The sequence below is a fragment of the Castellaniella sp. S9 genome, from assembly GCF_027257175.1.
Taxonomy (GTDB): Bacteria; Pseudomonadota; Gammaproteobacteria; order Burkholderiales; family Burkholderiaceae_B; genus Castellaniella.
Window position 1 is genome coordinate 1 of sequence record NZ_JAPFGD010000011.1, and the last position, 56,022, is coordinate 56,022.

Annotated in this window: 51 protein-coding genes and 3 pseudogenes (1 of these 54 only partly in view); 18 read left to right on the plus strand and 36 right to left on the minus strand. The window is 63.8% G+C overall.

Features of this window, described 5'->3' with window-relative positions; translation table 11 throughout:
• Window positions 1-145: 145 nt before the first annotated feature.
• The 8 genes from OOZ48_RS16260 to OOZ48_RS16295 are packed head-to-tail and all read right to left on the minus strand — an operon-like array spanning window position 146 to window position 7,771.
• Window positions 146-1,276, minus strand: coding sequence for an N-acetyl sugar amidotransferase (locus OOZ48_RS16260; protein ID WP_269499873.1), 1,131 nt, complete (start codon window positions 1,274-1,276; stop codon window positions 146-148).
• Between the two features lie 3 nt (window positions 1,277-1,279).
• Entirely contained in the window at window positions 1,280-2,044 is a 765-nt protein-coding gene (locus OOZ48_RS16265) for an AglZ/HisF2 family acetamidino modification protein (protein ID WP_269499874.1), read from the minus strand.
• Window positions 2,041-2,658 carry an imidazole glycerol phosphate synthase subunit HisH gene (hisH, locus tag OOZ48_RS16270; protein WP_269499875.1) on the minus strand — a complete coding sequence of 206 codons (618 nt, stop codon included), beginning with the start codon at window positions 2,656-2,658 and terminating at the stop codon, window positions 2,041-2,043. Before hisH ends, OOZ48_RS16265 begins: the two co-directional genes overlap by 4 nt.
• Window positions 2,642-3,934, minus strand: a complete 1,293-nt coding sequence (locus OOZ48_RS16275) for a lipopolysaccharide biosynthesis protein (protein ID WP_269499992.1) — start codon at window positions 3,932-3,934, stop codon at window positions 2,642-2,644. Before OOZ48_RS16275 ends, hisH begins: the two co-directional genes overlap by 17 nt.
• Window positions 3,935-3,983: 49 nt before the next feature.
• The gene (locus OOZ48_RS16280) at window positions 3,984-5,843 is read right to left on the minus strand and encodes an acyltransferase family protein (RefSeq protein ID WP_269499876.1); all 1,860 of its coding nucleotides are present in this window, start codon (window positions 5,841-5,843) and stop codon (window positions 3,984-3,986) included.
• Between the two features lie 8 nt (window positions 5,844-5,851).
• Window positions 5,852-6,436 carry a UDP-2-acetamido-3-amino-2,3-dideoxy-D-glucuronate N-acetyltransferase gene (gene wbpD, locus OOZ48_RS16285; RefSeq protein WP_269499877.1) on the minus strand — a complete coding sequence of 195 codons (585 nt, stop codon included), beginning with the start codon at window positions 6,434-6,436 and terminating at the stop codon, window positions 5,852-5,854.
• The gene (locus OOZ48_RS16290) at window positions 6,433-7,377 is read right to left on the minus strand and encodes a Gfo/Idh/MocA family oxidoreductase (protein ID WP_269499878.1); all 945 of its coding nucleotides are present in this window, start codon (window positions 7,375-7,377) and stop codon (window positions 6,433-6,435) included. Before OOZ48_RS16290 ends, wbpD begins: the two co-directional genes overlap by 4 nt.
• Before the next feature lie 43 nt (window positions 7,378-7,420).
• Window positions 7,421-7,771 carry a MarR family EPS-associated transcriptional regulator gene (locus OOZ48_RS16295; RefSeq protein WP_269499879.1) on the minus strand — a complete coding sequence of 117 codons (351 nt, stop codon included), beginning with the start codon at window positions 7,769-7,771 and terminating at the stop codon, window positions 7,421-7,423.
• A 312-nt stretch (window positions 7,772-8,083) separates the two neighbouring features.
• Between OOZ48_RS16295 and OOZ48_RS16300 the strand changes: the two genes are divergently transcribed.
• Window positions 8,084-9,121, plus strand: coding sequence for an Rpn family recombination-promoting nuclease/putative transposase (locus OOZ48_RS16300; RefSeq protein WP_269499880.1), 1,038 nt, complete (start codon window positions 8,084-8,086; stop codon window positions 9,119-9,121).
• A gap of 17 nt (window positions 9,122-9,138) precedes the next feature.
• On the opposite strand, the gene OOZ48_RS18595 is transcribed toward OOZ48_RS16300, so the two are convergent.
• Genes OOZ48_RS18595 through OOZ48_RS16310 form a run of 3 tightly spaced genes read right to left on the minus strand, consistent with a single transcriptional unit; the run spans window position 9,139 to window position 9,929 of the window.
• Window positions 9,139-9,297 (minus strand): toxin-antitoxin system HicB family antitoxin, encoded by a 159-nt coding sequence (locus OOZ48_RS18595; RefSeq protein WP_442867604.1) that lies wholly within the window; start codon window positions 9,295-9,297, stop codon window positions 9,139-9,141.
• Window positions 9,254-9,631, minus strand: coding sequence for a helix-turn-helix domain-containing protein (locus OOZ48_RS16305; RefSeq protein ID WP_269499881.1), 378 nt, complete (start codon window positions 9,629-9,631; stop codon window positions 9,254-9,256). The genes OOZ48_RS18595 and OOZ48_RS16305 overlap by 44 nt, the downstream gene beginning before the upstream one ends.
• Window positions 9,606-9,929 carry a BrnT family toxin gene (locus tag OOZ48_RS16310; RefSeq protein WP_269499882.1) on the minus strand — a complete coding sequence of 108 codons (324 nt, stop codon included), beginning with the start codon at window positions 9,927-9,929 and terminating at the stop codon, window positions 9,606-9,608. Before OOZ48_RS16310 ends, OOZ48_RS16305 begins: the two co-directional genes overlap by 26 nt.
• 30 nt (window positions 9,930-9,959) lie before the next feature.
• Between OOZ48_RS16310 and OOZ48_RS16315 the strand changes: the two are divergent.
• Window positions 9,960-10,214: pseudogene (locus OOZ48_RS16315) on the plus strand (ribbon-helix-helix protein, CopG family); the annotation flags it as partial.
• Window positions 10,215-10,238: 24 nt separating this feature from the next.
• Complete coding sequence (locus OOZ48_RS16320; protein WP_269499998.1) at window positions 10,239-10,373, plus strand: hypothetical protein; 135 nt, start codon at window positions 10,239-10,241, stop codon at window positions 10,371-10,373.
• A gap of 43 nt (window positions 10,374-10,416) precedes the next feature.
• On the opposite strand, the gene OOZ48_RS16325 is transcribed toward OOZ48_RS16320, so the two are convergent.
• Window positions 10,417-12,657: an autotransporter domain-containing protein gene (locus OOZ48_RS16325; RefSeq protein WP_269499883.1), complete on the minus strand. Its 2,241-nt coding sequence runs from the start codon at window positions 12,655-12,657 to the stop codon at window positions 10,417-10,419.
• A 107-nt stretch (window positions 12,658-12,764) separates the two neighbouring features.
• Window positions 12,765-13,367 (minus strand): transcription termination/antitermination protein NusG, encoded by a 603-nt coding sequence (nusG, locus tag OOZ48_RS16330; RefSeq protein WP_269499884.1) that lies wholly within the window; start codon window positions 13,365-13,367, stop codon window positions 12,765-12,767.
• A 147-nt stretch (window positions 13,368-13,514) separates the two neighbouring features.
• Here nusG and OOZ48_RS16335 point away from each other — a divergent pair, with 147 nt between their 5' ends.
• A complete protein-coding gene (locus OOZ48_RS16335; protein WP_269499885.1) occupies window positions 13,515-14,822 on the plus strand; it encodes an O-antigen ligase family protein in 1,308 nt (435 codons plus the stop codon).
• A gap of 17 nt (window positions 14,823-14,839) precedes the next feature.
• Here OOZ48_RS16335 and OOZ48_RS16340 read toward each other — a convergent pair whose 3' ends face one another.
• From OOZ48_RS16340 to OOZ48_RS16385, 10 genes are all read right to left on the minus strand, one after another.
• Window positions 14,840-15,724: an NAD(P)-dependent oxidoreductase gene (locus OOZ48_RS16340; RefSeq protein ID WP_269499886.1), complete on the minus strand. Its 885-nt coding sequence runs from the start codon at window positions 15,722-15,724 to the stop codon at window positions 14,840-14,842.
• A gap of 20 nt (window positions 15,725-15,744) precedes the next feature.
• Window positions 15,745-16,848: an isocitrate/isopropylmalate dehydrogenase family protein gene (locus OOZ48_RS16345; RefSeq protein WP_269499887.1), complete on the minus strand. Its 1,104-nt coding sequence runs from the start codon at window positions 16,846-16,848 to the stop codon at window positions 15,745-15,747.
• Window positions 16,849-16,877: 29 nt separating this feature from the next.
• Window positions 16,878-18,344 carry an NAD-dependent succinate-semialdehyde dehydrogenase gene (locus OOZ48_RS16350; protein WP_269499888.1) on the minus strand — a complete coding sequence of 489 codons (1,467 nt, stop codon included), beginning with the start codon at window positions 18,342-18,344 and terminating at the stop codon, window positions 16,878-16,880.
• A gap of 3 nt (window positions 18,345-18,347) precedes the next feature.
• Window positions 18,348-19,556 (minus strand): iron-containing alcohol dehydrogenase, encoded by a 1,209-nt coding sequence (locus OOZ48_RS16355; RefSeq protein ID WP_269499889.1) that lies wholly within the window; start codon window positions 19,554-19,556, stop codon window positions 18,348-18,350.
• 86 nt (window positions 19,557-19,642) lie between these two features.
• Window positions 19,643-20,635, minus strand: a complete 993-nt coding sequence (locus tag OOZ48_RS16360; protein WP_269499890.1) for an Ldh family oxidoreductase — start codon at window positions 20,633-20,635, stop codon at window positions 19,643-19,645.
• Between the two features lie 54 nt (window positions 20,636-20,689).
• Entirely contained in the window at window positions 20,690-21,967 is a 1,278-nt protein-coding gene (locus tag OOZ48_RS16365; RefSeq protein WP_269499891.1) for a TRAP transporter large permease, read from the minus strand.
• Window positions 21,964-22,455: a TRAP transporter small permease gene (locus OOZ48_RS16370; protein ID WP_269499892.1), complete on the minus strand. Its 492-nt coding sequence runs from the start codon at window positions 22,453-22,455 to the stop codon at window positions 21,964-21,966. Before OOZ48_RS16370 ends, OOZ48_RS16365 begins: the two co-directional genes overlap by 4 nt.
• A 117-nt stretch (window positions 22,456-22,572) precedes the next feature.
• Window positions 22,573-23,511: a TRAP transporter substrate-binding protein gene (locus OOZ48_RS16375; protein ID WP_269499893.1), complete on the minus strand. Its 939-nt coding sequence runs from the start codon at window positions 23,509-23,511 to the stop codon at window positions 22,573-22,575.
• A 226-nt stretch (window positions 23,512-23,737) separates the two neighbouring features.
• Window positions 23,738-25,120 (minus strand): four-carbon acid sugar kinase family protein, encoded by a 1,383-nt coding sequence (locus OOZ48_RS16380; protein WP_269499894.1) that lies wholly within the window; start codon window positions 25,118-25,120, stop codon window positions 23,738-23,740.
• Window positions 25,121-25,131: 11 nt separating this feature from the next.
• Window positions 25,132-26,394, minus strand: coding sequence for a ribulose-bisphosphate carboxylase large subunit family protein (locus OOZ48_RS16385; RefSeq protein ID WP_269499895.1), 1,263 nt, complete (start codon window positions 26,392-26,394; stop codon window positions 25,132-25,134).
• A 67-nt stretch (window positions 26,395-26,461) separates the two neighbouring features.
• Between OOZ48_RS16385 and OOZ48_RS16390 the strand changes: the two genes are divergently transcribed.
• The 4 genes from OOZ48_RS16390 to OOZ48_RS16405 all read left to right on the plus strand — a co-directional run bounded on the left by OOZ48_RS16390 (window position 26,462) and on the right by OOZ48_RS16405 (window position 31,065).
• Window positions 26,462-27,286 (plus strand): phosphogluconate dehydrogenase C-terminal domain-containing protein, encoded by an 825-nt coding sequence (locus OOZ48_RS16390; protein WP_269499896.1) that lies wholly within the window; start codon window positions 26,462-26,464, stop codon window positions 27,284-27,286.
• A gap of 49 nt (window positions 27,287-27,335) precedes the next feature.
• Window positions 27,336-28,589 (plus strand): mandelate racemase/muconate lactonizing enzyme family protein, encoded by a 1,254-nt coding sequence (locus OOZ48_RS16395; RefSeq protein WP_269499897.1) that lies wholly within the window; start codon window positions 27,336-27,338, stop codon window positions 28,587-28,589.
• A 201-nt stretch (window positions 28,590-28,790) separates the two neighbouring features.
• On the plus strand, window positions 28,791-29,498 hold the full coding sequence (locus OOZ48_RS16400) for a GntR family transcriptional regulator (RefSeq protein ID WP_269499898.1): 708 nt from the start codon (window positions 28,791-28,793) through the stop codon (window positions 29,496-29,498).
• Between the two features lie 148 nt (window positions 29,499-29,646).
• Entirely contained in the window at window positions 29,647-31,065 is a 1,419-nt protein-coding gene (locus OOZ48_RS16405; protein ID WP_269499993.1) for an aldehyde dehydrogenase family protein, read from the plus strand.
• Between the two features lie 129 nt (window positions 31,066-31,194).
• Here the strand turns inward: OOZ48_RS16405 and OOZ48_RS16410 are convergent, their stop codons facing one another.
• The 8 genes from OOZ48_RS16410 to OOZ48_RS16445 all read right to left on the minus strand — a co-directional run bounded on the left by OOZ48_RS16410 (window position 31,195) and on the right by OOZ48_RS16445 (window position 40,242).
• Window positions 31,195-31,524 (minus strand): helix-turn-helix domain-containing protein, encoded by a 330-nt coding sequence (locus tag OOZ48_RS16410; RefSeq protein ID WP_269499899.1) that lies wholly within the window; start codon window positions 31,522-31,524, stop codon window positions 31,195-31,197.
• Window positions 31,508-31,762 carry a type II toxin-antitoxin system RelE family toxin gene (locus OOZ48_RS16415; protein WP_269499900.1) on the minus strand — a complete coding sequence of 85 codons (255 nt, stop codon included), beginning with the start codon at window positions 31,760-31,762 and terminating at the stop codon, window positions 31,508-31,510. The genes OOZ48_RS16410 and OOZ48_RS16415 overlap by 17 nt, the downstream gene beginning before the upstream one ends.
• Window positions 31,763-31,910: 148 nt before the next feature.
• Window positions 31,911-32,552: a DUF2238 domain-containing protein gene (locus OOZ48_RS16420; RefSeq protein ID WP_269499901.1), complete on the minus strand. Its 642-nt coding sequence runs from the start codon at window positions 32,550-32,552 to the stop codon at window positions 31,911-31,913.
• 13 nt (window positions 32,553-32,565) lie between these two features.
• Entirely contained in the window at window positions 32,566-33,192 is a 627-nt protein-coding gene (locus OOZ48_RS16425; RefSeq protein WP_269499902.1) for a LysE family translocator, read from the minus strand.
• Between the two features lie 80 nt (window positions 33,193-33,272).
• Entirely contained in the window at window positions 33,273-34,757 is a 1,485-nt protein-coding gene (locus tag OOZ48_RS16430) for a nucleobase:cation symporter-2 family protein (protein ID WP_269499903.1), read from the minus strand.
• Between the two features lie 242 nt (window positions 34,758-34,999).
• Complete coding sequence (pgi, locus tag OOZ48_RS16435) at window positions 35,000-36,610, minus strand: glucose-6-phosphate isomerase (RefSeq protein ID WP_442867605.1); 1,611 nt, start codon at window positions 36,608-36,610, stop codon at window positions 35,000-35,002.
• 8 nt (window positions 36,611-36,618) lie between these two features.
• Entirely contained in the window at window positions 36,619-37,815 is a 1,197-nt protein-coding gene (locus OOZ48_RS16440) for an acetyl-CoA C-acyltransferase (RefSeq protein WP_269499904.1), read from the minus strand.
• A gap of 9 nt (window positions 37,816-37,824) precedes the next feature.
• Window positions 37,825-40,242 (minus strand): 3-hydroxyacyl-CoA dehydrogenase/enoyl-CoA hydratase family protein, encoded by a 2,418-nt coding sequence (locus OOZ48_RS16445; protein ID WP_269499905.1) that lies wholly within the window; start codon window positions 40,240-40,242, stop codon window positions 37,825-37,827.
• A gap of 113 nt (window positions 40,243-40,355) precedes the next feature.
• Here OOZ48_RS16445 and OOZ48_RS16450 point away from each other — a divergent pair, with 113 nt between their 5' ends.
• Window positions 40,356-41,048, plus strand: a complete 693-nt coding sequence (locus tag OOZ48_RS16450; RefSeq protein ID WP_269499906.1) for a hypothetical protein — start codon at window positions 40,356-40,358, stop codon at window positions 41,046-41,048.
• A gap of 35 nt (window positions 41,049-41,083) precedes the next feature.
• Here OOZ48_RS16450 and OOZ48_RS16455 read toward each other — a convergent pair whose 3' ends face one another.
• From OOZ48_RS16455 to OOZ48_RS16470, 4 genes and pseudogenes are all read right to left on the minus strand, one after another.
• Complete coding sequence (locus OOZ48_RS16455) at window positions 41,084-43,372, minus strand: TonB-dependent siderophore receptor (protein ID WP_269499907.1); 2,289 nt, start codon at window positions 43,370-43,372, stop codon at window positions 41,084-41,086.
• Window positions 43,373-43,541: 169 nt separating this feature from the next.
• Window positions 43,542-43,919 (minus strand): annotated as a pseudogene (locus OOZ48_RS16460) (FtsX-like permease family protein); the annotation flags it as partial.
• A gap of 169 nt (window positions 43,920-44,088) precedes the next feature.
• Window positions 44,089-44,808: pseudogene (locus OOZ48_RS16465) on the minus strand (efflux RND transporter periplasmic adaptor subunit); the annotation flags it as partial.
• A 43-nt stretch (window positions 44,809-44,851) separates the two neighbouring features.
• Window positions 44,852-45,697, minus strand: coding sequence for a FadR/GntR family transcriptional regulator (locus tag OOZ48_RS16470; RefSeq protein WP_269499908.1), 846 nt, complete (start codon window positions 45,695-45,697; stop codon window positions 44,852-44,854).
• A 246-nt stretch (window positions 45,698-45,943) separates the two neighbouring features.
• Here OOZ48_RS16470 and OOZ48_RS16475 point away from each other — a divergent pair, with 246 nt between their 5' ends.
• The 7 genes from OOZ48_RS16475 to OOZ48_RS16505 all read left to right on the plus strand — a co-directional run bounded on the left by OOZ48_RS16475 (window position 45,944) and on the right by OOZ48_RS16505 (window position 53,359).
• On the plus strand, window positions 45,944-47,143 hold the full coding sequence (locus OOZ48_RS16475; RefSeq protein WP_269499909.1) for an ABC transporter substrate-binding protein: 1,200 nt from the start codon (window positions 45,944-45,946) through the stop codon (window positions 47,141-47,143).
• 110 nt (window positions 47,144-47,253) lie between these two features.
• Window positions 47,254-48,111, plus strand: coding sequence for a branched-chain amino acid ABC transporter permease (locus OOZ48_RS16480; RefSeq protein WP_269499910.1), 858 nt, complete (start codon window positions 47,254-47,256; stop codon window positions 48,109-48,111).
• Window positions 48,111-49,103 (plus strand): branched-chain amino acid ABC transporter permease, encoded by a 993-nt coding sequence (locus OOZ48_RS16485; RefSeq protein ID WP_269499911.1) that lies wholly within the window; start codon window positions 48,111-48,113, stop codon window positions 49,101-49,103. The genes OOZ48_RS16480 and OOZ48_RS16485 overlap by 1 nt, the downstream gene beginning before the upstream one ends.
• Window positions 49,100-49,879: an ABC transporter ATP-binding protein gene (locus OOZ48_RS16490; protein WP_269499912.1), complete on the plus strand. Its 780-nt coding sequence runs from the start codon at window positions 49,100-49,102 to the stop codon at window positions 49,877-49,879. The genes OOZ48_RS16485 and OOZ48_RS16490 overlap by 4 nt, the downstream gene beginning before the upstream one ends.
• On the plus strand, window positions 49,876-50,574 hold the full coding sequence (locus OOZ48_RS16495; RefSeq protein ID WP_269499913.1) for an ABC transporter ATP-binding protein: 699 nt from the start codon (window positions 49,876-49,878) through the stop codon (window positions 50,572-50,574). The genes OOZ48_RS16490 and OOZ48_RS16495 overlap by 4 nt, the downstream gene beginning before the upstream one ends.
• A complete protein-coding gene (locus OOZ48_RS16500) occupies window positions 50,571-51,863 on the plus strand; it encodes a Zn-dependent hydrolase (protein ID WP_269499914.1) in 1,293 nt (430 codons plus the stop codon). The genes OOZ48_RS16495 and OOZ48_RS16500 overlap by 4 nt, the downstream gene beginning before the upstream one ends.
• Window positions 51,860-53,359, plus strand: a complete 1,500-nt coding sequence (locus OOZ48_RS16505; protein WP_269499915.1) for a M81 family metallopeptidase — start codon at window positions 51,860-51,862, stop codon at window positions 53,357-53,359. Before OOZ48_RS16500 ends, OOZ48_RS16505 begins: the two co-directional genes overlap by 4 nt.
• Before the next feature lie 14 nt (window positions 53,360-53,373).
• On the opposite strand, the gene OOZ48_RS16510 is transcribed toward OOZ48_RS16505, so the two are convergent.
• Window positions 53,374-54,165, minus strand: a complete 792-nt coding sequence (locus OOZ48_RS16510; protein ID WP_269499916.1) for an alpha/beta hydrolase — start codon at window positions 54,163-54,165, stop codon at window positions 53,374-53,376.
• 117 nt (window positions 54,166-54,282) lie between these two features.
• Between OOZ48_RS16510 and OOZ48_RS16515 the strand changes: the two genes are divergently transcribed.
• Together OOZ48_RS16515 and OOZ48_RS16520 are read left to right on the plus strand one after the other, a co-directional pair.
• Window positions 54,283-55,338: a FecCD family ABC transporter permease gene (locus OOZ48_RS16515; protein ID WP_269499917.1), complete on the plus strand. Its 1,056-nt coding sequence runs from the start codon at window positions 54,283-54,285 to the stop codon at window positions 55,336-55,338.
• Between the two features lie 4 nt (window positions 55,339-55,342).
• A protein-coding gene (locus OOZ48_RS16520) for an ABC transporter ATP-binding protein (protein WP_269499918.1) crosses the window boundary here: on the plus strand, window positions 55,343-56,022 show its 5' portion. Its footprint extends 106 nt past the window's final position; only the first 680 of its 786 coding nucleotides appear in the window; its start codon is at window positions 55,343-55,345; its stop codon lies beyond the right edge, outside the window.

A 56,022-nucleotide genomic window follows, 5' to 3' on the forward strand; every position in this document is an offset into this window, starting at 1 on the left:
ATAAAAACACCGTAGAAATTTGCAGGAAAACGTGCCCACATTATCTCAAATCCTGCAAATCCAAACCACCAAAATTACCCTGAAACCCGCGCCACCATTGGCTTCGCGCATTATTCAGGGTCGACTATGTAGATTCCCACTTCATTTACTTTAATATCCCAATCCTACCCATAGCACGCTTTCCAAGCCTTAAAAATTGTTCAAAATTCTTGCTATTCGGATAGTCGATGAACTCTTTGTTCGGAAGTTTTATCATGTCTTGCAACTCGGTTAAAGATAAGCCAAGTTTTTTCGCAATATATTTTTCATCTTCTTTTATATCATCTTCATTAAACGGTGGACGGTGAAGCTCCTCTAACGCATCATCTCGACTCATCTGATCAGATACAATAAGGCTGGAAAGATGCGCTCGACGCTTATCATAGCCAAATTTCATCGGTAAAAAATAGGCTTGGAAGTATTTTGTCCATCTAGACTCAAAATGTTTCCCGCCATAATATTCCCACCCCAGATTCTCGGTCAAGTACGCCATAGCCTCATCTTTATTGTAGTTTATATAATTAAGAGGTGTTATAACTCGCATACCCTTAATATACGGGTAATAAATATAAGATTTAAAAAGTCCGGAAATAGGAAAGGATCTTAACTTTGTGCGCCCAAACCGTCTATGTATCGCCTTTATCTGCCTCGAGTCCTTCGCGTTATAACCCCATGCTCGAGGAAGAATCGATTCAGTTGAAAAATTTGATCCCGTCAGAACATATTTGATCTTCTTTTCTATCGCCACCTCATAAAGCTTTGCAAAAAACGCATGATCTTGTGGCACGTCTTGATTCGCTAGTGACGAGCGAAGATAAGCCACCTGCAAATCTCTCATTTCATTCCAGTTAACCACGTAAGTCATCAAATCGATGTTTAACGATTCAGTAACATTTTGAATATTTCGTACAGCTATCTCGGAATTCCATCCAGCATCCACATGCATTGCCAGGGGGTTCAGGCCAAGTTTTTCTTTTGCGAAGTGAAGCAAATATGAGCTATCGATCCCTCCACTAACACCTATGATGCAATCATAATCTCTCGTGGAGCCGTAATGTTTGATCTCATTAGATATATTGTCTAGATACCTCTGTCCCTCAGCTCCTGTTTTCCATAGCGGTCTAATAACACTATCGAAATTTCTACAATGACTACATACCCCTTCCGTGTCGAAATTAATCCAGGGGTCAGTTGTATCCATAACACATCGGGTACATATCTGATATTTTGAACTCACGCTTCACTCACTTAATAAATTTTCTATATCGATAGATTTGGGATAGGTAATCAGCACAGCTCTATGTTTCCCATGATGAACAAAAAAACTTCCTCCCGCCGCTGCGGAGCACTCTGTATTTTTTAGGACATCCCTAAAATGTCGTAATTCACCGCCTCCACCACAAGCTATTACGGGTATTCGTAACGCACGACTGATCTCCTGACACAAGCGAGTATCAAAACCGTCGCGCTCACCATCCCTGTCAACGCTCGTTAGAATCAACTCACCGGCACCTGCTTGCTCCAAAAGTTTAGCCATCTTTATAGGTGTCCCCTCCGATATCTTTCTGCCTGAGTGACTAAAAATCTGATATCCCCCCGTCAATTTTCTTTTACAATCCATGGACGCCACGATGCTTTGAGAGCCAAATATCTCCGCTGCTTCCTTTATCAGTTCCTGTTCGTACATTACGGCACTATTTATTATTATCTTCTCTACCCCGATGGAAAAAAGTCTATAGATTTCACTTATTTTAGTTATTCCGCCACCGTAAGCTAAAGGCATGAAACACTCAACCGCTATTGACTGGATGAGATCAAAATCGGGAGGCGTACCATATTTACTGGCGCTGATGTCCAGAAGCACAAGTTCGTCCACCTCCTTCTCATTCAAGATTCTTACGGCGTTTATAGGGTCCCCCACATAGGACGGGTCTTTAAATTTTCTTGTTTTTACAAGGCCCCCCTCGTTTAGCAGTAGTACGGGTATTATGCGTGGTCTTCTCATTCGATCTTTGCGAAATTTTCCAATAGTTGCTTACCAAATTTGTGGCTCTTCTCAGGATGAAACTGAACTCCAAATATTCTTCCTGAGTATATTGAAGAGCAGAAATCTCCCCCATAATCGGTGACGCCGAGCACATTCACGGGATCATTGCAGACTACACCATAAGAATGTACAAAATAAAATCTATTTTTGCATGTAAGATCACGAAATAGCTGATGTTCCGTGTCCACTACTTGAACGGTATTCCACCCCATGTGCGGAATCCTAACATCGGTGTTACTACTAAATGGTAGACGTCTTGAAGAAGCCCCTATTAGACCTAGCCCCGGATATTTACCTTCCTCACTTCCTTCGCACAACATCTGCATCCCGAGACATATACCAAGGATTGAGGCATTATATTCTACAAGAGCGTTTCTTATTGCAGTCGAAATGCCAAGATTTTCCAGCCGATGCATACCAGCATCAAATGATCCGACGCCAGGCAAAATTAAACTTGTTGATCTAGATATTACATCTGCGTCTTTGGTCCGAACAGAGGGTATCTTGGACCTCAACAACATATTCTCGAGAGATCCGACATTTCCGATTCCCAGATCAATGATGGTAATCATCGGTCTTCCCCGATCCTATAGGGTTCTTAGCATATATGTATGTGACTACCCCATACACGATGTACATTATGGTGTACACAAGAGAAAAAAACAGTATTGCATAGGTCTCTTCCCCTATAGTTCCGCCGAACCAGATCGCGATGGCACTCACTACTAGAAGGGATACTTGCCAAACTAAATCCACATCCTGCCGTTGGGCAATCAATAGAACGTAGGACACCGGGCCAATAATAAACCTGGCCATCAGTAACGGCGACAGTAATTGCGCGTAAACACCAGCCTCTACCCACTGCTTCCCCAGAATAAACTCGAAAAGCACGGGACCATAAATTGCCACACCCATGAAGGGCAAGGCTCCAATTAGAAACAGTGCCATCATTGTCCTGACACATAGCTGACGGCAGCTGCCATTGTCACGATACTCGATTGCAGCTCTTTCCTTGAATACATCTAGAGTGGCATTTCCTACAAGAGCCAATGGCGCTGCTAGAAGCCTTTGTGCCATTGCGTATAGGCCAACCACGACCGGCCCGAAATAAAAACCTAGCAATATATGAGGAATGTAGTTTGAGACAACATTTGCCACATCAGCTGGCAACGAATAAGCCGGAAATCTTTTATAGGTGACTATATTTTCTTTTGCTCTTGAGGTAGACATCCTCGCACCTTTCTCTAACATCCACTTCGCCGTGGTAGTCATCAGCACTAAACAACCAGCGAGTTGCCCTATTACTTGACCGATAATCAACCCAATATATCCACCACCAAATATTCCAAATAAAACCTGTGTGGTCGCGGAGGATGCCGCTTGCAGTATCCTAGAACCTGCTAGGACTTTGAATCGGTTTCTTCGCACGATCCACATACTTAAAACCTGTATCGTGCCTATGCCAAGCACGCCTACGGGTACGAGGATCCAGTCGTAGGCTATGTTCGCCGTATTAAGTAATCGCCACCTATCTTCCGGCAAAACACCAATGAAAGCCGTTGTGAGCAGCGTGCAAGCCACTACCAATGCCATTGCCCCAAAGGTTAGTGACAGCGCATCCATATCTTCTTTGGGTATTAGAATTGCGTTCTCATACCTCAAAGTTGATATGATCCCCACGATACTAATGACGGCCAAATATACCCCTAAAACTCCCATTTCTGATGGATTATATATTCTGGATATTATTGGCGTCGCTAGCAATGGAATCACTTGAGCAACTGCAGTCCCTCCGGCGAGCGTGATTATGTTTCTTATGAATTTGCTATCTTTCCCAGACCGTATCATTGCCAACAAGTTCGAAAGCCGCTTGCTACGCTCAACTAATGAGCATCGTTTAGCCCCCATTGGTTATTAAATTCCTAATGACCGTCTTTGATGCTTTTGCATATTCTCGAACACCTATTTCATTCAGATGATTTTTATCCATGTAGATTAGTTTTTTATCCAAATAAGGGGCGTCACCGAACATGGAAAGTTCATCCAGCTCTACGTATTTAGCCCCAACCGATTTGGAAATCCGCCTTATGACATCATTCGCTAATTTATACTCATGAGTTTTAGGGTCGCGACGAGCTAAACCTAAGGCCGCGAATCTTTCGATACGAAGGGGATTAAATGATAGTTCCGGTACTTGAGATAGTAAAAATACTTCTGCCTCCCCGCTTATAGAGGCCAAGAACCTTTCGAAATCTATTTTGAATGAGGGATCTTCAAGCTGATAGCTCCACATACCACCTATGAAAATTAGATGGCTCTGGGAAATTATGGAGCTTACGCGTTCTATTTGATCATGGCATCCTTCACGAGCCCACTCTGGCAACTTACTTACATTAAAGCCAGGGAATGGCACACAACTGCTTGCTGTCATGATGGTGGCTTTGAAACCTATTGACTTTCCAAGATAATCAAAAAACTGGTTCAACATAGCGGCGTGTGAGTCTCCAATAACCGCGACATTCAACGAACTGGAAGCATCCCCCTTTATGCAATGCCCATTATCTTCGCCATGACAGATGGTGGCTGGATCTGCATATCGAGTGTATTCAATAGGCCGGGCCTCTGTTGCATCAAGCTCTCTCGATATAATTACGATCCGATATGCGATCAGTGAAATGAAGGCCAGCAGCACTAGGCCTACTATCGCATGAAGAGGTTGAAGCGATAACCAGCGCGACTTTCTGGCGGGCTCCTCTATAAGGTAGAAAGACAAGCACGAGAAAATCAGCGTGGAGAGTATGAATATTATTGTTGTTTTTTGATCTAGCTGGCTAGTACCGGAATAATATCGAATGATTGCCAAAACCGACCAGTGCCATAGATAGATCGAATAAGACAAAAATCCGACCCATACCATTGGGCGATTACTCAAGATGAAATTAAGCGTCGAATTTTTTGCTGATATAATCAGAATTGCACCAACAACCGGCATAACGGACGAAAGGCCCGGGAACAATGTCGTGTTATCAATACTAAATAGGGACACCAAAACTAGGAATATACCTATTAGAAACATAACATTGGCCTTGCGTACACGCCATAAATCTCCATTCTTACTTACGGCAAGCCACGAACCTGCTAGAAACTCTGGCGCTCTGGAATATAGGGCGAAATATGTCTCTTGAACATAGCCGTCGACCCTCATGCGCCATTCTGCCACTAAAACCAGGCTTAGACATATGAAGGGAATTATTTTTTCGAAACGCCTCTTTGCCATTAAAAGAACAAGGACCGGCAACAGCAGATAGAATTGCATTTCGACCGACAGAGACCAAGTATGTAGTAGCGGCTGCTCTGCGAGCTCTGGAGCAAAGTAATCTCCGACGCTCGAAAAGTATTGATTGCTTACGAACAATGCTGTTGCCTTGAGACTGTCGGCGAAGTATCGATAATCTACACTTGTGAATAAGATCTTGGCAACGGTCGTAATCGTGGCCAGCATTACAAAGTACGCGGGAATTATCCTTTTTATGCGGCCAGCATAAAATTTAAGGAGATAGGACGCTGAAGAGTGGCGATTCGAAACTTTCCTTGTGTACAATTGTTGAGTGATTAGATAACCGGAAATCACCAAGAATATGTCTACACCAACATAGCCGCCGGGTAGTATATTATTTTCATAATGAAAGAGAACTACCGCTAAGACAGCGATAGCGCGCAGGCCCTGGACATCCGGACGATATGAGGCGCTATTCATCGGCCATGTCAGCTATTTTGATTAAGAGCGATAACGCCGTCACTTAACTTGTATACAACGCCTGTAGCTGCGCAAACCGCTTCGCCATCACCCGTCAGCGGCAAATCCAGCTGCTCCCCATGCTCGCTCATCCACCCGATCTGCCGCGCCGGCACCCCCACCATCAGCGCGTAGGGCTTGACGTCCTTGTTGACGACGGCCCCGGCGCCAATGAATGCGTACTCGCCAATAGTCACGCCGCACACGATGGTGCAGTTCGCGCCCAACGTCGCGCCTTTCTGCACCAGGGTGTTGCGGTATTCGTCCTTGCGCTCGATCAGCGAGCGCGGATTGTAGACGTTGGTGAACACCATGCTGGGACCGCAGAACACGCCCTCCTCCAGGGTCACGTTGTCGTAGACGGACACGTTGTTCTGGATCTTGCAATGGTCGCCGATCACGACCTTGTTGCCGACGAACACGTTCTGGCCCAGGGACACGCCGGCGCCGATGCGTGCCCCGCCGCAGACGTGGACGAAATGCCAGATGCGGCTGCCCTCGCCGATCTGGGCGCCCGCGTCGACGATGGCGGTCTCGTGCTGATAATGGCTCATTTTTTCAGGAAGGGATGGTAGTCGCCCGTCAGCGGTGCGATGGGCGCATTGCGGATCGTGGACACGGTTTCGATGGCCACGCGGTTTTCCTCCAGGCCAAAGCCGCGGCCCGCCAGGATTTCCTCGTAGCTGCGCGTGTGCAGGTCGGTAAAGCCGCCGGAAAATTCGATTTCCTCGCCGTCCACGGTGATCGACCGGTACGTGCGCTGGCCTTGGTCGCGCTGCGCCTGGGGGACGTCCTGGTAGTCCACCGACAGGAACCAGCGCACCCGGGCATGCTCGTATTCCAGGTAGCCCGCGGCCTTGGTGTCCTCGCTGTGGTGCACGATGTTGTCCTGCAGCCCGCCAAAGATATAGTGCAGCATGTCAAAGAAATGCACGCCGATGTTGGTGGCGATGCCGCCGGATTTCTTCAGGTTGCCCTTCCAGGACTGCAGGTACCAGTGGCCACGCGAGGTGATGTAGGTCAAGTCGACTTCGTGCTTGGTGTCCTTGGCCTGCGCCCGCACCTTGTCGCGCAGGGCGACGATGGCCGGATGCACGCGCAATTGCAGGATGGTGTTGACCTTGCGGCCCGTGTCGCGCTCGATGTCCAGCAGGCCGTCGATGTTCCAGGGGTTCAGCACCAGGGGTTTCTCACAGATCGCATCGGCGTCCGAGCGCAAGGCGAACCGCATGTGCGAGTCATGCAGGTAGTTTGGTGAACAGATCGACACATAGTCGATGTTGTCCGACTTTTCCGACCGGCGCATTTTGTCGATATGCCGGTCGAAGCGTTCGAACTCGGTGAAGAACTCCGCATCCGGGAAATGGCTGTCGATGATGCCTACGGAATCGTTCGGGTCCAGGGCGGCCACCAGGCGATTGCCGGTGTCCTTGATGGCTTTCATATGGCGCGGTGCGATATAGCCGCCCGCGCCGATCAGGGCGAAGTTCTTCATATTGTTGGACGAGTGAGTTGAAGGAAAGGGTTGAGGGGATTTGTTACTGAACCGGGTCCTCTGCCGAGGCCTCGCGCCGCAATTCCTCGATCTCGCGCCGCAATGCCTCGTACTCCCGCAACTTGATCTTCAGGAAACTGGCGGTCAGGTCCGCCTTGGCGGCGATCCCCGCCGGAGTCAGCAGGTAGGCATAGCCCAGCTTGTTTTGGCTGTTGCGAAAGTTCTGCATCTTGATCAGGCCCTTGTCGAGCAAGGCGCGGACGCAGTAGTTGGTCTTGCCCAGGCTCACGCCCAGGGCCTCGGCCAGCTCACGCTGGCTGAGGCTGGGGTCGGATTCCAGCAGGCGCAGGACCTTGAGGTGGTTTTCGTCGTGTGGGGCGGTATCGGTGGACATGGCGTGGACTGGTTCCAGCGGACACGCTACCGCCGTGCTGTGACACGGTCAGCAAGCGCTCGCGCATGTTCAATGCGTGAACGCGATAGTACATCAGGGGTTGCGGCTTGCCTAGGCCCTGGGCGTGTCCAAGAGCGCGGCGGCCAAGTACATGGCTGCGGCGCGGCGCCGCCTGCCGGCCTGTCGCCATGGATACGCTCGCCGCGACCACCGTATTTCCTCGCACAGACATTCATTCGTTGCACTCATTCCCGATACCTGGATGCATCTCTACAGTAGATGTGCCTGATACTGTCATATGGGAACACCACCATGCCCGGGAAATCTGGTTCCGACCCCTCAACGGCAAGCGCCTCGCACACTTGTCACCAAACCGCGCCCGCCAGCAACCACATAATCCCGTCGGCGCAGCCCCGGCGCCTTTCCCTCTGTAACGACATCGTCTTCAAAACCCTGTTCAGCAGACACCTGAACCTGCTGAGCGACCTGATCAACGCCGTGCGTCACCCGTTGCCACCGCTCATCGTGCAACGGGTTCTGAACCCACATGTCCTGCCCGCGGACCTCATAGGCAAGGAAATCGTGCTCGATATCCTGGCCGAGGACACCGATGGCCAGCGCCTGGCCATCGAGATGCAATTGCAGCGTTTTCTTCATTGGCCCGAGCGCAGCGTATACGGCATCGCCCGCAGTCTGGCCGGGCAACTGAACAGCGGCCAGGACTACCGTCAGCTCAAGCCCTGCATCGGCATCAACCTGCTGGTGCATGACCTGTTTCCCGAACATCCAGATCAAGCCAACTGGCATTTCACCCTGCGCGATACGGGCCGCGGCGATGTGCAGTTGGGTCTGGCCCTACAACTGCATATAATCGAGTTAAGAAAGGCGCAGCGGCACCCCCACCACCCCGAGTCGCTGCGCGCCTGGATGACCTGCCTGCTGCATAACCTCGACGAGGCCGCCATGAGCACCATCACCCATCCTCCCGTCAAAGACGCGCTTCAAAAACTGGAACATCTGTATTCCGACGAAGAACTCCGCCTGATGGCCGAGCGCCGCGAACAGGCCCTGATCGACGCCGAAGACATCAGGGACTACGCGCGCCATGAAGGGTTTCGGGAAGGACGGCAAGAGGGGCTTCAACAAGGGCTTCAAGAGGGACGGCAACAGGGACTTCAGGAGGGCCACCAGGAAGGGCTCTCCAGCATGCTGGAAAGTCTGTTGTCTCACAAGTTCGGCCCGCTACCCACCCGGGTCATCGAACGCCTGCATAGCTCAGATACCGAACAGATCCGAGCATGGTCCCTGAACGTGCTCGATGCGCAAACACTGGACGAGGTCTTTCGTTAGGGCCTGCATGGCGTCACTCAAACATGCAGCTCTCGCCTAAGCGCCCGGATAACCAGTTCATTCAAGGCGACGCCGCGACGTCGCGCCTCTTGTGCGGCCCGTCGATGCAGATCGCCGCCGACCCTAAGCCGCTCAATGACGATCGACTCCACTATGCACGGACCCGTCCTGGCCACTTTGCAGTGCCTCTAAGGCAGCTTCGGGGATGCTATCCAGTACCTTCAACAATGCCTTTGCCGCGCCTGTCGGCCGGCGTTTGCCTTGCTCCCAATTTCGAATAGTCTGCAAGGAAACATCGATCCGCTGCGAGAATTCCGCCTGGCTCAGGCCCAACCGCCGGCGCACGCGCCGTGCGTATACCGCCGCATCCTGCATGGCAGCGGCATCGTCGAGGGCACTCTGGCGAGCGATGTCCCCCTCCGTGGTTGCATCCAAACGGTCCTCGTCGACGCGTCCGATCTTTGAAAACGCCGGATCGGCGGGATCAATGATGACATGCGCTGTTTTCATAGTATGCGACCTCTCGCTGATTGGCCTTGCGCGCCGAGATGATGCGTATGACTCCACACCTTGGGGTATACACCACGACGAATAGGCGCGGGCCGATCTTGCCCATCAATTGGTAACGGTCCTCACCGTAGCTGTGTCGTTCGTCAGCCCGGATGATGCGGCAGGGGTCGAAGAAAGCCTTGGCAGCATAGGCAAAATCGAATCCGCGATCCTGTAGGCACACATCGCTTTTCGTCCGATCCCACTGAAAGCTTAATGGGCCAGCATACGGGCCACTATAGTTCACTGGGCTACCCATCTCAAGCCAATAAAACTCGAGAGGCCGCCGTTGCTGTATCGCACATGTCTTATACCCTCCGTACGCATCCGACCTAAATGTTTTGATATTGAGCGAGACGCACACAGATGCACCGGCGGCCCGCACGAACTAGCAGTCTCGTGTTCCACGAATAGCGGTTCAGCGGGCACGCTGATAGGCTGTCCGATTACGTTTCGGCTCGATCCCGCCCTCAAGGCTGCGCTCAGCGATCTGGCTGAGCGCGAAGGGAAATCGCTGGGCGAGTTTCTGCGGGAACTGGCTCGCGACCGGATCAGGCAGGCTCGCCGTTTGTCTTTCGAGCGCGAGGCACGACGGCAGTCCATCGCTGCGGCTGCGGCCGCGGGTCGGCCGGGCACGGACGAACACGCCGTCATGCAGGAACTCGATGAGGATCTCGAGTCTTTCGGCGGCGAATGGACCTGAAGCGCGGTGACTTGTTCAGAGGTTCCCCAGGCCTGGGCTAGCTCTACAGCGCCGCCGCCAGACTCAACAGCACCCCGTGCTGCCGGCCATCGCCGCGGTACTGGCCGGTGTAGCCGATGCCGGCACGCACGCCGGGCGCCAGGGGCGCCTCGACGCCCAGATCCAGGCGCAGGGCGTGGCGCGCGAGGGGCTGCCCGCCCGCCTCGAACGTCCGCCTGGCCGCATCATCACGAAAGGACTGGGTGCTGCTGAGATCCGGGGATCCCAACAGGGCATCCCAGCCCAGGGCGGCTCGCAGCACGGCGTGGCCATGCGGGACCGGCCAGGCGCGATGGGCGCGCAGGGCGGCGTGGGCAAAGACCCGCTGGTCGACCGCGCCCTGCACCCGCAGGGCGGCCGGGCCGCCCGATTCGGCATAGTCCCGGCTGTCCAGGCGCACCCAGGCCAGCTGCACCAGGGGCGCAACGGTCCAGTGATCCGCGGGTGCCGCGTCAAAGCGCCATTCCGCCCAGGCCTGCAGGCTGCGCGCATGCTGGGTGGCGCGCAGCGGATCGTCGCCGTCCACCGTCCAGCGGCGGCCCTCGCCGCGGTGCCAGGCCTGGGCGGCGCCCAGGCTGATCTGGTGTCCCGTCCCGGGCCGGTAGGCAAGGCCCAGGCCCAGATGCAGGCTGGCGTCGCGCACCGCCAGGCCGCCGGGCGCGCGGGCATGCCGGACGCTGCTGTAGTCCACGTGCTGGGCACCGGCGAATACGCCCAGGTGCCAGTCGGCGGACACGGCGCGGTCCAACCCGGCCAGCATGCCGGCCACGTCGCGCGCATCGCCGCGGACCAGGTCGCCGCCGTTGCGTGCGTCGCGCTCGGCCGAGACCATCCACTGGCGCACCCAGGCACGGCCGCTGCCCGCCTGTGCCAGCGCAGCCTCGCGCACGTAGCGGCTGTCCTCCAGCAGGGCGCCGCGCCAGGACGCGGCCCCGGAATGTGCAAAGGCGGCCAGCAAGGCCGCGGCCCCCGCGCAGTCCTGGCGGACGACGCGCTGCGCCAAGGGGGCGACGCCGCGCTCGATGGCGCGCGCCGCCGCCTGCACGGCGGGTTCCTCGGCGCAGGTTTCCAGGGCGGCCTGGTTGCGCCGCAGCGCCAGCACGACGCCGTTCGGCCCGTATTCGAGGACGGGCGAGAAATACGGCAGGTTGACGGCGGCCGAGGCGAACCGCCCGGCCTCCAGGCCGCCGTCGGCCTGCACGATGGTCCAGCGGCTGTCCTCGTCCCAGGCGCCCGGCTGGGCGTCGATGCGCAGGTCGCCGTCCACCGCGGCCGGCCCCAGTGTCCAAAGGCGGTCGGCCTCGCCCGCCGCATCAATGCGGATGCGCATCGACGAGCCCGGCAGCAGACGCGCCTCATGGACGACTATGAGGGTGCCTGGCGCGTGCGCCGCACCGGGCGCCAGCACGCCGCCCACCTCGATGCGGGCGGCCAGGCCGGTGCCCGACAGGACGCCGCCTGGTTCGACGCGTACCAGCCCGCCGAAGGTGCCGTCAATGCGCAAGCCGCCCTCGCGGACCGTCATGTCGCCGGTATAGGCGGCGCCCCAGCCGGCCAGGCGCAGGGTGCCGCCGCCCTGCTTGATCAGGGGCGCGTGGCCAAACAGATCCCCGCGATGCGTGGCCTCGCCGCGCTGGACCACCCATTGGACGGCCATGGGCGCGGCCGGCGGCGGCACGGGCGTCCACCAATGAGGCGGCAGCGCGGCGGCCAGATCGATGGGCCTGAGGGTGAAGGCCTGGGCGATCGTGACGCCGTCGGCGAATTCCAGGCGCGTGCCCACGTTGACGTCCAGCGCATTGAGGGGCGCGCCCAGGGCGTGGTCGTCCAGCAGTGCCAGGCTGCCTTGCAGCAACGCGGAATGGCCGCGATAGGTGTTGGGGCCGATCAGGACCATATGGCCGGCGCCCAGCTTATAGAGGCCGCCGGCCGACGCGGGGGCGTTCTCCACGGCGCCCTCGACACGCAGGGTGTGCCCCTGGGCGACATCGAAGGGCGTGGTGGACTGGAGGAGCAGCCTGCGGGTAATGACGCGATCCTGGTCGACGACGATCGGATCGCCCGTGGACAGAAAAGGCGCCGGGGACGGGTCCCAAGGCGCCTCAGGCGGGGGTGCGGCGAAAACGGCCGGCGCCGGGGGCGGCGCGCCCAGGATATGGTGGGGACCGTGCTTCATCAGTTGGGCATGGGACAGGCCGGGCAGGCCAAGGCCCAATGCCAGGATGAGCAGATGGCGGATTTTCATGTTGTCTCCTCGATAGTCAAGAATGTCACTGAATGTGACATTCGTAGTTCTACCAGGAGATTGTTGTCCTACCTAGCCTCAGCTTGGATTTCGTTAAGACGGATCAATTACAGGGGCGCGATCCGCTGGAAATCGACGCTGACGAGCTGGGGTCGGCCGAGGATTTCCAGCAACAGGGTCACGCGATCGTGCGAGACGGCCTGCACCAGGGCCTGCAGTCCACCCAGGGCCGGATCCTGCAGGCGCACCGCCATGCCGGGCCGATAGGGACTGAGCTGGGCCAGATCCGCCCCCTCGCGCGCGGCCTCGGCCTGGCGGATGCCGTCGACCAGTTCCTGGGCGATGCGGGCGGGCTGGCTGCCGAACAGCACCAGGCGACTGACCCCTTGCGTCGACCGAATGGTGGACATGGACTGGGTGGGGCGCCCGGGGCGCAGGAACAGATAGCGCGGGAACATGGGCTCGTGCGTGGTCAGGCCCTGCGCCGGCGGCGCCGATCCGCCCGGCGTGGCCGGCGAACCGGCGCGGCTGCGGCGAGGCGTCTTGAAGATCTTGAACATCGGCAGGTAGACCTCGAAGGACTGGCGCAGCAGATGTTCGCGCGCGAGGGCTTCCTGGCGCGGCTTGGTGTGCACGACGAACCAGAATGTGCCGTCGGGCGCGGTGCCGGGCGGGCTGGCGGGGATGTCGGAATCGGCGGTGGCAGTCATGCGGATAAGCGCCTCGGAAACGATCGGAATATTGTAGGCCGCGCACACGCCGGCGCACGGCCGACGTGAGGCGGGCCGGCCCGTTTGCACAGCGGGGCGACAAGCTACAATCCGGCAACACTTCCCGTCCCAAGCGAATCACTCCTTATGCATCCGACACCGGCACGAACGCCGGCCTGGCTGTCCACCTGGATGGCGGCCAGCGTGGCGATTTTTTTTCTGCTGATGCTCTCGGCGCCCTCGGGATATTCCGTGGGCGGCGGGCTGCTGTTCCTGGGCGGCGTCGCGATATGGCTGGCCGGCACAGGCCGGCGCAGCGGCGCGGCCGACGCGTCGGCGCCACCGGCCGCCGCCTGGTCTGGCGAGGACCGGACGCTGTGCTGGCTGCTGCTGGCGTTTTTCCTGACGAACGCGGCGGCGGTGCTGTGGCACGCCGATTCCGGCAAATACCTGGACCAGGGCATACGCTATGCGCTGGCGATCCCCGTCCTGCTGGGCCTGCGCCGGGCGCGCCTGCGGTTGGACTGGATGTGGGCGGGCCTGGCCTTGGGGCTGGCGGGCGCCGCGGCGGTCGCCTGGTGGCAGATCGGCCATATCGGCGTGCCGCGGGCTGAGGGCTTCCTGACCAGCGCCATTCCCTTTGGCGACATCGCGCTGGTGATGGCCTTCTGGTGCCTGATGGGGGCGATCCTGCCTGCGGTACATCGACGTCCCGCGTGGGCCGTATTCCTGCTGGCCGGTGCTTTGGCCGGCATCTATGCGTTCATCGCCTCGGCCACGCGGGGCGGGCTGGTGGCCGTGCCGATCTTTGCCGTGCTGGCGGCCGTGGCGTTGCTGCGCCGGCAGTACCTGCGGCCGCTGCTGGGGGGTTGCGCCGTGATGGTGGCGGGCGCGGCGATCGTCATGACCGCACTGCCCGCCGGCCAGATCGCCGAGGGTCGATACGCCAGCGCAGTGGCGGAATGGCAGGCCTATACTCGAGACGGGAATGCCGCGAACAACGTCGGCTCGCGCCTGGAGGCCTGGAAATCCGCATTGATCAGCATCCCCGAGCGCCCGCTGCTGGGCTGGGGGCATGAGGAATACGACAGCCATCTGCAAGGCCTGATCGAAACTGGGCGCATCCACCCGTTCGTGGGGACGCTGTCCAACACCCACAACAACTTCATCGAGATCTGGCTGCACCAGGGCACGCTGGGATTGTTCGCGTTCCTGGCCCTGCTGATCACCAGCTGCTGGTATTTCTGCCGCCGCCTGCAGTCGCCCGACCTGACGGTGCGGGTACTGGCCTGCTGCGGCGCCAGCCTGCCCGCGGCCTTCGCCGCCTTCGGGCTGACCCAGGTGATCCTGGGCCGCAACAACGGCGTGATGTTCTTTGTGCTGTCCCTGGCGATTCTGTGGGCCGCGATGCGGCAGGCGGAGGCGAGCGGCGGTGTTCAGCCACCGCTCACTTGAACTGCATACGGGCTTGTTCAGCCGGCTCGCAGCTTGCCGAACTGCTCGGCGGTCGAGGATAGGTATTCGCCGCCCAGGCCGGCCTTGACCAGGCTATCCAGGGCATCCTTGACGCCGGCGGCAATATGGCGCTGGCAATCCTGGTCCTCAGCCATGGTGTTGTAATAGCTCAGGTCCTTGAGGGCATTGCTGATCGCGAACTTCATGCGCGAGGGGTCGCCTTCCAGGAGGAAGGGCGCCACACGCTCGAGTGCGGCGCCATAGCCGCCGCCCCTGGTTAAGGCATCCACCAGGACCTCGGCAGAGATACCGCCTTTTTTTGCACAGGCGGCGGCCTCGCCCAGCAAGGTGACAAAACCCAGCGACACGAAATTATGCAGCAGCTTCAGCTTGTGTCCTGACCCAGCCGGCCCAGCGTAGAACAGATTCTCAGCGAAAGTGTCCAGCAGCGGCCGGATCTCGTCGAAGACCGCCCTATCGCCCCCCACCAGCAGATTCAACCGGCCCTGCTCGGCCTCCAGCGGCGTTCGCGTCATTGCCGCATCGACAAAGCGCCCTCCCGCCGCCTCGACCGCGCTCGCCAGCGCCACGGTCGAGGCTGGGATTGCCGTCGAGCAATCGATGAGGGTGGTACCGGGCGTGATGGCGGACAGGATCCCGCCATCGCCCGATATGATCGCCTCGACTTGCGGTGTCCCGCTGACGCACAGGATGATAATGTCGCTCGCCCGAGCCAGATCGCGCGGATCCTTGAATGCCACAGCGCCTTGATCGACCAAGTCTTGCGTCGGCTGGTTGCCGGGGTGTTCGAGGAACTGCAGCGGCCAGCCCTTGCCGACGATATTGCGCGCGATGCCATGCCCCATGAGGCCGACACCGATGAAGCCGATTTTCTTGTTCATTCGTAGCTCCTGCTCTTTCCTTATGCGTGGGACTCGCCGTTAGCGAGGATCTTGCAGATTGCATCGGTAACCTCTGTGCACGTCGCCTCGCCGCCCAAGTCGCGCGGCACCGCGATCCGATCGGCCAGCACCCGACCGACCGCCGCCTCGATGCGGTCGCCATGCCGGGACGCCTGGGTATCGCCATGCGTGTCGCCCAGCCATCGAAGCATCATGGCCCCGGACAAAATCGTGGCGATGGGGCTGGCGACATTCTGTCCAGCGATATCGGGTGCCGAACCATGGGCACCTTGAAAGAGCGCGTACCGGTCACCGATCTCGCCGGAGGGCGAGATGCCCATGCCGCCTACCGTCGCGGCCCCGAGGTCCGAGATAATATCCCCGAACATGTTCTCGGCGACGATGACATCGTAGAAATCCGGCCGTTTGAGCATATGAACCGTAATCGCGTCGGCATAGGCGTAGTCGATCTCGATATCGTCGTAATCACGGTGCACATCATCACAAACCGAACGAAAGAATGCGTAGGTGCGCAGGATGTTGGCCTTGTCGCACACGGTCACCCTGGATTTACCATCGCGTGGCGCGCCTCGGCGCCGTCGAGCCAAGTCGAATGCGAACCTCGCCACCCGCTCGGTCCCCTTTCGGGTGATGACCAGGCTGTCCGATGCAAATTCGTCGCGCAGCAGCACGCCTGCGCCACGACTGGCGTACAAGCCCTCGGTGTTCTCGCGGATGATGACGTAGTCGATGCCGCCCTCGTCGAAGGCGCGCAGGGGCGACAATACCCCGGGCAACAGCTTGATGGGCCGCACGTTCGCATACAGGTCCAGTTCGAACCGCAAGCGCAAATGCAGATCGTTGCCGACCTCGGTGCCATCCGGGTACACGACCCCCGGCACGCCCGCCGCACCATGCAGGATCGCATCCATTTGCCGGCACGCCGCATAGGTATCATCGGGCAGCACCTGGCCGGTCTGGACATAATGGTCGGCCCCGCCGGGCAGCATCTCGAAATGCAGGGTATCCGCCCCGCACGCCTCTTTCAGCACCCGCACGGCCGCTTGCGCAACCTCGGGCCCGATGCCGTCGCCCTCGATGGTGGCGATCTGGTATTTCGACATTTTTAAGTTCCCTCTCGTGCCAGGCCGGATTACCAGCTCGTGGCGATGTACTTGGCCTCCATGAACTCCAGGATGCCGTGCTGTGCGCCCTCGCGCCCCAGTCCGCTTTGCTTGACGCCGCCAAACGGTGCGGCGGGGTCCGAGACCAAGCCGCGGTTGAGGGCGATCATGCCGGCCTCCAGGGCGGTCGAGACGCGCATGCCGCGGCCCACGTCCCCGGTGTACAGATAGGCGATCAGCCCATACTCGGTGTCGTTGGCCATGCGGACGCCTTCCTCCTCGGTATCGAACACATAGACCGGCGCCACCGGCCCGAAGATTTCCTCCGAGAACATCTTGGCATCGGTCGGCACATTGTCCAGGACCGTAGGCAGGTAATAGCAGCCCGCATCGTCCGGCTGCCGACCGCCGCAGCGCACCTGCGCGCCGCGGGCCTTGGCATCCTCGACCAGTTCCACGACCTTGTCGACGGCGGCCCGGTCCACCAGGGGGCCGCAATCCGTGTCGGCCTCGATGCCCGGCCCGACCTTCAGGGCGGACATGGCCTCGGTCAGGCGCCGGGTGAACGCCTCGGCGACGGGGCGCTGGACCAGGAAACGATTGGCGGCGGTGCAGGCCTCGCCGCCATTGCGCATCTTGGCGATCATGGCGCCCTGCACGGCCTGCTCGATGTCGGCGTCCTCGAACACCAGGAAAGGGGCGTTGCCGCCGAGTTCCATCGAGCTGTGGATGACCTGGTCGGCGGCCTTGCGCAGCAGCACGCGACCGACCTCGGTGGATCCGGTGAAGGACAGCTTGCGAACCCGGGGATCCTCCAGCATGGCGTTGACGACCTCGGAGGTCGTGGACGAGGTGAGGACATTGACCACGCCATCGGGCACCCCCGCCTCGGCCAGAATGCGCGCAACCGCATAGGCGGTCAGCGGCGTCGCCGTCGCGGGCTTGAGCACGCAGGTGCAGCCGGCCGCCAGCGCCGGCGCGATCTTGCGCGTCGCCATGGCGGCCGGGAAATTCCAAGGCGTGATCAGCACTGACACGCCGATGGGCTGATACTGCACCAGGATCTGGTTGTTGCCGGAAGGCGCCGTGCCCAGATCGCCGCGCACGCGCACGCCCTCCTCGGAGAACCAGCGGAAAAACTCGGCCGCGTAGGCGACCTCGCCGCGCGCGTCCTTCAGCGCCTTGCCGTTTTCCAGCGCAATGATGCGGGCCAGGGCATCGGCATCGCGCATCATCAGCTCGAAACACTTGCGCAAGATCTCGGAACGCTGGCGCGCGGGGGTTGCCGCCCAGGGCGCGCCAGCATTGTGGGCGGCCTCGACGGCGGCAATCGCATCGTCGGCGCCGGCATCGGCCACGGAACCCAAGGCGGAGCCCGTGGCCGGATCGATCACGTCGATCCGACCCTTGCGGGAGCCCGTGCGCCACTGGCCGCTGATGAACAAACCGGGATGCCGGTCTACGTCTTCACTATTGCGTTGTACTGCCTTCGACATTTTTCAAGCTCCATTCATCGCGTGATCGAGAATCGACCGGATGGACTGCACATCGAGCGTTCTCGGATTGTTTTCGACCAGGCGTGCCGCCCCCATGGATTGTTCGGCCATGGCGTCCAGATGCGCGGGCTCCAGGCCCAGGTCGCGCAGGTTTTGGGGAATGCCGATGCGTCGAAACAGGGACCGGATGGTCGAAATCGCGGCCATCGCCGCCTCGCGCTCGGTGCCGGCAGTCGACAGACCCATCGCGCGCGCGACCTCCGCATACACGCCCGCGGACACTTCAATATTGAACTCCATGGTGTAAGGGAGCAAGACCCCGATCCCCAGGCCGTGCGGGGTATGGGTCTGCGCCCCGACGGGATACTGGATGGCATGGGCGGCGCAGGTGCCGGCCGTGCCGAAGGCCAGGCCTGCATATGTCGATCCCAGCATCACGGCGCTGCGGGCCTCGAGGTTGGAACCGTCCTCGACCGCCGTGGCCAGATGACCCGAGATCAAGCGGATGGCGGCCAGCGCGTATTGATCGCTGAGGATGTTTTTGCCGACGAAGACCCGTTGCATCGCCATGGACGGATCGGGCGCGCGACGGATGGCCGAAAAAGCCTCCAGCGCATGCGCCATGGCGTCGGCCCCCGAGAGCGCGGTCAGCCCCTGGGGGCAGCTCACCGTCAATTCCGGATCGCAGATCGCTGTGTGGGGAATCAGTTCGGGGCTCGAAATGCCGACCTTCATGGCGCGATCGGGATCGGCGATGACCGCGACCGGCGTCACCTCGGACCCGGTACCCGCGGTGGTCGGAATCGCGATGACTGGCTTGACGGGGCCCGGCACCTTGAATTCGCCGTAGTATTCCGAAACCGGTTCCGGATGGGTCAGCAACAGGCTCACGACCTTGGCCAGGTCGATGCAACTGCCACCCCCGATGCCGATCAGCACATCGGGATCGTAGGCGCGATATCGTTCGACGCACGTTCGGATCCCGCTCAAGGGAAGCTCCGCCTCCGTCCCATCGAACACCTCGGTGGCCACCCCGTGTGCCGCGAGGTCGGCGAGCAGTTCGCGCATCAATGGCAGCCCGGCCACGCGGGCGTCCGTGCAGATCAGCGCACGCCGCCCAAGGGACGCCGCCGCAGGTCCAAGCGCCGCACGCTGTCCGGGTCCGAAAATCAGGCGGGCGGGCGCCCGTGTCACGCCATACTCATGTCGCATTCGCATTTCCTCCAACAAAATCCGTCGGGCGCCGCCTTGCTGGTGCATCCACGTCGCCCTTTTACTGGCGTGAGAGTCTCCATGGATCACCCCGCCATCTCTACGATCTGCTCCCAGACTTCCGGCGCCAAGTCGATGCCAACCTCCAAGTGATCCCGTCGAGCTTGCCGAGCGCGATCTCCCGGGATGCGCACCGGCTGCCGGGGATCGGCTGCGGGCGAAGCCCGCAATTCCTGCATGAAGGTGCTGACCATCCCGGCGGCGCCGGTCGTCGGCTCCAGCACAATAAAGACGTCCCCCTTGTTGCAGGGCTGTTCGGAGTCCAGAGTGCCCGCCACCTCGCGTCCGATCGCACTGCCCGACAAGGCGGCAACCAATAATTCGAAGCCCAATGCTAGGCCATAGCCTTTCGCGCCGCCGAAAGGCGCGATGGCGCCTTGCTTGGCCGCCGCAGCATCTGTAGTGGGATAACCCTCGGAATTCAGTGCCCACCCTTCCGGTATTGCTACACCGCGATTGGCATGGTCGTGAATCTTGCCCATGGAGACCAGGCTGGTGGCCATATCGAATACGAAGGGGTCGGGTTGAGCCGGGATGCCGATAGTGATCGGATTGGTACCCAGCATGGCGCGCCGGCCGCCCCAGGGATGCACCAGAGCCTCGCTGATGGTCAATGCAACCAGTATCTGGCCCTTGCGCGCCACCTGTTCCGCATACCAGGCCAGCATGCCCAGGTGATCGCAATTCCGGATGGCGGCCACAGCCACCCCGGTGTCCGCCGCACGAACACACACATGTTCCAATGCGCTGAGTGCGACGACAGGCCCCAAGCCATTTTCGCCATCCACCTCATAGAAGGCCTCGCGGCGCCACAGTCCCCGCCCTGTGGCGTTCGGCTTGCATACGCCGTTGCGAATCCGCTGAATGACACGCGGCAAGCGCAGCAAGCCATGCGAGGGGACACCGCGCAATTCGGCTTCCAACAGCAGCGACAGCTGAGTCCTCGCTGCAGGCTCCGGCACGCCGGCCGCACGCAGCGCGGCCAGGCTCTTGCGGGTGATTTCATCGACTGTGGGCATGCTCCTCCCTGATGATGCTGTACGGATACAGACACGTGATATTGGCTACTCGCATCACGAGAACGAAATATCCCGAAGCCACAGCGAAACCTCCGGTATATAAGTAATGATCATCAGGGCCGATACCACAGTCAGCACCGGCCAAACCAGTGACCTGAACATCGACTCAATGGGTATCCTAGCCACCTGGGCGGCAGCAAACAGATTGACACCCAATGGGGGAGTGATCATTCCCATGGCCAGATTGACGATCATAATGATGCCGAAATGCACCGGATCCACGCCAAAGGCGATAGCCAGCGGGGTCAGGATAGGTGCGAGGACGAGGATGGCGGCCGACGTCTCCAGAAACATCCCCACCACGAACAACAGCGCATTGATGAACAGCAGGAAGCTGAGGTGCGTCTCGAAGGTGGCTCGGGTCCATTCTCCGATCAGATGCGGCAATCCCGACAGGCTAATCAGGAAAGAAAACAAGGCGGCCGCGGAAATGATCAGCATGATCACCCCGGTGGACAGCGCAGAGGACCGGAAAATCATCGGCAGATCCGTGATCCGGATCTCGCGATAAACGAACATGCCGATGAACAAGGCGTACACCACCGATACGGCTGCCGCCTCGGTCGGCGTGAACACGCCACCGTAAATGCCGCCCAGCACGATCACCGGCAGCAGCAGCGCCCACAGGGCTTCCCGCAAACCCTTGAGCAGAGGGCTGCGATCGCGTCCATCCTCCAGGCCATAGCCCTTGATACGACACCAGATCTGGACCATCAGGATCAGGCTGCCGCCGATCAACAGGCCCGGCCCCACGCCAGCGATGAACATGTCGCGCACGGATGTTTCCGTAGCCACGCCGAACAGAATCATGGGGACCGAAGGCGGGATGATCACGCCCAGTTCGGCCGAGGCGACCTGTATGGTGGCTGCGACGGGTACGGGGTAGCCATGGCGCCGCATGGCGGGAATCAGGATGGCACCCACGGCGAAGGTGGTGGCCACGGAAGATCCAGAGATAGCGGCGAAAATCATGCAAGTGATCACGCAGGCACTGGCCAGGCCGCCCTGCATGCCGCCGACCATGGCCTTGGCAAAATCGACGAGTCGGCGCGACACGCCGCCATGGGTCATGATGTTGCCGGCCAAGATGAAGAACGGAACGGCGAGCAGCGGAAAGCTGTCCAGTCCATTGAACATTTTCTGCGGCACCACCAACAGGGGTAGGTGGCTGGCCGTGACGATGCCAAATACCCCCGCCAGGGCGATCGCCACCGCGACCGGCACTGATAGGGCAAACAGAAAAACCAGCGAGGAAAGGAGCACGGTATTCATTCGATGCTCCCCCCGTCATACTGCCTGGGACGGAAATGCCCCAGCAGGACGCCCGGAACGGCGCACAGCGCCCCGACCGGGATGGCTGCGTAGAACCAAGCCATCGAAATATCCAGGAGAGCCACCTGCTGTGCCCGTACCCGGAGGGTCATCTGGATGCCGTACCAGATCAGGATGCCCAGAAACATCAGCACCAGCACGGTAACGAGCACCATCACCTGTCGTCGAATAGCATCCGGCAGGACATTCCGGATGAACTCCAGCGGAATCATGACGGCATACCGGAAACCCGCCGCCGAGACCAGAAAGACCAGCCAGATCACTGCACTGCGAGCGATGATTTCAGTCCAGGCGGCAGGGTCGTTGAAGACGAAGCGGGTGACCACTTGCAGGAAAACCATGATCGATGCAATAGCCAAGAGCAGCGCCGCCAGATTATGGGTAAATCGGACGATGCACTCTCCGGCTTCCACGATTTTTTCGCGCATGCGTGTTTCCTTGGAGGTGTGCTTGGAAGGCCGGCGCCAAGAGTAGACGCCGCCACAAGGGAAGCAGGCGGGCCATCGTCATACACAGGCCCGCCCATGTCTGCAGCACAGCGCGGATCAGTTCTTTATCGCAGCACGCACACGATCAAGGGCGCTGGAGCCATAGCGCTTGGTGTAGAACTCGTAGGCGCCGTTCATGGCCTCAGTGAACTTGTCTTTGTCCAACGCGTCGCCCGCGACGATATCCATCCCGTTGGAACGCAGCAACTCAATGCCATTGGCCTCGTCCCGGTCGACGAATGCGTGGTTGGCTGCCACGGCCGCCTCAGTGGCTTGGCCCACCCAGCCCTTTTCCTCGTCGCTGAGGCCGTCCCATACCGTCTTGGACATCATGATGACGGCAGGCGAATAGAAATGCCCGGTCAGGGTGAGGTATTTCTGGACCTCCCAGATGCGATTCGACACCAGGATCGACAGCGGGTTTTCCTGTCCGTCGATGGTGCCTTGCTGCAAGGCGGGGATGACCTCGGGCCAGCTCATGGGGGTCGGCGATGCGCCGGCGGACTTGAAGGCCGCCAGGTGGATGTCATTTTCCATGGTGCGGATCTTCATGCCGTCCAGGTCCTTGGGTTCCTTGATCGGATGCTTGGAGTTCGTGATATAGCGAAAGCCGTTTTCCCCCCAAGCCAAACCCTTGACGCCAACGTCATCGAGCTTGGACAGGAGTTCCTGGCCGATCGGCCCGGCCATCACGCGGCGCGCGGTCGCATAGTCATGAAACAAGAAGGGCAAGTCCATCACGTAAGTATCCGGCACGAATCCGCCGACCGGGCCGGACGCGGTGATGCCTACCTCGATGGAGCCGATCTGCATGCCCTCAATGATCTCGCGTTCGCCGCCCAGCACGCCATTGGCCTTGATGGCAACGTCGAACTTGCCGCCCGAGACTTCTTCGAGCTTGGACTTGAAGGCCTTGGCCGCCGCACCATAGTGAGAGTCTTCGGTCGTCACCATGGCCCAGTTGAGGGTGCGCGCCGTCACCGAGCCGGCAAACATGACGGCGCCTCCAAGGGCCGCTACACATAGAAGTCTGGAAATGCGTATCTTCATTGCTTGTCTCCGCGTAGTCCATCGATATGGATGTGAGTCTGTCATCAGGCTCGCGACAGACGTCGTCTTATTCGTATACGATTCTATTTATCCTATACGATACGAAATTCTCCCATCAAGTCATATTGATCGGAATAGGGGGTATCCATGAGATGGCGGATGCTCGTTCTTACTACCGAGCGCCTCCACCCTCCCGCACCCAGCCAAAGTAGTCCTCGCTGCCCATCTGGCCGCCCTTGAGGGCCAGCTGCAGGCCGTCCAGGTGGTTGTTCGCGATCACTGTGCAAACGGAGGCGCCGGGGATTGTCGGTGCCAGCGGCTCCAGCGCCAAAATGTCCAGTTCACGCACAGCGTGGCCGGAAGTGTCCCCGCCTGAAATGACGGCGCGGCGCACGCCGGTATCTTCCAGAATACGGTCCAGCACGCGGCCCAGGGCCGACCCGATCCGAACGTTGGCATCGGCGATCGGCGTCCCGGCACGCCCGATCCAGCCCTGGAACCGTTGCACCCGAGGATCGTCCGGGCCTCTGGCAGTGTGGATCAACGGATCCAGGCCACGGCCCAGAGCCTCCAGTGCCGCGGACACCGCATGGCGCTCGGCCAACTGGCTACTGGCTGGGTCCATGAGCGCCACAGGATCAAGGGGAATACCCTCGAAGCCATGGGCCTGCGCCCAATCGATCTGCCGCTGTGTGACGGGCGAAACCGAACCGGACACTACCACCATGGCCTCGGCGCGCCCCGCCGAAGGCACTGGCTGCGCAGGCGGTAGCCAGCCTTGGCGAATCCAATAGGCAATCAAGGCATATTCGACCCCTTGGCTGCCGATGACGAACGGCGCATCCCGGCGATGCGTCCACAGCAGCTCGCCGCATACTGCCAGCGTGTCCTGGTCTATGGCATCGAGCGTTATCAGGCGCGCACCGCCTTGCCTGAGCCGCGCCAAGCGGTCCGCCGCATCCGCAAAACCCGCCAAGTCCAAGCAGGCCACCGCATGTGCCGTTTGGCGCGCTAAGTGGCATGCGACGTCCGCCTCATCCATGGGGGTCACGGGATGGCGACGCATGACCGGGTGGCGATCCAGCCGATGGATGCTGCCGAAAGCCTCGGCGAACAAGGTGCCAAATGCTTGGTAGCGGCCCATGGGAGGCGCAGCCACCAGCACCGGCGCCCATGAGGCGGGGAAGACCTCCAGGCCGATATCGGCCGCGCAGCCGATCGACCCGGTCCGCTCGGAGGAATCCAGCGTCGAGCACACCTTGTAATGAAACAGCGGGGCGCCTATGTCCCGAAATGCATGGAACAGCGCCGGGAATTCGGCCTGCATCTGCCAGGGCGCGTAGGTGCGTGCGGTGGTCGCCACGCCGAAGGCGCGCAAGTGCGGCGCGGCCGCCAAGTCCCCGGGTGTCGGCATCCGCAGGAACAACCGCGCCGGGAGACCGGAAAAGCCCAGCACCTCCATGACGGCCGCCGACCCTGTGAAATCGTCGCCGCACCAACCCAACAGCAATCCGGCAGGCACGCCGGCGTCATGAGGACACGATCCAATGCTCATGGCCGGCCCGATCAGAGCTGAATATCAGGTTGTGCAAAGGTCCGCAGCGCAGCCGCCAGTTCCGGGGCATCCTTGGCAGCCTCCTGTACCGGCACCCCGTCGCGCGCTGCTGCAGCCGCCTGGCGCAGCGCCCGCACGCCGCCGCCCGCGCCATCCGGATGGCTGATGATGCCGCCACCGGCGCAGAAAATGAAATCATCGTTGCCGAGGATGTCTCGGGCCGGACCCAGCTGCCAGGCCGTCTGGCCTGAGGAATAGACCGGCATGGCCAAATGGGGCGGCCCACCCTCGGCGCACACCGGCTGCTGCACCGCGCGAGCGGCCGCAGCCACCACGGCGTCGGCCTCGGTGAACTTGTTGGCCAAGCCGTTGACATGCAGATGATCCGCCCCGGCCAAGCGCCACAGCTTTTGCCACACCGCAAATGAAATGCCGATATGAGGCGAGCGAGAATACAGTCCCCAGCCGGCGCGGTGGCCATGGATAGGCAGCGCCACACGCTCGCGCAAGGCGCGCAGGCCAGTCAGGCCCACGGAAAACAGCGACACCATGATGCAAGTCCCGCCGGCCTTTTCGACCATCTCGGCGTTGCGCAACATGACATCGAGTTCATCCGTGATGTTGAAGGCATACATGACTTTCTTGCCATTGCGTTGGGCATGCCGCTCGATAACCGGCATCACAGCCGCGACGCGGTCCCTCAATGGACAATAGGCGCCGTTGGCCTGGAGTTCGTCGTCCTTGATGAAATCAATCCCGGCCTGTGCCAACTGGTCGACCAAGTCGGCGGTACCGTCTGCAGACAAGCCGATGCTCGGCTTGATGATGGTTCCAATCAGCGGACCGTCGATACCGACCAGCCGACGGGTGCCCGCCGCACCGAATTGCGGGCCCGGGCAAGCCTTTGCGAACACCTGCGGCAGATCCACGTCCTCCAGGCGCAAGGCCGACAAGTCGGCCAGCTCGAACAAATTGCCGGCGATGGTCGTCAGCAGGTTGGGGATCGAGGGACCCGTATTGTCCAATGGCCAGCTGATGCGGATATGTCCCTGTTCGTAAGTTTCACCGCGCGTGCGGCTGGGCAAGCTGGGCGTTGATACCCGATCAGTGACCTCAATGGATTCGATCCGCGCGCCCGAACGCGCCCGCAACTCGTCTGTTTCCTGGGGTAGCCGTACAAACGTTCCTGTGGACTGCTCGCCGGCGATCACTTGCGCCGCGTGCTGGAGACCTTTAGGGGATTCGGCGAAATATGTTACGGAAAACCGGCTCATGACACCCTCCCAGATTCAGATACGATATGATATCATCAACCATATACGATAAAACAAAGGAGGAGCCATGAAAATAGCGTTGATCGGCGCAGGCGGCAAAATGGGTGTGCGCCTTGCCAAGAATCTATCCCGCAGCCATCACGAAGTCTCATATGTGGAGGTCAGCCCCGTCGGCATTGATCGCCTCCGCCAAGAAGCCCAGCTCGAGGTCACTACTCAGGACGACGCAGTCGACGGCGCCGACGTGGTCATCATGGCAGTGCCCGACACCCTGATCGGGAAAATTTCCGCAACCATCGTTCCTCACATGCGCAGCGGCGCCATGATGATGCTGCTGGACCCGGCCGCGCCTTGCGCGGGCCACCTGCCCGAGCGTGCCGATGTCGTCTATTTCGTGACACACCCCTGCCATCCGTCCATCTTCAACGAAGACCCCGACGAGGCGGCCCGCCTGGATCGTTTCGGTGGCATCGCAGCTAAGCAGGCCATCATCAACGCCTTGATGCAGGGCGACGAATCCCAGTACCCAATCGGCGCCGAAGTCGCCGAGATCATCTGGGCTCCGGTGCTGCGCACACACCGAGTGACTGTCGAACAAATGGCCCTGCTCGAGCCAGCCCTGTCGGAAACCCTCACAGCATCGCTGCTGGCCGTCATGCAGGAGGGCATCGAAGAAGTCGCTCGCCGCGGAGTCCCGGAGGCCGCCGCGCGCGATTTCCTGCTGGGCCACATGAACATCCTGGGCGCAGTGACCTTCGGCCATATTCCGGGCGCCTTCTCGGACGCCTGCAACAAGGCCATCCAGTTCGGCAAGGCACGCCTCATGCGCGATGATTGGAAAGGTATCTTCGATAAAGCCGAGGTCGACGAAAGCATCCGCCGGATTACCTGACCCCATCCAATCACTCGGACGAACACGCACGATATGAGGATAGCGTCACATGAAAATCAAGGGTGTTGAAGTCTTCCCGGTCGCCAATCCCGCGGCCTATATCGGCGGACCCATATGGATGTTCGTACGTATCGACACCGATGCGGGGGTCAGCGGCTACGGCGAGATTCTGGCGGTCCAGTCCTATCTGCGGCCCCGCACTTTGGCTATGGTCGTTGAGCAAGTGGCAGAGGATTTCTTCGTTGGCCGCGAGGTCGGCGACTTCGAGACGACCTTCCATGCTTACTACAACAGCTTCTACAGCCATGCCAGCGATCTGCTGAAAACCGCGATTTACAGCGGCCTGGAAATGGCTTGCTGGGATGCCCTGGGCAAGCATCTGGGGCGCCCTGTCCATACCATGCTGGGCGGGCGCTTCCGTGATCGCATACGCACCTATACTTACATTAGCGCGCCGTCGGGGGATGCGCTGGGTTTCGACTTCTGGCTGCAACCCGACGCCGTCGGCGCTCGCGCCGGCGAACTGGCCGCCCAAGGGTTTACAGGCCTCAAGCTAGATCCTTTCCCCCTCATGACTGGCAGCGAGCAGCAGCAATCCCAAGTGGTACCTCTGCAATGGTCCCTGGAAGCCCTGGATCGCGCTGAAGCGACCATCGCCAGCATCCGGCAAGCCGTAGGTAGTCGGTGCGACGTGATCGTGGGCACACATGGCCAGATGACCGCCAGCTCCGCCCTGCGGTTGGCTAAGCGATTGGAGAAATTTGATCCGCTCTGGCTGGAGGAACCGGTACCGCCCGAGCTGGCCGACGAAATGGCCTTGGTGGCGCGTGGAACCTCCATTCCCATCACGACCGGAGAACGCTTGTCCAATAAGTGGGAATTCGCCCGCCTCATCCGCCTGCAGGCTGCCTCGATTTTCAATTTGGACGTGAGCCAGGTCGGGGGCCTATGGGAAGCCAAAAAGATCGCTTCCATGGCTGAGGCCAACTATGTGCAGATTGCCCCGCACGTTTACGGCGGCCCTTTCACCGCGGCAGCCTCCTTTCAGCTTGGGCTTGCCTGCCCCAACCTGCTGATCGTCGAAGGACTGGGCGATTTTTCAGGCTTTCACGCCGAATTGCTGCAGGAGCCCATCATATGGCGGGAAGGCTATGTGATGCCTTCTGAGCGGCCGGGGCTGGGCTACACGCTGAATGAAGACGCAGCTCGACGCCACGCCGTCAAGGATGAGGATCGGCTGTGGGGTTCCTTGGATAGCACCCAGGTCACCACGGTCTCCGCAGCATCGGACGATAGCCGCTAAGGAAATTTTTCAGCAAACCTTCTGTGCGCTGGGGTTCACTATAGCGAGCCCAGGCGCCGCGCGGGGGCATGGCAGTGTTCCTCCAATACGTACATCCTATTTTCGAATATGATTTATATTATCGTATCCGATATGGTATTTGCCCATTTTCGCAAGTGATGGCAAATTAAAGGGTATTCATTTCAGATTCAAGGGAAAGCCATGAACCCGCTGATTACGGCAAGCGAGCAGCCTGCCTCGCAAACGCCACCCCACGAGCGCCGTCCCTTGAGCGATGAAGTCTATGAAACGCTGGTGACAGAGTTAATCTCGCTCAGACTGCCCCCTGGGGAACGACTCTCTGTAGATGCCTTGGCCCGGCAGCTGGGCGTTTCCCAGACGCCGATCCGCGCCGCTCTGATCCGCCTGGAGACCGAAGGACTGGTTGTCAAAAAGCACAACACGGGCTTCAGTGTCGCGCCCTTGCCCGCGGGCAAGCGTTTCCAGGAAGTCTATGTATTGCGCAGCCTGCTGGAGCCGGAGGCAGCCGCGCTGGCAGCCGACAACGCGCGCCGCGACGATGTCCGCAAACTACAGGCCCTATGCGACAAGATGGAGCAACTGGTTACCGACGACACCGAAGGCAACTATGGCCGCTTTGCAATGCTGGACGGCCAGTTTCATGCCCACATCGCGCTGGTCGGCGACAATGAACTGCTCAAGCATACTCTCGACACGCTACACGCCCATATGCACCTTTTCCGCTTGCGCTACCACGCATCCGTCGCCGAAGAGGCCGTCAAAGAGCATCTCGCCATTCTAGAGGGCATCACGAAACGCGATCCAGATGCTGCCCGGGCGGCGATGGCCACCCATATCGCCGCGTCGCACGAACGCATGAAGCCGTGCTTCCAGCAACTGGCCGGATGACAGCCGCGCGCAGCAGCAACTATTCAATCTGCAGGACCCAATCATCGAAGGAAAGACAATGGCCTCTAGCAACACCTTGGCAGCTGAAACAACGGCCCACACCCACTCCTCCCTGCAGTCGGTGGTCTGGTTCGACCCCTCGAAGCTCATGATCGGCGGCCAATGGCGCGATGCGGCATCCGGCGAAACGCTGTCGATCGAGGACCCCTCCACGGGTCTGACGATCGGCGCCATTGCGCGCGGCGGCGCGGCGGACGTGGATACAGCGGTGACTGCCGCCCGTGGCGCCTTCGACGGCGACTGGGGCCGCATGACGGCGACCGAGCGCGGCCGCATCCTCATGCGGATGTCGGAACTGGTGCTGCAGCGCGCCGAGGCCCTGGCCATGATCGAGGCGCTGGACGTGGGCAAGCCCCTGCACCAGTCGCTAAACGATTCCAAGGCGCTGGCACGCTACCTCGAGTTCTATGCCGGCGCCGCCGACAAGCTCATGGGCCAGACCATCCCCTACCAGGACGGCTTTACGGTCTATACGCTGCGCGAGCCGCACGGGGTGTGCGGCATCATCATTCCCTGGAACTATCCGATGCAGATCGTCGGGCGCGCGGTGGGCGCCGCCCTGGCGGCCGGCAACAGCTGCGTGGTCAAGCCCGCCGAGGACGCCTCGGTCTCGACGCTGGCGGTCGCCGCGATCGCCCTCGAGGCGGGGCTGCCGGCCGGAGCGCTGAACGTCGTCACCGGCCTGGGCGCCGAGGCGGGCAGCGCGCTGTCCGAGCACGCGGGCATCGATCATATGTCCTTCACCGGCTCGGTGGGCACCGGCCGGCATATCCAGGCCGCGGCCGCCGGCAACGTGATCCCGGTCACGCTGGAGCTGGGCGGGAAATCGCCGCATATCGTGTTCGACGATTGCGATCTGGATCAGGCCATGCCGACGCTGGTGGGCGCCTGCATGCAGAACGCCGGCCAGACGTGCTCGGCAGCCTCGCGCGTGCTGGTGCAGCGCGGCCTCTATGACGAGGTCAAGCGCCGCATGATCGACATCTATCGCGGACTGGTCGCAGGGCCGGCAGTCGATGCCTGCGACCTGGGTCCGCTGGTATCGGCCAAGCAGAAAACCATCGTCAGCCGCTACATCGAGCTGGGCAAGGCCGACTTGAACGTCGCGGCCGAGGGCACGATCCGCGAGGATGCGTCGGCCGACGGCCATTTCGTGCGCGCGACACTGTTTTCCGAGGTCCCGCCCGATCATCGCCTGGCCCAGGAGGAAATCTTCGGTCCGGTGCAGGTGCTGATGCCTTTCGAGGACGAGGCCGAAGCCCTGCGCATCGCCAACGGCACGCCGTACGGGCTGGTGGCCGGCGTCTGGACGCGCGACGGCGGCCGCCAGATGCGCCTGGCGCGGCGCCTGAACGTGGGTCAGGTGTTCCTGAACAACTACGGCGCCGGCGGCGGCATCGAGCTGCCTTTCGGCGGCGTGGGCCAATCGGGACACGGCCGCGAAAAAGGCTTCGAGGCGCTGTACGGATTCACTCGGGTCAAGACCGTCACTGCCCGCCACGGCTGAGACGCCGCAGGAGGACCGTAAGTGCGCCATGAACCCCATGGTTTCTTACGATTCTCATAGCTGCGCCCGGAAGAAACAGACCCGCCCATCGAGGCGGGTTTCGCATTTATGGAGCGCCGGGCTTTTGCGCTAAGCGTCCAGTTGATCAGGACTGATCCCGAGCGCGGCGGCAATCTTTTCGCGGCTTGCTTTGCGTAGATTCCCTCTGGACTCTTGCTGAGAGTATGCGGACTGAGACACACCCAGGCGCTGAGCCATTTCTTGTTGGGTCACCCCCAGGTGCTCACGCCAGGCCCGCGCAATGCTCCACTCGTTATCGACCATCATGGATACAACTTCATGAGGCACATAGGTCTCTGAGCCTTCGCGAGGCTTCACATATTCGTCGTAAGGGATCACCACGAAGGCAGGCTTTCCGTCCGCCCCGTTGATGATCTGGATGTTAGTAGGTGCGTTCATCGCGTTTCCTCACTTCTTCGATGTAAACAATGTGCACAGCGCCATCGAAGTTAAAAAACACTCGATAGTTGCCAACACGCAGGCGGTATTGGTATTTGTGATTGGTCAGTGCCTTCACGTTGCGGGTCTGCGGCATCGTTGCTAGCTCACCAGCAGCGTTCTTGATCACGACCTGCTCAGGGCGGTTGATCTTCAGAAGCTGCTTGATTGCTTTGGTTGACCAGTTTATCGAGTTCATGAGGTTATTATAAGATTAAATATAAGGTTATACAAGACTTCAACTCATTAACCTTATATGAATGTTGTCTCCTCCCGAGGCATTATGGCCTCGTTTCGCGCCCCGCTGGTCCTGGTGATTGGCGGGGCGTGGCGGCCGCGAGCTGGATTTATCGATCCATCCCCGATAAGCGCCCGCGACGCGCATCCACCGCGGCACAGCACAGCATGGCGACCAGGCCGCCCAGCGCAGCCAGGGCCATGTCCTTGTGCGCGTCCCAGACGTCGCCCTGGGTGCCCAGGTAATGCATCCCCAGGTCGCCGCCGAACCAGGCGGCGGCGGCCCACTCGATCAACTCGTACAGGGCCGAGGTGCCGAGGATGATGTCCAGGGGCAGGAAATATGACCAGAAGCCGCGCGCCTGGATCACACGCAGCAGGAACTCGCGCACCGGCACCGCCAGCAGCAGGCCGTAGGCAAAATGCACCAGGCGGTCGAACTGGTTGCGGTCCCAGCCCATCAGCGCATCCAGCCCATGTCCGGTCAACGACCGGAACCAGGCGTCGTACGGCACCTCGGAATAGGTGTAGTGCGAGCCCACGGCATGCAGGGCCAGAAAGGCCAGGATCAGGGCCATCGATCCATCCGACAACCGAAACCGTCGATACAGGATGGTCAGGGCCAACCACAGCGCCGCCACCAGGACGTTTTCCAGGATCCATGTGTGGCGGTCGGAAGGATCGATGGCCAGGGCCAGCCACAGCAGGGCATAGGCGGCAATCGCCAGGCGCGGCCAGAGGCGGGAGGACATGGGGGCAGTCCCCCTAGGCGGCCGGACGCCTGGCGACGGCAAGCAGCACCCCGAAGGTGATCATGGTGCTGCCGCTGATGCGATTGATCCAGCGCAGGCAGCGTTCGCTGCGCATCAGGCCGGACAGCCGGGTTCCGGCGTAGGCATAGAGTGCGATGGCCAGCACTTCGAGGGCCAGGAAAATGGCGCCCAGAATCGTGAAGCTGCCCCAGTAATTCCCCGGCGTCACAAACTGCGGAAAAAACGCCGTGAAAATCAGGATGGCCTTCGGGTTTCCGATGGCGACCAGGAATTCCCGCCGGATGAACCCACGGACGCCGTGCCTGCCAAGCTCGGGTTGTTTCGAAGGCAGCTGCGCCTTGGAGCGGAAGATCTTGACGCCCAGCCAGACCAGGTAGGCGGCGCCCAGGAACTTCACGACCGTGAACGCGAACTCGGAAGCCATGAGGAGCGCGCCCATGCCGAATGCGGCCACGGCAATCATGATGGCGAAGGCGACGAGACGGCCGATCGCCGCCAGCAGGGAGGCCCGCAAGCCATGCTGGGCGCCAATGGTGATCGAGAGCAGGTTGTTCGGCCCGAAGGCCATGTTCAGCGCGAAACAGGCGGGCACAAACAGGAGCAGCGTTTCCGAGGGCATCGCACCACCATCATGGTTGAAAGAGGACCGCCCCTCTGTTGAGGGGCGGCTCAATCATACCGACAAACGGGCTGGGGCGATCAGGCCTCGGCGTGCTTGGCCGCCTCGACGGCCGCCTCGGTGTCGTGCGGCGCACCGTTGAAGAACAGGTTCAACAGCACGGCGGACAGCGAGGTCAGCAGGATGCCGGATTCGATCAGGGGATGGATGGCGTGCGGCATCCACTGGCGGAAGTTCGGCGCCACCACCGGGATCATGCCGACGCCGATCGAGATCGCGACGATCATGGCGTTGTGGCGGTTGGTCTTGAAGTCCACGCCGCCCAGGATGCGGATGCCGGTGGCGGTGACCATGCCGAACATCACCAGCCCGGCGCCGCCCAGGACGACGGTGGGCAGGGATTCGACCAGCGCGGCCAGTTTGGGCAGCAGGCCGAGGACGACCAGGATCACGCCGCCCATGACGCAGACGAAGCGGCTGCGCACGCCGGTGACGGCGACCAGGCCGACGTTCTGGGAAAAGCTGGAATACGGGAAGGTGTTGAAGATCCCGCCCACCAGCGTGCCCAGGCCGTCGGTGCGCAGGCCGCGCGCCAGGTCCTTCTGGGTGATCGGCTTGCCCGTCATGTCGGACAGGGCGAGGAACATGCCGGTGGATTCGATGAGGATGACGATCATCACCAGGACCATGGTGATGATCATGAAGACGTCGAACTTGGGCATGCCGAAATGGAAGGGCAGGACGATGTCGACCCAGGCCGCCTTGGCGACTTTCTCGTAGGTCATGATGCCCATGGCCGTGGTGATGATCGCGCCCACGACGATGCCCAGCAGCACGGCGATGTTGCCGAAGAACCCCTTGCTGAACTTGGCGATCAGCAGGATGGACACCAGAACGATGGCGGCGATGCCCACGCCCGTCAGGTCGGCGTAGCGCGGATTGGGCATGGTCGGCAGGATCGACAGGCCCTTGGGCACCGCCGGGAGGGCCGATCCGGGCGCGCCGGCGGCGGCCTGCGCCTGCTGCAGCCACGAGGCGTATTCGGGGTTGACCAGGTTGGGCGCGGTGGGGCCGAAGGGATTGCCGAAGATCCAGTTGATGCCCACGCGCATCAGCGTGATGCCGATGATGGCGATGATGGTGCCGGTCACCACGGGCGGAAAGAACCGCAGCAGGCGGCTGATCCAGGGGGCGATGATGATGGTGATGATGCCGGCCGCGATGATGGTGCCAAACAGCAGTTGCGCCCCCTCGTGCCCCGGGTTGCTGGTGGCGATGTGGATCATGGGCCCGACCGGGGCGAAGCTCACGCCCATCATGACGGGGAGCTTGATCCCGAACCATGGGGTTGCGCCCAGGGATTGGATGATGGTGACGATGCCACAGGCGAACAGGTCGGCCGCGATCAGCAGCGACACCTCGTGCGCATCCAGGTTCAAGGCCCGGCCGATGATCAGGGGCACGGCCACCGCGCCCGCGTACATCACCAGCACGTGCTGCAGGCCCAGGGCGGTCAGTTTCCCCAGCGGCAGGATCTCGTCGACTGGAGCATTGGAATGGCTCATGTGTGTCTCCAATGGTGTCTCGTTCGTTCCGCCGCGTCCGCGCGCCAGGCCCGCGCGCCGTCCGATGGAACTGGTTCGATGACTCTACCGGAGAGGCTGGCGCGCGACCATAGGAAGAGCGATATAAGGCTTTTGCGCCGGCCGGCATAATTCCGGGATAACCCTTGGGTTTTCGGCCGAAAGCCGCCGTCCGAAAACCCAAAGGCCGGGTAAGTCCCTATGCGCCGGCCGGGCAGCGGCCTTCAGCCCTTCAGTTGTCCGATCCAGTGGCGCGTCGAGGCGTCGTGCGCGTCGACGGAATCCCGCCCGGCGCCATCCGTCGCGGGCGCATCGGGCGCGAGCAAGTCCACGATGCCGCGCGCGAGGACCTTGCCGTATTCCACGCCCCATTGGTCGAAGGGATCGATGCCCCAGATCACGCCCTGGGTGAAGACCCGGTGCTCGTAGAGCGCCAGCAGCGCCCCCAATGTGTAGGGCGACAGGCGCGGCAGCACGATGAGGTGGTTGGGCCGCCCGCCCGGATGCATGCGGTGGCGCGCCAGCCAGCCGGCGCGTTCTGGGTCGAGGCCTTCGGCCAGGCATTCGGCGCGCGCCTGTTCCTGGGTCTTGCCGCGCATCAGGGCCTCGCGCTGGGCCAGGCAGTTGGCCAGCAGCGCGCGGTGGTGCGCCGGCCAATGATGGTCGGCCGCGCGGCACAGGATGAAGTCCACCGGCGCGCCGTCGCTGCCCTGGTGCAGCCATTGGAAAAACGTATGCTGGGCGTCGGTGCCCGGCATGCCCCAGACGGCGGGTCCGGTGGGCACGCCCACAGGGCGGCCGGCCAGGTCGACCGATTTGCCCAGGGACTCCATGTCGAGCTGCTGGACGTAGGGAACGAGCTGGGCGAGGCGCGAATCGTAGGGGGCGATGTTCAGCGAACCGTGCCCCAGCACGCTGCGGTTGACGACCCCGGCCAGCGCCATGCGCACCGGCGCATTGGCCTCGATCGGCGCCTCGGCGAAATGCTGGTCCATGGCGGCGGCGCCCGCCCGCATGCCCGCCAGCACGTCGGCGCTGACCGCCAACGCGGTGGTCAGGCTGACGGCGGACCACAGGGAAAACCGCCCGCCGACCCAGTCCCACAGGCGAAAGACGTTGCCTTCGGGCACGCCCCAGGCGACGGCGCGCTCGGGGTTGGCGGTGATGGCGGCAAAGTTCGCGCGGGGGTCGACGCCCGCGGCGGCCAGCCATTCGCGGGCGCGCTCGCCGTTTTGCAGGGTCTCGGCGGTGGTGAAGGACTTGGAGGCCAGCACGACGAGGGTGTCGCGGGGATCCAGCCCGGCCAGCCCGCCCTGGGCCGCATGGCCGTCGATGCTGGCGACGAAGCGCACCTGGCGCCACAGGCCGGTGTAGCCGAAGGCCGAGACGGCCAGGCGCACGCCCCAGTCGCTGCCGCCGATGCCGATGTGCAGGATGTTGCGCCAGCGCCGCTCGGCATCGGCGCTGCGCACCCAGGCGTCCATGCGCGCGCGCTCGGCCAGGACCTCGGCCGGCGCGTCGGGCGCGCGCAAGGCGGTGTGCCAGGCGGGCCGCGCTTCGGTGAGGTTGACGGCCTCGCCGGCCAGCAGGCGGGCGCGCTGCTCGTCGAATCCACGGACCTCCAGCAATGCGCGGCCGGCCGCGTCCAGGGCATCGGAATGGCGCTGGCCGCTGAAATCCACGGTCAGCCCCGGCGCCTCGACCAGGTCGAGGACGTCCTCGGTGCGCGGGGCGCTGGCCCGCACCGCCGAGACGAATCGGTCCCATTCCGGAAGTTCCGTCAGGGACGGCGCCTGGGCCGCGGCGGTCATGGCGACATCGGGCATGCGTGTCATGGGCGGCCTCAGCAGCGTTCGAAGATGCCGGCCGCGCCCATGCCGGTGCCCACGCACATGGTGACCATGCCGTACTGCAGGTCATGGCGGCGCATGGCGTGGATGGCGGTGGCCGAGCGGATCGCGCCGGTGGCGCCCAGCGGATGGCCCAGGGCGATGGCCCCGCCCATGGGATTGACGACCGCCTCGTTCAGGCCCAGGTCGCGGATCACGGCGAGGGCCTGGGCGGCGAAGGCCTCGTTCAGCTCGATCCAGCCCATCTGGTCCAGCGTCAGTCCCGCCTGTTTCAGGGCGGCCGGGATGGCCTCCTTGGGGCCGATGCCCATGATCTCGGGCGGCACGCCCTTGACGGCAAAGCACACAAAGCGCGCCAGCGGGGTCAGACCATGGGTTTTCAGGGCGCGCTCGGACACGACCAGCAGCGCGCCGGCGCCGTCCGAGGTCTGCGAGCTGTTGCCGGCGGTGACGCTGCCGCGCGCGGCGAAGGCGGGCCGCAGGCGGGCCAACGCCTCGAGGCTGGTATCGGGACGCGGGCCCTCGTCCAGGGCCACGGTGCGGCGATCCTCGCGCACCTCGCCGGTGGACAGGTTCGGCGTGCGGCGCACGATCTCGACCGGCAGCATCTCGTCGGCGAACTCGCCGGACTGCTGGGCGGCCAGCGCCCGCTGATGCGAGCGCAGGGCGAAGGCGTCCTGGTCCTCGCGCGAGACTTGCCAGCGCGCGGCGACCTGCTCGGCCGTCGCGCCCATGCCATAGGCGATGCCGATGTTGTCCTCGTCCTGATAGATGTCGGGACTGAACGACGTGCTGACCCCCAAGGTCGGCACCAGGCTCATGGATTCCACGCCGCCGGCCAGGATGACGTCGGCCTCGCCCACGCGGATGCGGTCGGCGGCCATGGCGATCGCCGTCAGGCCCGAGGCGCAGAAGCGATTCACCGTCACGCCCGCCACGCTGCTGGGCAGGCCCGAGAGCAGCGCCCCGATGCGTGCGACGTTCAGGCCCTGCGGCCCCTCGGGAATGGCGCAGCCGATGATGGCGTCCTCGACCGCGGCCGGATCGAGGCCCGGCGCCTGGGCCATGACACCGCGGATGGCCGTGGCCAGCAGGTCGTCGGGACGAGTGTGCGAATACATGCCGCGAGGCGCCTTGCCGATCGGCGTGCGGATCGCGGCGGCGATGTAGGCGGTTTGCAATGCGCTCATCGGGGTCTCCTAGTTGCGGGTCGGCTTGCCGGTTTGCAGCATGCCGGCGACGCGTTCCTGGGTCTTGGGGCTGGCGAGCAGGCCGAGAAAGGCCTCGCGCTCGAGACCCAGCATCCAGTGTTCGTCGACCAGCGAGCCCGGGTCCACGTCGCCGCCGCACATGGCGTGGGCCAGCCGTTCAGCCACGTGGAAGTCGTGTTCCGAGATGAAGCCGCCCACGCGCATGTTGACCAGTTGCGCCTTGAAGGTGGCGTAGGCATCGCGCCCCGCCACGGGAAAGCGGGCCGGCAGCGGCGCATGCCAGCCCTGCTCGGCCAGGTTCGCGGCCTCGCGCACGGCGACGTACAGCAGTTCATGGCGGTTCATGACGATGGGATCGGACTCGCGCAGGTAGCCGATGCGCCGCGCATCCAGCGCGGATTTCGAGACCTGCGCGGTGGCGGCCGCCATGAGGAAGGGCTTGAGCAGTGCCTGCAGGGGGACGTCGGGCGCATGGCCGGCCTGGAGCTCCGCGGCGCGGCGCGCGCCGTGGGCGATGCCGCCCGCGCCCGGCACCAGGCCCAGGCCGGCCTCGACCAGGCCGATGTAGGTTTCGATGTGGGCGACGCGGCGCGCGCAATGCACGGCGAGTTCGCAGCCACCGCCCAAGGCCATGCCCGCCAGGGCCGCCACCACCGGGACGCGGGCGTAGCGCAGGCGCATGGACATGTCCTGCATCTGACGTTGGAGGGGCTCGATCGCCTGGACGCCGCCCGCCATGAAGGCCGGCATCATGGCCTTGAGGTCGGCGCCGGCCGAGAACGGATCCTCGAGCTGGCCGATGACCAGGGCCTTGTAGTCGGATTCGGCCCGATCGAGGGCCTGTACGACACCGCGCACGACCTCGGGCGCGAGGGTGTGCATCCGCGTCTTGAACGAGACGATGAGCACGTCGCGGGGGTGAGGATCCGGCAAGGTCCAGCAGCGCACCGCATCGTCCTCGTGCACGATGTCCGGCGCGGTGACCGGCCCCTCGCCGACCAGGCGCGGCGCGCCGATCTGGCGCTGGTACACGGGCAGCGCGCTGCGCGGCCGGTAATCGCCGGCTGCCGGGCTGAATGAGCCCGCCGGCGTATGCACGGCCTGCTGGTCCCAGACCGGGCCGCTGGTGGCCCAGTCGGGCAGCGGTTCCGATGACAGGGTCCGGCCGGCGGCGATGTCCTCGCCGATCCAGTCGGCGACCCGGCGCCAACCCGCGGCCTGCCAGATCTCGAACGGCCCCTGCCGGTGGCCGAAACCCCATTTCATCGCCTCGTCGAGCTGGCGCGCATTGTCGGCGATGTCGGCCAGGCGCGTCGCGCTGTAGTGGAAGGTATCGCGCAGGACCGCCCAGACGAATCGCGCCTGCGGATGATCGGAATCATGCAGGGCCTGCAGGCGCCGGGCGGGGTCGCGTTCGGCGAGGATCTGCTTGACCGCCTCGTCGGCGGCCTGGCCCGTGGGCACGTATTCGCCGGCCTCCGGGTCCAGCCGCAGGATGGTCTTGCCGTCCTTGCGAAAAAATCCGGCGCCGGTTTTCTGGCCCAGGGCGCCCTTGTCGATCAGCGCGGCCACGACGGGCGGCACCTGGAAATGCGCATGGAAGGGATCGTCGGGCAACTGGTCGCGCATGGTGCCGATGACGTGGGCCAGGACGTCCAGGCCGACCACGTCGGCCGTGCGGAAAGTGCCGGATTTGGCACGGCCCAGGCGGGTGCCGGTCAGGTCGTCGACGAGCTCGTAGGGCAGGCCGAACGCGCGGGTGTGATGGAAGACCGACAGGATGCCGAACACGCCGATGCGGTTGCCGATGAAGTTCGGCGTGTCCTTGGCGCGAACCACGCCCTTGCCCAGGCGCGACACCAGGAAGGTTTCCAGCGCATCGAGCAAGGCCGGTTCGGTGGCCTCCGTGGGAATCAATTCCACCAGTGGCATGTAGCGCGGCGGGTTGAAGAAATGCACCCCGCAGAACCGGTGGCGCACCGCCTCGGGCAGCGCCTCGGACAGGGCGGCGATGGACAGCCCCGAGGTGTTGCTGGCGATGATGGCGTGCGGGCCCAGCGCCGGGGCGATCTTGTGGTAGAGGTCGCGCTTCCAGTCGAGGCGTTCCGCGATGGCCTCGATCACCAGGTCGCAGTCCGCCAGCAGCCCCAGGCCGTCGTCGTAGTTCGCCGGCTGGATGAGATCGGCCAGGTCGTCGCGCGCCAGCGGCGCGGGGTTGAGCTTGCGCAGCTGCTGGATGGCGCGGGCGACGGCGGCGTTCTTGTCGCCGTCGCCCGCGGGAAGGTCATAGAGGACCACCGGCACGCCGGCATTGACGCAATGCGCGGCGATCTGGGCGCCCATGACGCCGGCGCCGCAAACCGCGACCCGGCGAATGGTGGAGGAAATCGGCTGGCTGGTGTGCATAGTGTCGTATCCTTGCCTGTGTGTGACCCGCGACGCATGGGCCCTGCATGCCATGTTCCTATAATAGGGCCGATCCCCCGTCGACGCATCTTCACCCGGGACACCGACGATTCATGGCCCGACTACCCCGCCTCTACGCGCCGCGCATCCCGCAACTGGCCCAGGCGTATTTCGCCCGGGCTTTCGCACAGGCCTCCGAGCCCGCCCCGGCGGCCGACATGGAACGCCTGCGCGGCTGGCTGGGCCTGGAGGTCGCCCGCCACGGCCTGGCGCTGCATGCCTGGGTCATCACGCCCGATCGCCTGTGCCTGCTGGGCACGCCCGCCGACGCGCACGGCCTATCGCGCGTGATCCAGGGCCTGGGCCGGCGCATGGGGGCCGGCATGCCGCGCGGCCGGGCCTACCAGGGCCGCTATCACAATGCCTTGCTGGAGCCCGGCCGCTGGGTGCTGCCGACCATGGTGTGGCTGGAATCCCTGCCCGCGGCGCTGGGCTATGTGGACGCGCCGGCGCGCTGGCCCTGGTCCTCGGCCGCGGCGCACATCGGCCTGGGCGCCGACCCTCTGCCGGTGTCCGATCACATGGATTACTGGAACGAAGGCAACACGCCGTTTTCGCGCCAGGCCGCCTATCGCCGGCGGCTCGAAGCGGGCGTCGATCCCCGGCAGGGCGCGCAAGTCGAGGCCGCCATCCTGGGCCAGTGGGCCCTGGGCGAGCGCATATTCCTCGCCCACCTGGGCCGCCTGGCCTCGCGGCGCGTGGCGCCCGCCTCGCGCGGGCGGCCGCGCAAGGCGGCGGCCGCCTAGGCCTGCGCATCGCGGCCAGCCGGCACGCGCGATCCTCAGAACGAGGTCGTGGCCTCGAGGAAGAACGTGCGGCCGGGCTGGTTGTAGGTGTAGGCGCCGGCGCCGTTGATGTAGTTGGGGGTTTCCATATTGACGCCGATGGCGTTCCCCGCCCGAAACAGGCGCTTGTCGAACACATTGTCCACGCCCATCGTCACCCGCAGGTGCTTGCTGACCTTGTACTGGGTGCTGAGCCCGAAGATCGCGTAGGGCGGGATCTTGTCCGTGGCGCTGCCGGTCAATGGATTGCCGTAGTAGTCGTACTTCGGCCCTTCCTGCTCGCCATAGACCGTTGCCTTGGCGCGCAGAGACCAGGCCGGGGTCACCGACCAGTCCAGGGTGCTGTTGACCGTATATTCGGGAATGGTCGACAGGTGTTCGCCGGTGTCCTTGTTCTTGGACTCGATCATGTAGGTGGCATTGGTCGACCACAGCCAGTCCCGGGCGAAGGGCCAGGTCAGGTTGCCTTCCAGGCCCTGGACGACGGCGCGCGGGATGTTTTCCCACTGGAAGACATTGGTCGGCAGGCCGATGCTGTTGACGAAGCTGCCCACGGGCGTGCGTCCGGCCTCGATCTTGTTCCGGTAGTCGTTGTGGAAATAGGTCAGGCTGGCGCCCAGGCCCCCGCTGCTGCGGTACTCGAGGCCCAGTTCCTTGTTGAGGCTGGTTTCGGCCTTCAGGTCCGGGTTCCCCACCAGGAAGCAGCCGGTGGTGCTGCCGGAGGTATTGCCCCAGCAGCCGTTGCCCGCGCTGTAGAGGGCATAGCCGGCATTGCTCTGATACAGGTTGGCCGCCTTATAGGCCCGCGCGATGCCGGCCTTGACCGTCCACTGGTCATCGACGAGGTAGGACAGGTTCAGCGAGGGGCTCCAGTTGTTGCCCTGCTGGGTGTGGTGATCGAAGCGCAGGCCCGGCGTGACGGTCCAATGGTCGCCGATGTACAGGTTGTCCTCGGCGAACAGCGAATAGATGTTGGCGTGAACCTTGGGCGTATAGGCGAAAGGCACTTTCGGCATCTTGGCGTTCGGCGTATTGCGCGAGGCCAGGTCCGAGGCATTGTCCTCCAGGTCCTGGCGCACCCATTCGAGGCCGAGGGTGCCCATCTGGTCCACGCCGCCCCAGTTCAGGCGCCGGTTCAATTCAGTGTGCGCCGTCAGGGTGCGCAGGTTGATGTCCCCGTAGCCCCCCAGGCCCGCCGCGGCCGGGTCGTTGAAGAGGCCTTCCGTGCCCCCCGCCAGGCCCTCCAGCAGGCGCGTGTTGCGGGTCTGCTCGTACTGCAGATAGCTGAGGGTGTGCGTATCGGCGTTCCAGTCGCCGGTGTGCGTGATCGAGTAGGCCTGCCGGTAGATCCGGTTGGTTTCGTTACCCACCTGCGACTTGACGACGGCATTGCTGTTCGTATTCTGCGTGTCGCCGACATAGATGTTGCCTTCGCGGCCGTAGCTCGCGCCGAAGTCGATCTTGTGGCCGGCCGCGGGCTTCCAGCTCAGCACGCCGCCGATGTCGCGGTTCTTGAATCCCTCGCGGCCGGCGGGGAACGTGTCCTTGTTGGCGCCGCCGCGCGCCGAGGCGTGGTCCTTGTTGATGTCGTAGGCATCGCCCTGGAAGTTCGCCGCGCTGCCGTACAGGCGGAAGTCCAGGCTGTCCGTCAGCGGGCCGGCGAGGCTGAAGGTCGTGCGCGCGGTGGAGCCCTCGTCACTGTGCTGCGGCGCATTGAGATAGGTCGAGACCGATCCGGTGAGGGTATCGGCGGCGGGCTTGGTGATGATGTTGACCACGCCGCCGGCCGCGCCATTGCCATAGCGCGCGGCGGCGGGGCCGCGCAGGACCTCGATGCGCTCGATCATTTCGGGCGGCACCCAGTTGGTGTCGCCGCGCGTGTCGCGTTCGCCGCGCCAGCCAAAGCGCACCGAACCGCGCGAGGACACGGGCTTGCCGTCGATCAGGATCAGGGTGTTTTCCGGGCCCATGCCGCGGATGTCGATCTGGCGGTTATTGCCGCGCTGGCCGCTGGAGGAATTGCCGGTGAGGTTCACGCCGGGCATGGTGCGGATGATTTCCGACACGTCGTTGGCGGGCGGCGCCTTCTCGATGTCGGTCGCCGTGATGGTCGAGGCGCCCGGCGTCTGCTTGAGTTCCTGTTCGGCCTTGACGACCACGCGTTCCAGCTGGGTCACGTCGCCGGCGGATTGCGATTGGGCGCCGGCGGGGGCGGCGGCGAGGCCCAGGGCAATGAGAAGGCCGACGGGCGGCAGGGCGCGGCCCTTGGGCTTGAAGACGATCATGGGTTCCTCGTGTTGCGGTATGGATTCGGGATTAAAAATCCTCATGAATATAAACGATAATGATTCTCACAATCAAACTCACATTTGATACAGATCAGAAAATTGCGAAATGGATGCGCATCGAGGCCAGGTATCCGTGCGCCGGGCGCATCGTCCCGGCATCGCCTCTCTAGCCACTCAACGCAGCCACCGGGTCCAGGCGCGCGGCCGCGCGCGCCGGCATCAGGCCCGAGACCAGGCCTGTGGCGACGGCGCAGCCGAAAGCGCCCAGGATGGCGGTCAGCGAGAACACCAGTTCGACGCCCGCCGCCAGCAGGACGAAACCGATGCCCAGGCCCAGCGCCACGCCTGCCACACCGCCGCACAGGGACACCAGGGCGGCTTCGGCGAGGAACTGGCGCCGGATGTCGCGCCGGCGCGCGCCGACCGCCATGCGGATGCCGATCTCGCGCGTGCGTTCGCGCACGGTCATCAACATGACGTTCATGACGCCGATCCCGCCGACCAGCAGGGACACGGCGGCGATCAGCCCCAGCATCAGGGTCATGGGTCAGGGCGGTGCGCACGCGATTGAGCGCCATCGCCCGCCACGCGGCTCGCCAGGCCTTGGCACCGACCGCGGGCTGCGTGGCGGTGCCGCCCTCGGCCGCTGCGGGATCGGGCTGCGGCATAGGCAGCACCTGCCGCACCGTTCCGCGCCACTGCCGCCCGTCTTGGGCCAGGGTCGTGAATACGGCCTCCATGCCCACGCGCAAGCGCGGGATGTCGGCTTCGGACACCTGCGTCCACACGGTCATGGCCGACAGATCGGCGATGCGCAGCAGCTTGGGTGTCTGGTAGGTGGCATTCAGGGTCTGACCGGGCCGCGCCTCCAGCGAGACCACGGTGCCGGCGATCGGCGCATAGATCCGGCTGTAGCCCAGCAGCGCCTCGTCGCCCTGCAGCGCGGCCTGGGTGCGCCGGATGTCGGCCTCGATGCGGCGCACGGTGGCCTCGGCGCCCAGCAGCTCCGCCCGCGTGGCGTCGGCCATCTGGATCGGTGTGGCACCGGTGCGCAACAGACGCTGGTGGCGCCCGGCATCCGCGCGCGCCAGGACGGCGGCCGCCCGGGCCCCGTCCAACTGGGCGCGCAGGGCCTCCAGCGAGGCCCGGCCGGCGTCCACGGTCGCCTGCTGCACGGAGGCGTCGATCTCCACCAGCAGCTGGCCGGGGACGACCGTGTCGCCCGCCTGGACGTGGATCTGCTGGATCTGCCCGGACACCTGCGGGCCCACGTCCACATAGTGCCGCGGCTGCAAGGTGCCCAGTGCATGGACGGTGGCGCGCACCGCGCCGCGCTCGACGCGCGCCACCTCGTACGCGGGCGCCGACGGGCGCCCGGCCCAGACGGCCGTGGCGGCCGCCGCCAGCGCCAGCAAGACCCACAGGACGCACACGCGCCAGCGGCGGAGCCCGCCGCCGGGCGCCGCCGCGGCGGTCTCAGTCGCGCTCCGCCTTGCGCGCCAGCCGGCGGGCCCGCGAGGCGATGGCGCGGCGCGACATTTCCGAGTCGAGGATCAGGCGCCCGTGCAGCCGGCCGTGCAGGCGCCGCACCGACGCCTGGGCGTCCTGCATGTGCTCGTGCATGAGGGTGCGCACGGTATCGGCATCGCGCGCGCGGGCGGCGGCCAGCAGCCGCCGGTGATATTCGACGTTGCTGGCGCCGAAATGCTGTTGTTCGCGCATCGGCATCTGGTTGTCGTAGACCGTCAGCTGGCGCAGCATCTGGTTGATCATCTCGCACATGAAGCGCAGGAAGGGATTGGGGCTGGCGGCGGCCAGGATGTCATGAAAGGTCATGTCCTCCTGGCGCTGCGAGAACTGGTCGGCCTGCGGGTCGCGCAGGGGATCGCATTCCTTGATGTTGCGCTCCAGCGCCTCGAATTGCGCGTCGGTCAAGTGCGGCACGGCGCTGGCGGCGAGCTCGGGCTCGAGCAGCTTGCGCGCCTGATAGATGTCGTCGATCGAGACTTCCTTGAAGAACAAATAGTTCTGCATGAGCTGGAACGCCCGGTCCAGCGGCACCTCGACCGCCATGCCGCCGCCGCTGGGTCCGGTGGTCACGCGGATCAGGCCCTGGACCTCCAGGGATTTCAAGGCCTCGCGCACGGTGCTCTTGCTGACGTTGAACATTTCCTGCAGCTCGGTTTCGCGCGGCAGGCGATCGCCGGGCAGCAGGTTTTTCGCCGTCATGAGGCGCTTGATTTCCTCGGCGACCAGATCGCTGCGCTTGGGTTGCGCCACGCTGCGCGTCACGGCCCGCTGTTTGCCTCGTGTGACGTTCAACAATTCCTTGCTCCTCGACCCCATCCAAGGCCTTTTCCGTCCCGTGCGCAGGCGGCGAACGGTGTCTTCGGGTTTCACCTGAGATGAATTCGCTTGACACGAAAATCCCGAAAATTCATTATACCCACAATCCTATTTATCATGATAAATAGGATGATCTCTCAAGGGCCGCCGGCACAGACCGGAACACCGCAGACAAGGCCCCCATCCATCGTCATGCCGCCTCCGGCGGCCAGGAGACATCACGTGAATCGCCGCGACCTACTCAAATTGACAGCGCTGAGCACCCTCCCCGGATCCCTGCTTTCGGCGCGTTCCGCCATGGCCCAGACCGACGCCATCCAGTTCGGCTGTCCGGTCCCGATTTCCGGCGCGTTCGCCGCCAACGGCAAGTTCGCCGACATCGGCATGAAGCTGGCGCTGGAGGAATACGGCAAGGTCCTGGACAAACCGCTCGCCTATACCGCCCTGGACACCGAGGGCAAGCCCGCCACCGCGGTGCGCAAGGTGCAGGAGGCGGTGCAGCAGCGCAACGCCCGGTTCTTCGCGGGCGGCATCCTGTCGTCCGAGTCCCTGGCCATGGGCAAGGAAATCGAACGCCTGGGCGGCGTGTTCATCACCACGGCCGGCGCCGACGAAATCACCGGCAAGGACTGCAACCACGCCACGTTCCGCTGGTCCGTGCCCACCTTCGGCGCCATCAACCAGACGGTGCGCCCGCTGATCGACCTGCACCCCGACGCCAAGCGGTGGTACACCATCACGCCGCAATACGTGTTCGGCGACGGCCTGCTGGACGCGGCCAAGGCGATCTTCAAGGAAAAAGGGCTCGAGCACGTCGGCAACAGCTACCATTCCCTGACCGAAAAAGAATTCAGCGGCTACCTGACCAATGCCATGGCGGCCAAGCCCGACGTGCTGCTGCTGCTGAATTTCGGCTCGCAATCCTCCGATACGCTGCGCCAGGCGGTCAGCTTCGGCATGAAGCAGAACATGGTCATCCTGGTGGCCTGGGCCTCGGGCCTGGAGCAATTCGAGGGCCTGGGCGCCGATACCTGCGAGGGCGTCTATTTCGGCGCACAGTACTGGCACGGCATCGACAGCCCGGCGAACGCCGCCCTGGTCAAGCTGTGCGGCGACAAGCTCGGCTACAACCCCAACTACAGCCTGGCGGGCTCGTACACCTGCACCCGCATCATGCTGGACGCCATCGCCAAGGCGGGCAGCGCGGATCCCGCGCAGGTCATCAAGGCCATGGAAGGCATGCAGTACGAGGGCCTGACCGGGTCCGAAACCATCCGCGCCGCGGACCACCAAGTGCTCAAGAACTACTACCTGCTCAAGGCCAAAGCCAAATCCGCCATGAAGGACAAGGACGACTACGCCGACATCATCAGCAGCGGCCAGTCCTTCCTGTCGCCCGAACAGGCGGGCTGCAAGCTCTAGTTCGACATCGCCGCGCGCGCGCGCCTGCATCCGCGCGGCGGCCTCAACCGGCCGGCGGGGGCCCGACCGCGCCCCGCCCGCCTCTTGCGTCCCGTCGGACAAAGGTCCTCATGAACGTCTATCTGCTGCAAGTCGTCAACGGCATCGGCATCGGCATGCTCTACTTCCTGCTGGCGGTGGGGATGTCGATCATTTTTGGCCTGCTGCGATTCGTCAACTTCGCCCACGGCGCGTTCTACCTGCTGGGCGCCTATTTCTGCTACCAGGCCGTCGAATGGGGCCTGGACTTCTGGCTGGCGCTGGCCATCGTGCCGCTGGCGGTGGGCTTCGTGGGCTGGGCCCTGGAGCGCGCCGTGCTGCGCCACGTCTACGACAAGGCGCATGAATTCCACATCCTGCTGACCGTCGGCCTGGCCCTGATCATCCAGGAAGGCGTGATCATGGTCTGGGGCCCGATCGGCGAGAACGTGGCCCCGCCCGACGTCCTGAAGGGCGTGGTCATGTGGGGCGCCTTCATCTATCCCAAGTACCGGCTGTTCGTGATCCTGTTCACCGCGGTGATCGCCGCCGGACTGTGGTGGCTGCTGGAAGGCACCCGGCTGGGCAGCGCGGTGCGCGCGGGCAGCGAATCCACCGACATGGTCTCGCTGCTGGGCCTCAACGTGACGCAGATCTTCAGCCTGACCTTCGGGTTGGGCGTGGCCACCGCCGCGCTGGCCGGCGTACTGGCCGCACCCATACGCGGGGCCGAGCCGTTCATGGGCCTGGAGGCCCTGGGCATTGCCTTCGTCGTCGTGGTGGTGGGCGGCATGGGCCGGTTCTCGGGCGCCCTGGTGGGCGGCCTGCTGATCGGCATCGTGCAAAGCCTGATGAGCACGCTCTGGCCGCAAGGCGCGCAACTCATGATCTACGTGGCCATGGGCGCGGTGCTGCTGCTGCGTCCGCACGGACTGCTCGGGAGAGGATGATGCAGGCGATCAAGGACAATCACCAATGGCTGATGGCCCTGGCCGTCGTGCTGGCCATGCCCCTGCTCATCGACTCGGGGTCGCTGGCCTCGGAGGTGCTGATCTATGCGCTGGCCGTGCTGGGCTGCAACCTGCTGCTGGGCTTCACCGGCCTGCTCTCGTTCGGCCAGGGGATCTTCTTCGGCGTGGGCAGCTACACGCTGGGCAATCTGCTGGTGCGCCTGGACCTGCCGCTGGCCGCGGCGCTGCCGCTGACGGTCCTGGCCGGGGTGGTCAGCGCGGTCTTGGTGGGCTGGCTCGCCATCCGGCAGCGCAACGTGTATTTCGCCCTGCTGACGCTGGCGATGGCGCAGATGTTCTACTTTCTGGCCTACACCATGACCGATCTGACCGGCGGCGACAATGGCCTGCTGGGCGTGCCGCGCCCGCCGCTGTCGATCCTGGGGGTGGAATTGCTGTCGCTGGAATCGCCCTGGCAGTTCTACCGCTTCGTGGCGCTGTGTTTCCTGGTGGCGTTCTGGCTGCTGCAGCGGGTCACGACCTCGGTGTTCGGCCGCACCCTGCTGGCCATCCGCGACAACGAGGCGCGCGCGGCCGCCGTGGGCTATGACGTGCACGGGCTGAAGCTGGCCGTCTTTGCCTTGTCCGGCGGCGTCACGGCGCTGGCCGGCGGACTGCTGGCGATGATGGCCGGCATCGCGCCGCTGTCCAGCATCGAATACCACAGCAGCGAAATGATCCTGGTCATGACCATCATCGGCGGCACCTCCAATCTGTTCGCCTCGCTGCTGGGCGCGGGATTCTATGTGCTGTCGGCGGACTGGCTCTCGTTCATCTGGCCGCGCTGGCTGTTGCTGCTGGGCGTGCTGCTCATGCTGGTCAGCCTGTACATGCAGCGCGGCCTGTGGGGCGTGCTGGAAAGCCTCTGGCGCCTGCTGCGCGGCCGCCGCGGCGCAGCGCCCGACGCCACCCAACCGGAGCAGCGCCCATGACCGCCACGCCAGTCCGTCCGATCCTGCGCGCGCAGGGCATCGTCAAGCGCTTCGGCAAGTTCACCGCCGTGCAGGACGTGAACCTCTCGGTCGCGCCCAACACCATCCATTCGGTCATCGGCCCCAACGGCGCCGGCAAGACCACGCTGTTCCATACCCTGACGGGCACCCTGCCGGCGACCGCCGGCACCATCGAGTTCGACGGCGTGGACGTCACGGCGCTGGCCGACCACCAGCGCGTGCGCCATGGGATCGCGCGCTCGTTCCAGGTCACCAGCCTGTTTCCCTCGCTGGACGTGCGCGAGAACCTGCGGCTGGCGGTGCAGGGCGTGCACCGGCTGGCGGCGGCGGACGGCTGGCTGCCGCCCACGGGCCCGCGCGCGCGCCGCGAGCTCGTCGACGAGATCCTGGAGCGCATGGGCCTCACCCGCGTGGGCGGCCTGCCGGCAGGCACGCTGTCGCACGGCCAGCAGCGCCGCCTCGAGGTCGGGATGGCGCTGGCCGCGCGGCCCAAGGCGATCTTCCTGGACGAGCCGACCTCGGGCATGGGCGTCGACGACATCGGCGGCATGAAGGCCCTGATCCATGGCCTGCGCGGCGACCACACGGTCGTGCTGATCGAACACAACATGGGCATCGTCATGGACATCTCGGACACGATCACGGTCATGCAGCAGGGCCGGGTGCTGGTCGAGGGCAAGCCCGAGGACATTCGCAACGACGCGCGGGTGCGCACCGCCTACCTGGGCAACATGATCACCGGAGGCGCGGCATGAGCCTGTCCGTCAAGGAAATCCACAGCTACTACGACAAGAGCCACATCCTGCAGGGCGTCTCGCTGGAGGTCCCCGAGGGCGGCGTGGTCACCCTGCTGGGCCGCAACGGCGCCGGCAAGTCGACCACGCTCAAGACCATCGCCGGCCTGATCGCGCCGCGCCCGGGCGCCATCACCTTCCGCGGCGAGGACATCGCCGGCCTGCCGGCGCACCGCGTGGCGGGACGGGGGATCTGCCTGGTGCCCGAGAACCGCGGCATCTTCAAGCTGCTGAGCGTCGAAGAGAACCTCAACCTCGGCCTGCGGCGCGATTCGCCCTGGCAGCTGGAGGACGTCTACCGCATCTTTCCGCGCCTGAAGGAACGCCGCGGCAACGGCGGCGGCCAGCTCTCGGGCGGCGAACAGCAAATGCTGGCGATCGGACGCGCGCTGATGAACCACCCGCGCCTGCTGATGCTCGACGAGCCGGTCGAAGGCCTGGCGCCGGTCATCGTCGAGGAGATCGTGGCGCAAATCGGGCAGATCCGGCAGGCAGGCGTCTCGATCCTGCTGGTCGAGCAGAACCTCGAGGTCTGCACCCAGCTCGCCGACCGCCACTTCATCCTCGAGCAGGGCCAGATTGTCTATTCGGGCTCGAACGAGGAATTCCGGGCCGACCATGCGGTCAAGGACCGCTACCTGGGAGTAAACGTATGACTGCAATAGCGAATGGACATTCGGGACTGGATGTCTCGGGACTGCGCATCGACGGCGGACGCCTGTGGGATTCACTGATGCGCCTGGCCCGCATCGGCGCGACCGACAAGGGCGGGGTCTGCCGCCTGGCCCTGACGGACCTGGACGGCCAGGGCCGCGACCTGGTCCGCGAATGGGCGCTGGAGCTGGGCTGCGAGGTCCGCGTCGACGCCATCGGCAATCTGTTCATGCGCCGCGCCGGCACCCGCGACGACCTGCCGGCCGTCATGGCGGGCAGCCACATCGACACCCAGCCGACCGGCGGCAAGTTCGACGGCAACTACGGCGTGCTGGCGGGCATCGAGGTCCTGCGCACGCTGCGCGACCACGGCATCCGTACCGAGGCGCCGGTCGAGGTCGTGGCCTGGACCAATGAGGAAGGCTCGCGCTTCGTGCCCGTCATGATGGGCTCCGGCGTCTTTGCGGGCGCCTTCACGCTCGAGCATGCCCTGGCGCAGCGCGACCGCGAGGGCGTCTCGGTGGCCGAGGCCCTGGCGCGCATCGGCTATGCCGGCCATCAACCCGACGACCCCGTGCGGGTGCGCGCCTATTTCGAGGCGCACATCGAACAAGGCCCGGTCCTGGAAGCCCACGATACGGTGATCGGCGCCGTGCAAGGCGCGCTGGGCCAGCGCTGGTACGACGTGACGATCCAGGGCCAGGAAGCCCACGCCGGGCCCACGCCCATGGAGATGCGCCGGGACGCCCTGCTGGCGGCCGCACGTCTCATCGAGTCGGTCAACGCCATCGCCCTGCGGCATGCGCCGCACGGCCGCGGCACCGTCGGCTGGATCGATAATTTTCCCAATTCGCGCAATGTCATCCCCGGCCGCGTGCGCCTGACGGTGGACCTGCGTGCCGCCGATGACCCGGTCCTGGACGCCATGGACCGGGCGCTGGCGCAGGCCTGCAGCGCACTGGAGGACGGCGGCGGGCTGAGCGTGTCGCTGGAGCCGGTCGTGTATTTTCCGCCGCAGGCCTTCGATCCCGAACTGGTCGGCCTGGTGGACGAATTCGCCGGACGCCTGTCCTACAGCGTCATGCCGGTCGTCAGCGGCGCGGGGCACGATGCCGTGTACCTGGCGCGCGTGGCGCCCACCGCCATGATCTTCGTGCCGTGCAAGGACGGCATCAGCCACAACGAGGTCGAGGACGCCCGGCCCGACCACCTGGAGGCCGGCTGCAATGTGCTGCTGCAGGCCATGCTGCGCGTGGCCGGCGTGGGCGCCATCGAGGGGGACGCCGCATGAAAGTCCTGATTGCCCGCATGAATCACGAGACCAATACGTTCTCGCCCGTGCCCACGCCCCTGTCCGCCTTCGGCCCGCAAGGGCCGGTCTACGGCGCCGAGGCTCTGGCGGCGAACCTGGGCAAGCGCACCGCGATGGCGGCCTTCATCGACCTGGCGCGGCGGCACGGCGCCGAGATGGTCACCCCCATCGATGCCTCGGCCTATCCCAGCGGCCCGGTGGACGGGGGCGCCTACCAGCACATCTGCGACCACATCGTCGCCGCCGCGCCCGGCTGCGGCGCCCTGCTGCTGGACCTGCACGGCGCCATGGTGGCCGAGACCACCCCGGACGGCGAGGGCGACCTCCTGGAACGCCTGCGCGCCTGCCTGCCCGGCGTGCCCATCGCGGTGGCGCTGGACCTGCACGGCAACGTCACGCAAAAGATGATCGACAACGCCAACGTGATCGTCAGCTTCAAGACCTATCCGCACATCGACATGTACGAAACCGGCGAGCACGCCGGGCGGCTGCTGTTCGACATGCTGGCCGGGCGCAAGCGCCCGGTCCTGGCTTGGCGGCGGCTGCCGCTGCTCAGCCACACGCTGTGCAGCGCGACGGACTCGCCCGCCATGCGCGACGCGGTCGAGGCCGCGCGCGCCGCCGAGGCCGGCGGCCTGCTGGCCGTCTCGGTGCTGGCCGGATTCGGCCTGGCGGACATCCCCCACCCCTGCCTGAGCGTGGTGGCCGTGGCGGACGGCGATCGCGAGGCGGCGCAGCGCGCGGCGCAGGATCTGGCCGAAAGGATCTGGGACGCGCGCGAGGGGTTCCGCTACGAGCGCGAGCCGCTGGAGCGATCCCTGGCGCGCGCCCAGGCCATGGCGCGCACCGCGGACCGCCCGGTGCTGCTGCTGGACCACGGCGACAACTGCATGTCGGGCGGCACCTGCGACACCATGGACGTGCTGTCGGCCGCGCTGGAGCGGGGGCTGGACGGCATCCTGGCGGGGCTGTACTGCGACCCGGGGGCGGTCGCCGAACTGCATGCGGCCGGCGTGGGCGCGGCTGTCTCGCTGCCTGTGGGCAACAAACAATCCCTGGCCCACCTGGGACGCGACGCGCAGCCCGTGACCTTGCAGGGCACCGTGCTGGCGATGAGCGACGGCTGGTACACCATCACCGGCCCCACCTACACCGGCCAGCGCGTCTGCATGGGACGCAGCGCCGTGCTGGACGTCGGCGCGGCGCGCCTGGTGCTGACCGAACGCACGCACGAACCCTGGGACCTCGGCGTCTTCGAGAGCCTGGGCCAGGATCCGCGCCAGGCGCGGTTCCTGCTGCTGAAGTCGCGCATGTACTGCCGGCCGGTGTTCGTGCCGATCTCGGCCGGACTGGTCGAGTGCGACAGCCCCGGGGCCACCAGCGCCGACTGGCGGCTGTTCCCCTTCAAGCAGCGGGCGCGGCCGCTGTATCCCCTGGAGGATGTGGGTTCCGACACGGCGGCCTACGCGAACTGAGCACGCGTCCGCCGTCAGTCGCGCAGGCCCTGCAGCAGCCAGTGCCAGCCCGGCATCAGGGCGTCGCGCGGCGCCGTCCGGTGGCCGCGGCCCGGCAGGACGGCGCTGCGCAGGCGCAGGCCGGGGCAGCGCGCGAATTCCGCCGCCAGCGCGTGCATGCCGTCCACCATGCCGCGCGCCTGCCGCATGGCCAGGCGCCGCGCCTGCTCATCGGGGTCCGCATCCGCGTCGTCCGGGCCCAGCCCCTGCTCGTGCTCGCCCACCGTCAGCTGGATGCCCAGTGCCGGCAGGCCGCGCACGCACAGCCAGGCCCGCCGCCGGCGCAGCAGGCGCAAGGCATGGCGATTTCCCCACCATACCGAGGGGCTGGAGAGGACGTAGCCGTCAAAGGCGCCGGGCCGATGCGTCAGGACGTACAGCCCGAACAGGGCGCCCAGGGAGTGGCCGCAAAAGACCCGGCGCCGGCCGTCGAGGGGGTGGTCGGCGGCCACGCGCGCGCTCACGCGATCCAGGGTGCGCAGCCAGCGGCCGGCGTGGCCCGCATTGCCGGGCGGCGGCGAGGGGCGGTCGTGCCGCCGGGGCGTGTAGTCCCACACCCGGTCCGCGGGTTCGCCCGGGGCGAGGCCCACCAGCAGCCCCGGCAGGCCGGAGGGGTCGGCGCGCATGAGGTCGAACTGATGCGCATCCAATACATAGGCCACCGGCCAGCCGGCCGCCGGCGCGGGCCCGGGCGGCACGGCGATCCGCACGGCGCAGGCGCGGCCATCGGCCAGGGCCAGGGCGAAGGAGGGACTCGAGGTGATCATGGACGGGGGCCGGGACGAAGCACCTCATGATCCACTATACTTTCCGTGCTGTAAACGGTTCTCATTCTTTTCGGGTTTCAAGCGCGCGCCCGCACGCGGCCCGGTCCTTCCCTAGGCATGGAATCCTCCCTGACGCCCGCTGCCCCCGCCTTGGTCCACTATCGGCACATGCTGCGCCGCCGCTGGCTGCTGGTGGGGGCGCTGATGGCCGTGATCCTGCTGTCCATCCTGGCGGATTTCATGCTGGGCCCCGCAGGCCTGGGCTGGGCCGAACTCAGTCACGCCTTGTTCCATCCGGCGCAGGCCGACCCGACCACGCGCGTGATCGTCTGGGACATCCGCCTGCCGTATGCGCTGATGGCCGTCGCCGTCGGGCTGGCCCTGGGCCTGGCCGGCGCCGAGATGCAGACCATCCTGAACAATCCGCTGGCCAGCCCCTTCACGCTGGGGATTTCCTCGGCGGCCGCCTTCGGCGCCTCGCTGGCCATCGTCCTGGGGCTGTCGCTGCCGGGCGTGCCGCAATCCTGGTCGATCGCCGCCAACGCCTTTGTCTTCGCCCTGGTGTCCGCCCTGCTGTTGGACGCGGTGGCGCGCTGGGGCTCGATGAGCACGGCGGGACTGGTGCTGTTCGGCATCGCGCTGGTGTTCTCGTTCAACGCGGCCGTGTCCCTGGTGCAGTTCGTCGCCAGCGCCGAGGCCCTGCAGGGCCTGGTGTTCTGGACCATGGGCAGCCTGGCGCGCTCGTCCTGGCCCAAAGTCGGCATCATGCTGCTGGCCTTCGCCATCCTGCTGCCGCTGTCGCTGCGCGACACCTGGAAGCTCACGGCACTGCGCCTGGGCGAGGACCGGGCCGCCAGTTTCGGCATCGACGTGCCGCGCCTGCGCCTGACGGCCCTGGTGCGCATCAGCCTGCTGGCGGCGCTGGCGGTGTCCTTCGTCGGCACGATCGGCTTCATCGGCCTGATCGCGCCGCACATCGCCCGCCGCCTGTTCGGCGAGGACCATCGCTTCTACCTGCCGGGCAGCGCCCTGGTGGGCGGCACCATCCTGTCGCTGGCCTCGATCGCCTCGAAAAACATCGTGCCCGGCATCATCATCCCGGTCGGCATCGTGACCTCGCTGGTGGGCGTGCCGTTCTTCCTGGCGGTGGTGCTGCGCCGGCAGATGAGGTAGGGCCATGCTGCAGATCCAGGACCTGTCGGTGGCCTACGGCCGCCGCCCCATCATCCACCAGTTGTCGGCCGGCCCGCTGATGCCCGGCCGGGTGGTGTCGCTGCTGGGCCCCAACGGCAGCGGCAAATCGACGCTGCTCAAGGCCATGGCCGGTCTGCTGAAGGCCTCGCACGGCCAGGTCATGCTGGACGGGCAGGACCTGACGCGCCTCACCTTCGAGCGCCGGGCGCAGCACGTGGTCTACCTGCCGCAGTCCCTGCCGGCGGCCGTCCACCTGCGGGTGTTCGAATCCGTCATGGTGGCCGCGCGCGCCTCGGACCTGGACCCGCAGGCCCAGGCCGTCGACCCGCAGCGCATCCTGGAGGTCCTCGGCCGCCTCGGCATCGAGCACCTGGCCATGCATTACCTGGACCAGCTCTCGGGCGGGCAGAAGCAGTTGGTGGGCCTGGCGCAGGCCTTGATTCGCAAGCCGCGGCTGCTGCTGCTCGACGAACCGCTCTCGGCCCTGGACCTGAACTACCAATGCCACGTGATGGATCTGCTGACCCAGGAAACGCGAGACCACGGCCTGACCACGCTGATCGTGCTGCACGACCTGAACATCGCCCTGCAGCGCAGCGACGAGGCCCTGCTGATCCGCGCGGGCGAGCTCGCGGGCCACGGCCGGCCGGACGAGGTCATCAC

What these genes read in the sequence shown, in the direction of transcription:
- OOZ48_RS16265 (WP_269499874.1), bottom strand. Translation starts at nt 2,044, where the DNA reads ATGAGAAGACCACGCATAATACCCGTACTACTGCTAAACGAGGGGGGC.
- hisH (WP_269499875.1), bottom strand. Translation starts at nt 2,658, where the DNA reads ATGATTACCATCATTGATCTGGGAATCGGAAATGTCGGATCTCTCGAG.
- OOZ48_RS16275 (WP_269499992.1), bottom strand. Translation starts at nt 3,934, where the DNA reads ATGATACGGTCTGGGAAAGATAGCAAATTCATAAGAAACATAATCACG.
- OOZ48_RS16280 (WP_269499876.1), bottom strand. Translation starts at nt 5,843, where the DNA reads ATGAATAGCGCCTCATATCGTCCGGATGTCCAGGGCCTGCGCGCTATC.
- wbpD (WP_269499877.1), bottom strand. Translation starts at nt 6,436, where the DNA reads ATGAGCCATTATCAGCACGAGACCGCCATCGTCGACGCGGGCGCCCAG.
- OOZ48_RS16290 (WP_269499878.1), bottom strand. Translation starts at nt 7,377, where the DNA reads ATGAAGAACTTCGCCCTGATCGGCGCGGGCGGCTATATCGCACCGCGC.
- OOZ48_RS16295 (WP_269499879.1), bottom strand. Translation starts at nt 7,771, where the DNA reads ATGTCCACCGATACCGCCCCACACGACGAAAACCACCTCAAGGTCCTG.
- OOZ48_RS16300 (WP_269499880.1), top strand. Translation starts at nt 8,084, where the DNA reads ATGCCCGGGAAATCTGGTTCCGACCCCTCAACGGCAAGCGCCTCGCAC.
- OOZ48_RS16305 (WP_269499881.1), bottom strand. Translation starts at nt 9,631, where the DNA reads ATGAAAACAGCGCATGTCATCATTGATCCCGCCGATCCGGCGTTTTCA.
- OOZ48_RS16310 (WP_269499882.1), bottom strand. Translation starts at nt 9,929, where the DNA reads ATGGGTAGCCCAGTGAACTATAGTGGCCCGTATGCTGGCCCATTAAGC.
- OOZ48_RS16325 (WP_269499883.1), bottom strand. Translation starts at nt 12,657, where the DNA reads ATGAAAATCCGCCATCTGCTCATCCTGGCATTGGGCCTTGGCCTGCCC.
- nusG (WP_269499884.1), bottom strand. Translation starts at nt 13,367, where the DNA reads ATGACTGCCACCGCCGATTCCGACATCCCCGCCAGCCCGCCCGGCACC.
- OOZ48_RS16335 (WP_269499885.1), top strand. Translation starts at nt 13,515, where the DNA reads ATGCATCCGACACCGGCACGAACGCCGGCCTGGCTGTCCACCTGGATG.
- OOZ48_RS16340 (WP_269499886.1), bottom strand. Translation starts at nt 15,724, where the DNA reads ATGAACAAGAAAATCGGCTTCATCGGTGTCGGCCTCATGGGGCATGGC.
- OOZ48_RS16345 (WP_269499887.1), bottom strand. Translation starts at nt 16,848, where the DNA reads ATGTCGAAATACCAGATCGCCACCATCGAGGGCGACGGCATCGGGCCC.
- OOZ48_RS16350 (WP_269499888.1), bottom strand. Translation starts at nt 18,344, where the DNA reads ATGTCGAAGGCAGTACAACGCAATAGTGAAGACGTAGACCGGCATCCC.
- OOZ48_RS16355 (WP_269499889.1), bottom strand. Translation starts at nt 19,556, where the DNA reads ATGCGACATGAGTATGGCGTGACACGGGCGCCCGCCCGCCTGATTTTC.
- OOZ48_RS16360 (WP_269499890.1), bottom strand. Translation starts at nt 20,635, where the DNA reads ATGCCCACAGTCGATGAAATCACCCGCAAGAGCCTGGCCGCGCTGCGT.
- OOZ48_RS16365 (WP_269499891.1), bottom strand. Translation starts at nt 21,967, where the DNA reads ATGAATACCGTGCTCCTTTCCTCGCTGGTTTTTCTGTTTGCCCTATCA.
- OOZ48_RS16370 (WP_269499892.1), bottom strand. Translation starts at nt 22,455, where the DNA reads ATGCGCGAAAAAATCGTGGAAGCCGGAGAGTGCATCGTCCGATTTACC.
- OOZ48_RS16375 (WP_269499893.1), bottom strand. Translation starts at nt 23,511, where the DNA reads ATGTTTGCCGGCTCGGTGACGGCGCGCACCCTCAACTGGGCCATGGTG.
- OOZ48_RS16380 (WP_269499894.1), bottom strand. Translation starts at nt 25,120, where the DNA reads ATGAGCATTGGATCGTGTCCTCATGACGCCGGCGTGCCTGCCGGATTG.
- OOZ48_RS16385 (WP_269499895.1), bottom strand. Translation starts at nt 26,394, where the DNA reads ATGAGCCGGTTTTCCGTAACATATTTCGCCGAATCCCCTAAAGGTCTC.
- OOZ48_RS16390 (WP_269499896.1), top strand. Translation starts at nt 26,462, where the DNA reads ATGAAAATAGCGTTGATCGGCGCAGGCGGCAAAATGGGTGTGCGCCTT.
- OOZ48_RS16395 (WP_269499897.1), top strand. Translation starts at nt 27,336, where the DNA reads ATGAAAATCAAGGGTGTTGAAGTCTTCCCGGTCGCCAATCCCGCGGCC.
- OOZ48_RS16400 (WP_269499898.1), top strand. Translation starts at nt 28,791, where the DNA reads ATGAACCCGCTGATTACGGCAAGCGAGCAGCCTGCCTCGCAAACGCCA.
- OOZ48_RS16405 (WP_269499993.1), top strand. Translation starts at nt 29,647, where the DNA reads ATGATCGGCGGCCAATGGCGCGATGCGGCATCCGGCGAAACGCTGTCG.
- OOZ48_RS16410 (WP_269499899.1), bottom strand. Translation starts at nt 31,524, where the DNA reads ATGAACGCACCTACTAACATCCAGATCATCAACGGGGCGGACGGAAAG.
- OOZ48_RS16415 (WP_269499900.1), bottom strand. Translation starts at nt 31,762, where the DNA reads ATGAACTCGATAAACTGGTCAACCAAAGCAATCAAGCAGCTTCTGAAG.
- OOZ48_RS16420 (WP_269499901.1), bottom strand. Translation starts at nt 32,552, where the DNA reads ATGTCCTCCCGCCTCTGGCCGCGCCTGGCGATTGCCGCCTATGCCCTG.
- OOZ48_RS16425 (WP_269499902.1), bottom strand. Translation starts at nt 33,192, where the DNA reads ATGCCCTCGGAAACGCTGCTCCTGTTTGTGCCCGCCTGTTTCGCGCTG.
- OOZ48_RS16430 (WP_269499903.1), bottom strand. Translation starts at nt 34,757, where the DNA reads ATGAGCCATTCCAATGCTCCAGTCGACGAGATCCTGCCGCTGGGGAAA.
- pgi (WP_442867605.1), bottom strand. Translation starts at nt 36,610, where the DNA reads ATGACACGCATGCCCGATGTCGCCATGACCGCCGCGGCCCAGGCGCCG.
- OOZ48_RS16440 (WP_269499904.1), bottom strand. Translation starts at nt 37,815, where the DNA reads ATGAGCGCATTGCAAACCGCCTACATCGCCGCCGCGATCCGCACGCCG.
- OOZ48_RS16445 (WP_269499905.1), bottom strand. Translation starts at nt 40,242, where the DNA reads ATGCACACCAGCCAGCCGATTTCCTCCACCATTCGCCGGGTCGCGGTT.
- OOZ48_RS16450 (WP_269499906.1), top strand. Translation starts at nt 40,356, where the DNA reads ATGGCCCGACTACCCCGCCTCTACGCGCCGCGCATCCCGCAACTGGCC.
- OOZ48_RS16455 (WP_269499907.1), bottom strand. Translation starts at nt 43,372, where the DNA reads ATGATCGTCTTCAAGCCCAAGGGCCGCGCCCTGCCGCCCGTCGGCCTT.
- OOZ48_RS16480 (WP_269499910.1), top strand. Translation starts at nt 47,254, where the DNA reads ATGAACGTCTATCTGCTGCAAGTCGTCAACGGCATCGGCATCGGCATG.
- OOZ48_RS16485 (WP_269499911.1), top strand. Translation starts at nt 48,111, where the DNA reads ATGCAGGCGATCAAGGACAATCACCAATGGCTGATGGCCCTGGCCGTC.
- OOZ48_RS16490 (WP_269499912.1), top strand. Translation starts at nt 49,100, where the DNA reads ATGACCGCCACGCCAGTCCGTCCGATCCTGCGCGCGCAGGGCATCGTC.
- OOZ48_RS16495 (WP_269499913.1), top strand. Translation starts at nt 49,876, where the DNA reads ATGAGCCTGTCCGTCAAGGAAATCCACAGCTACTACGACAAGAGCCAC.
- OOZ48_RS16500 (WP_269499914.1), top strand. Translation starts at nt 50,571, where the DNA reads ATGACTGCAATAGCGAATGGACATTCGGGACTGGATGTCTCGGGACTG.
- OOZ48_RS16505 (WP_269499915.1), top strand. Translation starts at nt 51,860, where the DNA reads ATGAAAGTCCTGATTGCCCGCATGAATCACGAGACCAATACGTTCTCG.
- OOZ48_RS16510 (WP_269499916.1), bottom strand. Translation starts at nt 54,165, where the DNA reads ATGATCACCTCGAGTCCCTCCTTCGCCCTGGCCCTGGCCGATGGCCGC.
- OOZ48_RS16515 (WP_269499917.1), top strand. Translation starts at nt 54,283, where the DNA reads ATGGAATCCTCCCTGACGCCCGCTGCCCCCGCCTTGGTCCACTATCGG.